Below are 55639 nucleotides of genomic sequence, written 5' to 3'. Positions count from 1 at the left end.
TGCTCACCGCCGTTTCCCTGACCGTCCGCCCGGGGGAGGACGACTACGAGCTGCAGCTGACGGAGCAGGCCCGGATCAATCCCGCCCTGGTCCGGCACCTGAAGACCGTCCACGGGATCGTCTTTGACGTCAACGCCGTGACCCGGATGGCCTACAGCACGGCCCGGTACGATCCGCAGCCCGTTCTGGACCGCCTCGGCACCCTGATCCAGCCGATCCACGGCGCCGAAATCGAACACAACCTGCTCGTCTCGACGTTCGCGGACCTCTCCGGCAACCTGGATGACCCGTGGATCAACCAGAACAACCCGCTCGTGGCTGCGCTGGGCCGCGCCGCCACCGGCGCCCCGGTGGACGTCCCCGAGCTGGAGGAGGGGCGTTTCCCGAGCACGGACGAGCGCAGCCCCGCCGACGAACTCCTGCTGCTCGATGCCGACACGGACCAGCAGTACGTCGTGGACGCCGTCCGCGCCGGCGACTCCCTGGTGGTCAGCAGCCCGCCCGGAACCGGCCAGACCCAGACCGCGATCAACACCATCGGCGCCCTGGTCGACGAAGGCAAAAGCGTCCTGGTCGTCGGCGACCGCCGGGCCAGCCTGGCCGAAGTGTCCGCCCAGCTGGAATCCCTGGGGCTTGACTCGGTACTCGTCCAGCTTGCGGGCAACGCTACGCCGTTGCAGCTCAAGGGCCAGCTGGTCCGGGCTATTGTGCGCAGTGAAAAGTCGCTTGAACCGCAGCTGAAGAACCTGCACTCCACGCTGACCGAGCACCGGCACGCCCTGATGGACCACGTCGCGTCCCTGCACAACGTGCGGGCGCGCTGGGGATGCTCGCCGTATGAGGCGATGCAGTCGCTCGCGGCGCTGACCGCCATCCACCCGGCACCGGCCACCACTGTGCGGCTCAAGCGCAGCGTGCTGGACAGCATCAGGGACCGCGAGGAACTGGCGGGACGGCTCCGCCGGGCCGCCGAGCTGGGCAGCTTCAGCCGCGCCTCGACTATGAGCCCGTGGCACGGCGCCCGGCTGCTCACCCGCAAGGAGACCCAGGAAGCGCAGCAGGTGGCGCGCTCCGTAGCGGAGAAGCTCCCGCAGTTGCGCGAACGGATGAACGGCGTCGCGGAACACGCTGAGATCCGCCTCGGCGCGACGTTTGCCGAGTGGGGGGACCAGATCGACCTGCTGGTCGCGGTCCGGGAAAGCCTGGACAAGTTCACCCCCGACATTTTCGACCGGCCCGTCCATGACCTGATTTCCGCCACCGCCCCGTCCTCGTGGCGCCGCGAGCGGAACATCGAGATGGCGTCCATGCAGCGGTCCCGGCTGCGCCGCGTCGCCAAGGAGTACGTCCGGCCCGGCGTGCACATCGCGGACCTCCACAGTTCCCTGGTCCTGGTCCAGGAGCAGCGGGCCGCCTGGGCCGGCTACGCCACCACCCAGCGCCACCCGGCTGTTCCCTCCGGCCTGGCCGAGATCACCGCCCTGTACCGCGAGCTGGAAGCCGAACTGGCCGAGCTGGGCGCGGCCGTCAAGCACACCGCCGCCGGCGGATCCGTCCGCGACACCCCCTACGACGAGCTGGTCGAGCGCCTGGAGCGCCTCGTCGCGGACACCGCAACGCTGGAGACCCTGCCGGAGCGAACGCTGCTGGTGGAGAACATGCGCGAGCACGGGCTCGGTGAACTGCTGGATGACCTGGCCGAGCGTGAGGTGCCGGCGGAGTCGGTGGCCTCGGAGCTTGAGCTGGCCTGGTGGCAGTCGGCCCTGGAAGCCATGATCAGCGGCGACGATTACCTCGCCATGTCCGACGGCGACGCCCTCCGCCAGCTCGAGGCGGAGTACCGCCTCGCGGACAACGCCCACATTGCCAGCGGCGCCGCCCGGCTGCGCTGGAAACTGGCCGAACGCTGGCGCGCTGCCCTCAGCGAGCACCCCCGGCAGGCGGACCTGCTGCGGAGCCTGCTCAAGGACGGGCGGGTGACCCCTGCGGCGCTGACCGCGCAATCGCCGGAGCTGGTGCCCATGCTGGTGCCGGTGTGGTCCGTCAGCCCGTACCTCATGACCAGCCTGTTGCCCGCCGAACAGCGCTTTGACGCGGTGGTGATCCTGGACGCGGAGGCGACCTCGCTGCAGGCTGTGCTGCCCGCCGTCGCCCGCTCCCGGCAGGTCATCGCCTTTGGCGACGACAAGATCGCCAGCCCGCGCAGCTTCACCGTAGGGGTGGAGCGGCTCGCCGCCGGCGAGAACCCGTACCAGCCCGTGGACAGCGCCTACCAGGCCCTGGCCGCCGTGCTGCCGGTCCGGGAACTGAGGACCGTGTACCGCGCCGTCGACGAGGACCTCGTGCGGCAGCTGAGCAAGGGGTTCTACGACGGCGAACTCCGCCGGCTCCCGGAGGGGCAGTCGGCCACCGGGCTGGACCGCGCCCTGGCTGTGGAATACCTGCCGGACGGGACGGGCCTGCCGAGCGCCGACCACGACGGCGTCGAATCGGTGGTGGCCGAGGTCAACCGTGTGGTGGAACTGGTCTTCGAACACGCGCGGCTGCGGCCCCGCACGTCGCTGGCCGTCGTCACCGGCAGCCTGCGGCACGCTGCCCGGATCGGCGAGGCCATCCGGCGGCAACTGCCCAACTACCCCCTGTTGGGCAGCTTCTTCACCGCCGGCGACGAATCGTTCCGCGTGGTGGACCTTGAGCGGGCCCAGGGCCTGGTCCGTGACCACGTCATCTTCTCGCCCGGGTACGGCCGCACCCCGCACGGGCGCGCGCTGCACAGCCTCGGGCCGCTGTCCGCCGCCGGGGGCCGCGCTAAGTTCGCCCTCGCGATGACCCGCGCACGGCGCTCACTGCACGTGCTGAGCTGCTTCCGGCCCGAGGACCTGGACGTCACCCGGCTGAGCCACGGCGCGGTGGACTTCTACGAACTCCTGGACCGGGAAATCGCGGGCAACTCCGACCTGGGCAGTCCGGCCTCCCGCGCGGCGGCCAGCGAGCAGGCCCTTGGCGCCGACCCGCTGGTGGCGGACCTCGGCGACCGGCTCCGTGCCCGCGGTGCCCGGGTGTGGCATCAGTACGACGGCGTCCTGGACATGGTGGCCGCCGCGGACCCGATGCACACGATCGGCCAGGACGACGCCGAGATTCCCCGCCCGGTGGCGATTGAATCCGACGGCACCGAGCGGTACCGGCGGATGACGGTGCGCGAGCGAAGCCGCCTCCGCCCGCAGCTGCTGGAGCGCCTGGGCTGGCGGTACATGCCACTATGGACCATAGAGGTCTTCACTGATCCCTCCGCCTGTGCGGACCGGATCGGCGGCTACCTCGGCCTGGAGAAACCGGCGGCGCCGAGCCGCGCCAGCACTTCGCCCGGTTTTTCCGACGACATCGAGAACCTCAGTGTCGACGACGCGCAGGAGGCCTTCGCTCCTGCCGCCGCTGACCGCGGGTAACCGGCGGACGGTGCCCGGCAGCAGGGAAGAGCTATTCGCAGCAAGGAGTCCGGCGGCATGAACGCAGGCAACGAGAACGGGAACGAGATCCCGGAGCAGGGCGGCGTTGGAAACGGCGCGCAGCCCGAGGACGCGGCGCCCCGGGGAACGCGGCACCAACCAGCCAAAGACAAGAAAGCCGGCCGCCCCGCGGCCTCCGCCGGGCTGCTGCCCACCAAGGCCGCCGAAGACGATCCGCGGCGCTGGGGCGACCAGCCGGGCAACTACGACCACGACGCCTGGCTCAAGGAACAGCGGCCGCCGCACTGGGGCTGAGAGACACCCCGCAACAGACGCCTGGCGCCTGCCGGTCAGCCAGGCCGCGCCCCCACCAGGACGAAGAAGAGCTTGCCCTGCGTGGAGGCTCCGGCGAGCCTACGGGCTTGATCCGGGTCCGCCGCCACCACCATCAGCCCGTCCGTGTCCCCGGAGTCCAGCCACTGGCCGGCTTTTCCTCCCTGCAAAGAGGTCCAGAGGACCGGCACCGCGGCGGCAAGCAGCCGGGACGCCTGGGCCTGCCCGGAGCCGTCCGCGCTGGTCAGCACGACATTGACCAGCTGGCCGGGGGAGACCAGCTGGATGGATGCGGGGTCCGCCATTCGTAGTGGCACGGCTGCCGCGCCCGGCGGGCTGCCGGCCAGCAAACCCGGTCCGACGAGCTGCGCGTCCGTGAGGAGCTGGCCTTTGCGCAAGGCCACGGCGAGCTGTTTGCCCTCGAGGGCGGCCCAGTCCAAGGAACCGCCGGGCAGCATTCCGGGCGGGACGTGAACGGCGGCGAGGTCGGCAGGGGCCAGCACGCGGCCGGCCGGAAGGTCTTTGGCTGCGGCCCACGCGGCGACGGTGGCGTCGGGTACCGGAGTCAATTGCTGCACGGCCAGGCCGGCGGCGAGGCACAACAGCAGGGCGACGGCCAACCGGCGGTGGCGGGCCCACCAGGTCCGAAGCCGGCGCCGCGGCGGGAGCTTGCGGCCCCGTCCGGGGGACGGGGGCGGCGGCCGGAGCCGTGCAGCGCGGTCCGCCGTTGCCGGCCGGGCAGGCGCCGCGGCGAAGGCCGGCGGTGACCCGGAACGTGGGGAGCGGGAAAAGAACGAGCCGGAACGCGGCGGGCGGAGGAGGCGTCGGCGGTGTGCCATGCCGCCACGCTACGGCCGGCCGGTAGGTCGCCGGCAGCCAGCGGCGGCGCTATGTGGACAACCGCGCTGCCGCGAGCCGGGCGGGACCTACCCGCCGGTCGCTAGCTGGCGGCGGCGGAGGCCGTGGTGGAGGTCGCCGGTGCTGCGGCGGGGGTGGCCGGCGCAACAGCGCTGCCCTTGGAGTCACGCGAGTCGGTCCGGTAGAAACCGGAACCCTTGAACACGACGCCGACGCTGTTGAACTTCTTGCGCAGGGTCCCCTGGCACTCCGGACAGGTCGTCAGGGAACTGTCCGTGAAGGACTGCACGGTCTCGAAGGCGTGGCTGCAGTCCTTGCAGGCATATGCGTACGTGGGCACTGGGATTCCTCCTTTAGGACAAACGAGCAGGTCCCGTGCTGCTGTGGCTGGATTGTCGCCACCGAGACGGTGGGCGGGATCCGAGCGCCAACAAACCTGGCATTAGCAGTCGCAGGGCCTGAGTGCCAATTCTATCACCCGCCGGGCGCCGGCTCGGAAGGCCCCGAAAGCCCTGAAAGCCGGACCAGGCCGCCGGGAGCCAGCGCGAAGTCGACCCTTCGGTCGAACGACTCCGCGGGAATGCTGCCGGCGGGCAGCACCTCGGCGTCGTAGACCACGGCCGCGGTCGGCACCGGGCCCTCCGTGGTTCCGGTGCCGCCCGGAGGCAGGGCGGCAAGGGCTGCCAGGAATTTGTCATAATAGCCTCCGCCCTGGCCGATCCTGTTGCCCGAACGGTCCAGGGCCGTGGCGGGCAGGATGATACCGGCGGCTCCGCGTACCTCGGCCGTGCCGAAGCGTTCGCCGGCGGGTTCCTGGATGGGGGCGTAGCGGCTGCGGACAAACTCCGACGCGGGCGTCCAGTACACCCAGCTCAGTACCAGGTCCGGTTCGCAGACGGGGAGCAACACCCGGTGGCCGGCGTCGTGCAGGGCTGCCAGCAGGGGGAGGGTGGGCGGCTCGGAGCCGACGCCGAGGTATGCGGCGAACGTCCGCTGCCCGGTGTCGGCCAGCCCGGAGGCCGGCCCGGAGGCCAGCCCGACGGCCCAGGCCAGCCCGTGGCGTGCAATGGCGGCACCGGCGTCCGCCAGTTCCGCCTGCGACAGGGCGGCCCGGCGTAAGCGGTGCCGGGAGCGGATCTCTTCCTTGCTGCTCATACGGTGGCGTCCTTTCGGCCGGGAGGCGCCGGAGGGCGGGCTGCCGCGGCTGCCGTGCGGTGGACAATTACCTGATGTTTTGCCCCCTCGGTTAGATTAGTCCAGTGATTACACCCAACGCCTCCGTCCGTAAGGCCGTCATCCCCGCTGCGGGCCTCGGCACCCGCTTCCTTCCCGCCACCAAGGCGATGCCGAAGGAGATGCTGCCGGTCGTCGACAAGCCGGCCATCCAGTACGTCGTGGAGGAAGCCGTGAACGTGGGCCTCAACGACGTCCTGATGATCACCGGACGCAACAAGCGGGCCCTCGAGGACCACTTCGACCGCGTGCCCACGCTGGAAGCGACGCTGGAAGCCAAGGGAGACACCGCCAAGCTGGAGTCCATCCAGGCCGCCAGCAACCTCGGGGACATCCACTACGTCCGCCAGGGCGACCCGATGGGCCTGGGCCACGCCGTGCTGCGCGCCAAGCAGCACGTCGGTTACGAGCCGTTCGCCGTCCTGCTGGGCGATGACCTCATCGACGCGCGCGACGAACTGCTCAGCACCATGATCGAGGTCCAGGCGAAGACCGGCGGCTCGGTTGTGGCCCTGATCGAGGTCGAACCCTCGCAGATTAGCGCTTACGGCTGCGCCGACGTCGAAGCCGTTGAGGGCGAGGAATACGTCCGGATCAAGCAGCTCGTGGAGAAGCCCGACGTCGATGAGGCCCCCTCCAACCTGGCCATCATCGGCCGGTACGTCCTTCACCCCGCGGTGTTCGAAGTCCTCGAGCGGACCGAGCCCGGCCGCGGCGGGGAAATCCAGCTCACCGATGCCCTGCAGGAGCTCTCCGCCGGCGAGGGCGAAGGTTACGGCGTGTACGGCGTGATCTTCCGCGGCCGCCGCTACGACACCGGCGACAAGCTCAGCTACCTCAAGGCCTGCGTCCAGCTTGCCTGCGACAGCGAAGACCTCGGCCCCGGCCTGCGCGAATGGCTGCCCGGTTTCACTTCCGGCCTGACGAAATAGTCCCGTGGCGGGCGGCTTCACCTGGCCGGTGAACCTGGAGTGCGGCGACCTTATGTTGCGCCCGATCCGGTACCGGGACCGCCGGGAGTGGAGCGAGCTCCGAGCCCGCAACGAGAAGTGGCTGGCCCCCTGGGAAGCGTCCAACCCGGTACCCGGCGGGGGCCTGCCCGACTACCGCCAAATGGTGCGTTCCCTCAAGGCTCAGGCCGCGCAGGCCACGGCGCTGCCCTTTGTGATCACCGCCTGGACTCCCGGGTACAGGGAACCGGTGATCGTCGGACAGCTGACGGTCTCATCAATCGTCTGGGGCTCGGCCATGATGGCCACCCTCGGCTACTGGGTTGACCAGGACCGCGCAGGCCAGGGCATCGCCCCGACCGCGGTCGCGATGGCGACGGATTATTGCTTCCGCACGCTGGGGCTGCACCGGATGGAAATCAACATCCGTCCGGAGAACCGCCCAAGCCTGCGCGTGGTGGAAAAACTGGGCTTCCGCGACGAGGGCTACCGGCCGCGTTTTTTGCACATCAACGGCCAATGGGCGGACCACCGCACCTTCGCCCTGACCGCTGAGGAAGTGCCCGAGGGACTCCTGGCGAGGTGGTTGGAAACCCGTCCCGGCCGGCCGCCGGAAACCGCGGCCTGACCAGCCGTTTCGTCATATCTCCAGTGATTTGGCAGTTGCCTCGCGACACACCGCCGCCAATGCCGCCCGCTCCGCCGTCTTGCTCATACGGTTTTGATTGTGGACTTCCCTCTCAGCAGCTCAGTGATCCTTGTCATTGTTGTTGCGCTCTGGATCGTATGGGTGGCTCCCTACATGCTCCGGAACGGCCACCACCAGCTGCAGCCGGCGGGGGAGTTCCTGAAGGACGCCGTGCAGGTAGAAAAAGCAGACCCCCAAGCAGGCAACGTCATGAAGATGGCGGCCCCGCAGGAGAAACCGATGACGAGTACGCAGCTCCCCGAGTCAGGCCCGGGTTCCCTCGACGGCGGCCGGACCCCCGCAGCTCCCGTTTTCCGAATCCGCTGGGGGCGGCTGGCACTCGCGGTGGTTGGCCTGCTCCTGCTGCTCACCGGAATTGTCTCTGCAGCACTGCGGCTCTTTGGCCTCGGGTCCGGATGGCTGCCCGCCGCCGCCCTGCTGGGTGCCATTGCCGCCGTCGTGCTGCTGCGCAGGCTTGCCGTGCGGGACCGCCGTCGAAAGCTGAATGCCGCCTTCCGAGCGGCCATGGGGGCCCCGTCCACCGTGTCTTCCGCCAACCCCTCCCTGACAGGGACCGACGCCGCCCGCGATGCGGCGGGACCCGAGAAGGAGATCCCACTCTTCGACGCTGAAGCCGGTGCCCCCAAGCCCCAGCCTGACCGCAAGCCCCTCACGGCTGAGGAGCTGCGGCAGGCCGCCCTGGCCGAGGCCGCGGCCTCCGGTGACGCCTCTGTGCGCCGGGTGGGCGATCCGGCCTCCGCCGAGGGCTCCAGCTGGGAGCCCGTGGAAGTACCTAAGCCCACCTACGTGGAGGCGCCGAAGGCGGAGCGCGCCGCCCCCGAACCGCTGGACCTGCCGGAGGCCCCGAAAGCCGTCGGCAAACCTTCGCTGAAGCAGGCCGCCGTCCGGCAGCCGGAAGCGGCCGCCGCCGAATCGAAGCCGCTCGGCAAGGGCCAAAGCGCGCTGAGCAACCTCGACGACGTCCTGCAGCGCCGCCGCGCCTGATCCACTTTCTCCGCCCCGGGCGGCCGTGAAGCGGCCGCCCAGGGCTTTTTCTTGCCCGCGCGCGGTAGCCTGACGTTCATGACGAGAATCTGCGTTGCCGGCGGCACCGGACAGGTAGGCCGCGACGTCGTGCGCGAGGCGGTCAGCGGAGGGCACCAGGTTGCCGTGCTCAGCCGCAACCCGCCCGCCCCGGGGACCGCCTTGAACATCGACGGCGCCACCTACGTCCGCGCGGACGTCACCACCGGGGAGGGGCTGGCCGCGGCGCTGGCCGGAGCCGACGTTCTCATTGACTGCCTTGAGGGGCGCTCCGGCAAAGCGCTGCGGAGCTTCGCCGACGGCGGAGCCCGGCTGCTGGCCGCCGCCCGGGACGCCGGGGTCCCGAAGGCCGTGATGCTTTCGATCGTCAACTGCGACCGCAGCAGCTTCGGCTATTACAAGTCGAAGGCAGCCAAGGAACGGGTCTATCAGCTCTCAGGACTGGAGACCGTGGTGCTTCGGGCGACGCAGTTCCACTCCCTGCTCGCAAGCCTGTTTGCCGCGGGTTCCAGGCTCCGGCTGGTTCCCGTGGTCATGGGGGCCCGGTTCCAGCCGATTGCTCCCGCCGAGGTCGCATCCGCGCTGGTTGAGGCCGCGCTGGACGCCCCCTCCGGCGGGCCGCACAGCGTCCGGACGATCGGGGGACCCGAGGTACTGGGGATGCGCGAGCTGGCCGTCATCTGGCAGCCCGCGTCGGGGTCGCGCGGCCGAGTGGTGGAACTGCCGCTGCCCGGCGGGATGGGCAAATACCTGCGCGCCGGCCACAATCTGGCACCCGGAGAACGACACGGCAAGCAGACATTCGAGGGCTGGCTGGCAATGCGGGCGGATAGTTTGTAGCCTAGGAACGTTGACAACGCCGTTCCTCCGGGAGCGGCGTTGCTGCGGGGCTATAGCTCAGTTGGTAGAGCGCTTCGTTCGCATCGAAGAGGTCAGGAGTTCGAATCTCCTTAGCTCCACAATTTGCAGGGGTTTTTGAACCCTTGACGGTACGGCACCCGGTATCCGCGGAGCCGGGTTCTTGCGCGCCACCATGCACCGGGCCAGGATGGGATCGATCCCCGTGCTGCGAAGAAGGAGCCGGCGCGATGACCAAGTACCTGATCTCCTTTCCCAGTGCCGCCATGGTGTTCCCTGCGGAAGAGCTGCAGGCCGTTGCGGATGCGGCGCACGCGGTCGTCCAGGAGGCCAAGGACGCCGGCGTCTGGGTGTTCGGCGGCGGCATCGATGAGAGCATCCCGCCCGTGATGGTCGACGGCGACGGTACCGTCCACGAGGGCACTTACCCGCAGACGACGCAGCTCCAAGGCGGCTACTCCGTGCTGGAGCTGCCCTCCCACGAGGCGGCCCTGGAGTGGGCAGCGAAGATCGCGGCTGCCTGCCGGTGCGCGCAGGAAGTGCGTGCCTTCCAGTACGACCCCGCCAGCTAGGGCCCGGCCGCGCGATGCTGTCCGAACGGCGGTCCGACTTCTTGCCGCCCTTTTCAGAGCGTCGCCGCGCTTGCGGCCGCCGCGCTCTGTACGGTGGGGTCCTGTGTAGCGTCGCCGCACCGAGCTGGTGCGGGCCGCGCTGCCCCGGGACCTGGAGGAAACTTGACGATTGACCGCCCCACCGCGGCAGCACCGGCGCGCCAGCGCCGCGGCCCCCACCTGGCAGCCCTGGCCGCCGCCGCACTGGCCGGTGTGCTGGCCGTAGCCGGCTGGGCGGCTCCCTCCGGGGCCGGGCCGGCGTACGCCCCCGAGCGTGTCGTGGACGCCACGCCGGCCGCGACCGGCTGGCTGCATACCGACGGCGGGACGATCCGCGATTCGAACAACAATCCGTACATCATCAAGGCCACGTCCTGGTTCGGTCTGGAAACCCCGGACTGCGTCCCGCACGGCCTGTGGGGGACGCTGACCATCGACGAGGCCCTCGCCAACATCAAGTCGATGGGCTTCAACACCGTCCGGCTGCCATACTCGAACGAGTGCTTGGCCGCGACGACCATCAAGGGCAGCGTGAACTACTGGGCGAACCGGGCCTACAACCTCCAAGGCAAAAGGCCGCTGGACGTCATGGACACGGTCATCGCCCGCGCCAAAGCCAACGGCCTCCGGATCATCCTGGACCGGCACCGGCCCTCCTCCGCCGACCAGTCACCGCTCTGGTACACCTCCGCCGTGCCGGAGTCGAAGTGGATCTCCGACTGGAAGATGCTCGCCAACCGGTACAAGGCGGACCCGACAGTCATCGGCGCCGACCTGCACAACGAACCGGCCGGCGCGGCCACCTGGGGCGGCAAAGCCGCGACCGACTGGCAGGCAGCGTCCACCCGCGGGGGCAACGCCGTTCTGGCCTCCAACCCGAACCTCCTGATCATCATCGAAGGGATCGAGAACCAGGCCACCGCCGGCGGCACCTGGTGGGGCGGCGGCCTCGCCGACGTCGGCGCGAAGCCGGTCGTCCTGGCCACCCCGCACCGGGTCGTGTATTCCCCGCACGACTACCCGGCGTCCCTCTTCGCACAGAAGTGGTTCAGTGACCCCGCCTACCCGGCGAACCTGCCCTCCGTCTGGGACCGGAACTGGGGGTACCTGCAGAAGCAGGGGATCGCGCCGGTCCTGCTCGGCGAATTCGGCACGGCCCTGGCCACCGATTCGGACAAGGCATGGATGAAATCGATCGTCGACTATCTGAAGACAAACCGCATGTCCTACGCCTACTGGGCCTTCAACCCGAATTCGGGCATCACCGGCGGCCTTGTCCAGTCCGACTGGCGGACCCCGGAGCGGGCCAAACTTGACGCGCTGGCACCGATCCTGACCGCCGCCCCGGCGGTCAGCGTCCCCGTGCCGACCGCCACGGCGACCGCGTCACCGACGTCGAGCCCCGCACCGACGGCCAGCCCGATGCCGACTGCGACGGCGTCGCCGACGTCCAGCCCCGCACCGACGGCCAGCCCGACGCCGACTCCCGCCCCGACGTCCGGCCCGGCCATCACGGCGGTATGGCGGCTTACCAGCTCCTGGAACGGCGGATACGTTGCCAACCTCGACGTCACCGCGCTGCGGTCAGTGTCGGCCTGGTCCGTTTCGTGGAACGACCCGAACGTCACTTCGGTCGCCAACTCGTGGGGCATCAGGTGCACGGTGGTGCCGAAGGCCACGATCACCTGCACCGGCTCGGACTGGACCACCAAGCTCGCCGCCGGCCAAAAGGCCACGGTCGGGCTGCAGGTCAACTCCCTCAAAGCCCCCGCGAACCCGGTGCTCACCGTCAAGTAGGGCCGGGACCGGCCCCGGTCCCGTGCCGCCTAGTACTGCTCCGGGGCCGCCTCGCTCCGGTACACCAGTTCCGTAAGCGGGTCCGCGACGGGGTCGACAATCCCGTCGAACTCCGCGGCGAAGTCCAGGCCGTCGGCCGTCTCCACCCGGGAAATCCTGGTGAGGGTGCCGAGCTCGGTTCCGTCCGCGAGGCTGAACACCGTACCGAAGTGCCGGAAGTTCAGCCCGCCGGCCTGCACAGCGGTCCACCCGCGGGCGGCAGCCCGCTTCTCGGTGTGGTCCAGCACGGGGGCGCAGCCCGGGCAGGCCGCATAGCTGGCCAGGTCCTCCACGTCGGCGCGCGTCAGCAGCGCCGGCATCGGGGGAGCGTTGTCGGTGCCGTGCCAGTCCCGCACCCGTTCCAGGTCATCGAGGTACGGTGCCCATGCCGCTTCACGGTCCATGAGTGCCTGGATGTCGGAGCATGACGGCAGGTGGACTTTTCCGGCGTCCGACAGGATGAAGCAGTCCCCGGAAGAGACCCACTTTTCAACGAGGGCCGTCTCCTTGCGCAGCGTGTCCGCCAGTTGCCGGCGGAGCTCCGCGTCGGAGGGGTGCCGCTGGCCGTGCAGGTCGTCTTCGTGTTCATACCGTTCGGGCGCGGCTGCCTGCACGCGCTCCGCAGCGGAATCCGTTGTCATGATTTCCTCTCTTGTTGCCTCCAATGAGCCTACCGGGGGCGGACCGGATCCCGGGCCGGCCGTGTTTTTCCCAAGGAATTCCGCAGGAATGCCCATCCCGCCCCCAACCGTAGTTTCGGTTCGGTAACGTGGCGCGCGGCTGGCTGTGTGCGACCGCCGGCCTTCCTCAATGAACGCACTCTGGAAGGAACACCCCTTGGCAGGAATCTTCACCTGGCTCAGCGCCCTCGGCACGGCGGGCAAAGCCACCGTCGTTGCCGCCGTCGTAGTCACCGGCGGTACCGGCGCCGCCATGGCATCCACCGTTACGGAGCTCAGCTCGGACCCGACCGCGACCGTGTCCGCGGACCCCACCGACACCCCCACCGCCGACCCCACTGCGGAACCGACCGAAACTGCGCCGGCCCCGGAGCCGACCGAGACGGAGACTGCGCCGGCCCCGGAGCCGACTGAGACGGAAACCGCGCCGGCCCCGGAGCCGACTGAGACGGAAACCGCGCCGGCCCCGGAGCCGACCGAGACCGAAACCGCGCCGGCCCCGGAGCCGACCGAGACCGAAACCGCGCCGGCCCCGGCACCCACCGATGACGATGAGGCTGACGACGCCGGGGACGACGAGTCCGGCGAGTCTTCGGAGCGCGGCAACAGCGCCTGGGCGCACGAGAACGCAGCTGCGCACCGCGCGGCCGGCCTCGCCAACGCCGCCCAGCACCGCCGCCAGGCTGCCGCCACCCCGGCCGTCCCGTCCTACGGAGCCGGGGCAGCCACCTCGGCCGTCCGCGCCCCGGCACCCGCAGTGGCGCCGAAAGCCGCGCACTCCAAGGCGGGCAAGTCCCACAAGTAACGCCGAAGGCCCTCAAGGGCCCGAAAGCCCGAACTTGCCGAAGACCCCGTCCCGCCCAGCGCGGTGCGGGGTCTTCGCTGTTCCAGCGGCCAGCGGCCAGCGGCCAGCGGCCCGCAGCGCCCGCGTCCGGCCGGTCCCGGGTTCGGCTGCCTTGGCGGGTCGGGATAGTCTGGGACCCCCACCCCAAGCATGTACGCCGGCCCGGAGATGCGTTCCGGGCGGCTGAAGCCCCGGGCATTCTGTTCCGGGCAGCCGAAGCCCCGGGGCCCACCCCCTTTGAGAGGACAGCAGCAATGAGCCTGATCCGGCTGCATGACGTCAGCGTCCGCTTCGACAACACCCAGATCCTCCGTGAGGCGTTTTTCCGGCTCGAACCCGGAGACAGGGTGGGCCTGATCGGCAAGAACGGATCCGGGAAGACCACCATCCTGAAGCTGATCCTGGACCAGGTGGCCCCGGACACCGGCACAGTCAGCGTGGAACTCGGCACCAAGGTGGGGTACTTCTCCCAGTTCTCCGAACTCAACGGCGAATCGACCATCACCGAGGTCCTCGACGGGCTGTTCGGCGAGATCAAGGCCGTTGAAGCCGAACTTGCCGCCATCGACGCGAGCATCGCCAACGACCCCGCGGCCGACGAGCTGGACCGGCTAATCGGCCGCCAGGCGGCACTGTTCGAGGACATGGACCGGCTCGACGGCTGGGATTATCCGCGCCGCATCGACACGGTGCTGACCACCCTGGGGTTCGACGACGCACACCGCCACTGCCCGATCGATGCGCTGTCCGGCGGCTGGCGCAACCGTGCCGCGCTGGCCAAGATCCTGCTCCAAGGACCGGACGTCCTGCTGCTCGACGAGCCCACCAACTTCCTGGACGTCGCCGGCGTTGAATGGCTGGAAAGCTGGTTCCGCGACTTCAAGGGCGCTGCTGTCATCGTCTCGCACGACCGGAAGTTCCTGGACGCCGTCGTCACCCGCATCATCGAGGTGGAGAACTTCCACCTGCACGAATACCCCGGAAACTTCGGCGAATACGTGGTCCAGAAACAGTTCCGGCTCAAGACGCTCGAACAGCAGTTCGTCCACGAATCCGAACTGCTCGCCTTTGAAGCCGAGGGGATCGCCGACCGCCGCGAGGCCGCAAAGGCCGCCGGCCGCGGACTGGGCAACCAGCTGGCCAAGATCAAGAAATCCCGCACGCCCCGGCCGGTGGACCAGATCGTCACCGAGATCTACGGCGGACTGCACGTGAAGGACGTGCTGTGCCGGGTGGAGGGTCTGGCCAAGTCCTACGGCGAAAAACTGCTCTTCGAGGACCTGAGCTTCGAAATCCGCAAGGGCAACCGGATTGCCGTCCTCGGCGCCAACGGCAACGGGAAGTCCACCCTGCTGAAGGTCCTCACCGGCGAGGAGCACGCCGATTCCGGCGTCGTGGCGTGGGCCAAGGGGCCCGGGTTCGTGTCCTACAACCGGATGCTCGAGGACCTCGACGACGGCGACACCGTCTCGCACGCCGTCAACGCGCTGCCGGACAGCCTCGCCTTCAGCGCCACGAAGAAGTCCGTTAACCGCTTCCTGGCGATGTTCCAGTTCTCCGAGGCGGACCTCAAGCAGAAGATCGGCAACCTCTCCGGCGGCCAAAAGGCACGGGTGGCGATGGCGCAATGCCTGCTCTCCGGCGCCTCGGTGCTGTTGCTGGACGAACCGACCAACCACCTGGACCTCTCCAGCACCCAGGTGATGGAGCGGGCGCTGCAGCACTTCCCGGGCGCCGTCGTCGTGGTCAGCCACGACCGGTTCTTCACCGAAAAGATCGCCACCCGCCAGCTCATCTTCGGCGCAGCCGGAGCCGGGCCCGGCGAAGTTGCCCAGCGGGCCGCCTAAGCCTGGCCGGCGCAGCCGCGGGATAATAGGACTATGGCCGATCAGCGTCGGGAGCAGGACCGTGACCCGTGGGAAGAATTCGACCGGCTCGAACCGGCCGGGCAGGACCGCGTCGGCGGCCTGCCCGGAGGCGAGCCCAACGGCTTCGGTTTCCGCACCGGGGTGCGCAGCGCGCGCGTGGCCTTCGGTTTCGCCGTGTATGCCCTGGTCCTGGGCAGCGTGCTGGTCTGTCTCGGAGCCATTTACTTCATAGGCCGCGGGCAGTGGCTGTGGCTCGGGCTGATGGCACTGATTGAGACTGCCTTCGTCCTGGCCTTCATCCGGCTCGTCACCCTGGCCCGCAACCGCCGCAGCGCGCGCTAGCTGAGCGCGCTCGGCCGAGGGCCCCACCCAAGGGCGCCGGTTCAGCCCGGCCGCCGGTGCCGGGACGTGACCGCCAGGTAGCCGCCCAGCGCTCCGACGCCGCCCAGCCCGGCGGTGAAGAGCGCCCTGGGCCAGCTGCGCCAGCGGTCCGGCTGGACGGAGACAAGCTCCCCGACGGCGCCGATCAGCGCCGCCGTGATCAGGCCCGCCACAATCCGGTTGCCGGTCCGCTCGGCCCTGTCCATCAGCCGGTCCAGCTCGTCGGCGCGGAAGTGGATGTCCAGCCCGCCGCGCTCCAGCACGTCGAGCAGCCGACGGGCCATCTCGGGAGCCTCGGTGCCGAAGCGCAGCGCCTCCCAGCCGAGCTTCTTCAGCCGCCCCGCCAGCGCCTCGGGGGACAGCGACCCGAGAATGATCTTCCGGGTGAACGGAGCCAGCTGGGCGGTCAGCTCGAAGGCGGGGTCCAGCTGCTTGCCGAGCCCGTCCGCCATAACCAGCATCTTCACCATCAGCGCGGTCTCACGCGGCAACCGCAGGCGGTGCGCGCGCAGCAGCCCGGCCAGTTCTGCCAGCACCGGGACGATCGGGACCTGCGCCAGCGGCCTGCCCGCGTAGCGCTCCACCAGGCGGCCCAGGGCCGCCTGCAGCCCGCTGTAGTCGGCGGCCTCCGTTGCGCCGCAGAGCGCCACCATGGCCGTGGTCAGCCGGCCGGCGTCCTGTTCGACGACGGCCAGCAGCACCCGGACGAGGTTCCAGCGTGCCGTGTCGCTGATCTGGCCGACCATACCGAAGTCGATGATGCCCAGGCGTCCGTCGGGCTCCACGAAGAAGTTCCCCGGGTGGGGGTCGGCGTGGAAGAAACCATCCTCGAAGACCATCTTGAGCAGGATGTTGCAGGCCCGGACGGCCAGCTCGCCGGAGTCGATTCCCGCGCTACTCAGCCCGGCGACGTCGTTGATCTTGATGCCGCGGACGCGCTCGAGGGTCAGGACCCGGGACGTCGTGGTGTCCCAGAAGACCCGCGGGATGTGGACCCGGCCGTCGCCGGCGAAGTTGGCCGCGAACTGCTCCGCGTTCCTGGCCTCCTGCAGGTAGTCCAGTTCGGCCCGCATGGTCTGGGAGAATTCGTCCACCAGGGCGGCCACGTGGAAGCCGGCCACGGTGGCCGAGGCCTGTTCAGCGCGTTTGGCGAGCTCGGCCATGACTTCCAGGTCCTCGTTCACCTGCGCCACGACGCCGGGGCGCCGCACTTTGACGACGACGTCGACGCCGGCCCGGTCGCCGCCGGCTGCCGGCAGGGCCGCCTCGTGGACCTGGCCGATGGAGCCGGTGGCCAGCGGAATGTCCTGCAGGGATGCCAGCAGCGGGCCCGCGCGCGGACCGAGCTCTTCGTCGATGACGGCACGGATTTCCTCCGCGGGAACTGGCGGGGAGTCGTCCTGGAGCTTGGCGAGCTCGGCGGCGTACTCCGCGGGAAGCACGTCCGGGCGGGTGGAGACGATCTGGCCGAACTTGATGTAGACCGCCCCGAGGTCCTCCAGGGCGAGCCTGACCTGCGCCGGCAGCGGCACCCGGGAGGCCCCGCGGAACTGTGCTGCCGGCCGGCCGGGCAGGTGCAGTCGGTCCAGGCCCAAATAGCCCGCTGCGAAGCCCAGCCCATGCCTGCCCAAGGTCTCCACGATGTGCCGGAACCGGTCCCGCCGCGCGCTCATGCCGCCAGACTACACGGGGCCCCGCGCTTAGCTCCCGGACGAGTGTTCCGCGGCCAGCGCTTCGTCTGATTCCACCCGCTCCAGCAGCGCGAGCCGGTCCGCGGCCCGGGCCAGCTCGGCCGGCAGCCCGGGGAGCGCCGCGGCCGCTGCCGCCCAGTCCAGCGGGCCGGGGCCGACGAGGAAAAGCGTGATGTCGGCGTCGTAGAGCACGTCCACCACCTCGCAGAAATGCTGCCAGGCCGCTACCTCCGCGGCGCGCACTGCCCCGGAAGCAGCGGGAACACCACCACCGGCAGCCCGGGACGGGACACCGTCGACCACCCAGGTGCTGTACCCGGCTGCGAGGGTGCGGTAGTCCGGGACCTCCGGGCCGCCGCACAGTTGCGCAAAGCTGGTCCACAGCAGTTCCGGCTCCGCGCTGCTGGCCGTCAGCGGCCCGGTGGGCGTCGTCAGGACCCGCTGCTGCGCGGGCGGCGGCGGGAAGAGGCCAAAGACGCCGAGCTGGCGTGAGGTACCGGGCGTGATGATGCGGCCCCGCCGGAACGCGGCCTTGTCCGGTTCGGCGCCCATCCCGCTCGGCCCGGCCGGCACGCCGGCTAGAGCCAGCCCTTCCGCTTGAAAATGCCGTACATGATCGCCGCGGTGCCGGCCATCATGCCGATGGCCATCGGGTAGCCGAAAGTCCAGTGCAGTTCCGGCATCCGCTCGAAGTTCATGCCGTACACGCCGGCCACAAACGACGGTGCGAAGAAGATGGCGGCCCAGGACGAGATCTTCTTGACCTGTTCGTTCTGTTCGGCGCTGGCCTCGTTCTGGCGGTTGGCGGTGAGCGTGCCGTCCAGGGTCAGCGCGTTCTGCAGCAGGTCGCGGAAGGAATCGGCCCGGGAGATCAGCCGCTCCACGTGGTCCTCCACGTCGCGGAGGCTGTGCTGGAGTTCCGTGTCCACCTCGTACTTCTCGAAACCCCGCCGGAGCTGCTGCATCATGGCCGGCAGGGGGTGGATGGCGCGCTGGAAATGAATGACCTCGCGGGCGAGTTCGTAGATGCGGCGGGAAACCATCGGGTCGCCGCTGAAGAGCTGGTCCTCGATCTCGTCAATGTCATTTTCCAGCCCGGCCACCACGGGGACGTAGTCATCCACCACCTGGTCCATCAGAGCGTAGAGGACAGCCTCGGGGCCGTGGCAGAGCAGGTCCGGGCGGCCCTCCAGCCGGCGCCGGACCTGGCCGACGACGGCCGTCTCCGCGTGCCGGACCGTCACCACGAAGTTCCGGCCCGTGAAGACGTGCAGTTCGCCGAACTCGACGGTCTCCGTCTCGTCCAGGTACCGTGCCGGCCGGAGCACGGTAAAGAGATTGTCGTCGTAGCGTTCCAGCTTGGGGCGCTGGTGGGCGGAGATCGCATCCTCCACCGCCAGGCCGTGCAGGCCGAACTCCGTTGCGACGGCGGCCATTTCCTGCTCCGTCGGCCGGTACAGGCCGATCCAGGCCATGCCGCCGTGCTTGGTCATGGTCTCGAAGGTCTGTTCCAGGCTGCGCGGCTCGGCGCGGCGGACGCCGTCAACGTAGACGGCGTTGTCGATGATAGTCACGGGGTCATTATCCCGTCTTTCGCCGGGGCCTGCGGACCCGGCCGGCGCGTCCCGGACCGGCCGGGGGCAAGCACGCTGCCCTGCGCCAGCCGGCTGATGAGCGGTTCGGTGCGGTAGGGGATGTGGGTGTGCAGGGCGAGGACTGTTTCGGTCCGGATCACGCCCTTGATCCTGAGGATGGACCGCAGTGCCGCCTGGAGGTTGTGGGTGTCGGTCGCCACCACCCGGCACCAGACATCGCCGCGGCCGGAGATCTCGTGCACCTCGAGGACCTGGGGGATCAGGCGCAGGGCGCCCACCACCCCGTCGAGTTCGCGGTGGTTCACCTCGATCGTGACGAACGCGACGACGTCGTACCCCACCGACTCCAGGTCAATTTCGCGGCCGCCGTCGTGCAGCAGCCCGGAGCGCAGCATCCGGCGCACCCGGGACTGCGCCGTGTTCCGGGCGATCCCCAAAACGTCACTGAGTTCGCCGATTTGAATCCGCGGATCCTTGATGAGTTCGAGCAAAATCTTCAGGTCGGTGGGGTCCAGGCTGTTCAAATCATCACTCCGGTTCATGCTTGCGGGCCACGATTGAGGGTTTTGATCAATTCTGGCATGGAACTTGGTCCTAAAGCGCACCCATGACGCATCCTGTAGGTATCGATCTCCACCGGACCGGCGCCTCCCCACAGGGAACGCAGCCGGCCCGCGTCAACTCAGCAGGGGCACCGCTATGACCGTCTTCAGCGAACTTCGGATGCGCCCGGCCACGGCAGAACGCTGGGGCTGGGACGCGTCCGTCACCGCACGCCTGGTGATGGCCGGCGTCGTTATTTTCACGTTGCTGGTCGGCGCCAACCTGGCCACCCCGCTCTATCCGCTGCTGCAGGCCAAGCTGGGCATCACAGCCCTGGATGTCACGGTGGCCTTCTCCGCCTACGTCCTGGCGCTCGTAGCCACCCTGGTCCTGGCCGGGCACTGGTCGGACCACATCGGGAGGCGGGCCGCCCTGGTCTTGGCCGTGCTGCTGGGACTCGCCGGCGGCTTTGTGTTCGCCAACGCCGACAGCCTGCTGGCGCTGTCGGCCGGCCGGGCGCTGCAGGGAGCGGCGGTGGCGCTGGCAACCGGCGCGAGTTCGGCAGCCCTGCGCGAACTGCTGCCCAGCCGGCCCGAATGGGCCTCGCGGTTTACCCTGCTGGCATCGGCCGGCGGGGTGGCGGCCGGCCCGGCGATCGGCGGGGTACTTTCCATGCTTCCCGGCCCCACCTCCACGCCCTACTACCTGCACTCCGTCGTCCTGCTGGCCCTGCTGGTACCGCTCTACCTGCTCAAGGCCCGGCCCGCCATCACCTCGGTCGCGGGTCCGCAGCCGCTCAAGGTCCTGGCGCCGCGCCGCCCGTCCGTATCGAGTGAGGCGCGCGGTGCATTCTGGCTGGCGTCGGCCGTGGGATTCCTGAGCTTTGCTGTCTTTGGATTTTGCCTCTCGCTGGCCCCCGGCTACTTCGCCCAGATCGTCCACGCGGACTCACGGCCGCTGATCGGTGTCCTGGCCGGGCTGACCCTGGCAGCCTCGGCGTTGAGCCAGCTGCTGGCCGTGCGCGGCCGTTTTGTGGTGCCGGTGGGGCTGGCCCTGCTGTCCGTCTCCGTGCTGCTGATCGCGGCGGCCGCGGCTTGGAGCAGCCCGTGGCTGCTGATCGCTGCCAGCATCGCCGCCGGCCTGGGCCAGGGCGTCTCCTTCCGGACCGTCTTCAATGATGTGGCCGGCAAGGTTGAGGCGGCGCGCCACGCCCAGATCATCAGCACCGTCTACGTCATCACGTACCTGGGCAGCGCCTTTCCGGTGATCGGCCTGGGGCTGGCCGCCGGCGTTGTGGGCCTGCAGGCGGCTGTGGCGTGGTTCGTCGCGCTCTGCGCCGTATTCGCCCTCGGCCTGGCGGCGCTCACCCTGCGCAATGCCCTCCGGATGCGCCCCTGAGCGCCCTGCCTGAGCCGGCTGCCTGAGGGCGTCCGGCGCCGTCCGCGGCTGGCTGTACTGAGCTAAGGCCAACCGCCGGGGCGAAGAATGGGCATGTCCCACCGGACCGGCGCGAGGAATGGGCATGTTCGTCGGTCGGCTGGGGACATGTCCGGTGCAGGGCGCGAGCAATGGACATAGTGCCGGTATGTCCACCCGCCGGCACGAAGAATGGGCATGTCCCACCGGGCCGGCAGCGGAACCAAACCCATCACCCGGGTGTCACCAGCCTGATGGCCCAGTACGGCTAGTCCGGCAGCGGCCCGTGATTGCCCTGGATGTGGTCGAACACGAGGGTGGTCTCGGTGTGGCCCACCACAGGATCGGTCGCCAGGTTGTCCAGCACCCAGTCGCGCAGGTCCTCGGTGGTGGCGACGGCGATATGCAGCAGGTAATCCACGGAACCCGAGGTGTGGAACGTGGACAGCACGGCGGGCAGCTTGGGGACGCGGGCCGTGAAGCGGTCGATCTGTTCGCGGTCGTGGGCCCGCAGCCGGACGGCGATCAGCGCCTGCACGGAGCGGCCCACCGCGGGGAGGCTGAGCTTGGCCTCGAACCCCTGGATGATCCCGCGCTCGGACAGCGCCCTGGTGCGCATCAGGGCCGTGGAGGGGGCGATCCCCACCAGCTCTGCCAGCTGTTTGTTGGAGATCCGGGCGTCCGCCACCAGCGCCGCGAGCAGGCGCTCGTCTATGGCGTCCAGGGGTTCGCCGGCACCCGCTCCCGGCCGAACATTCTTCGTGGTGCTGCTCACGGATCCTCCTAGAAGTGTTGTGCATTCATCATAAACGCCAGTATCTTACAGTTCCATTCAGCTGCCCTGTGAAACTCCGAATTATTGCCAGATACTTACCGCATTCAATGGTGAATATTCATAAGGAGTACGGTGCTTTCTCAAGACTCGCTGGCGGTCCACGCCGGCCGGAACGGCCTCACGGAACTTGGCGTCCACGCCGTCCCGATCGACCTCTCCACCACGGCACCGCTGCCCTCGGTCCATGACGGCGGCCTCGCCTACGAGCAGATGGCCACCGGCGGCCCGCACCTGGACGGGCAGAGCACGGTCTACCAGCGGCTCTGGAATCCCACCGTGGCCCGCTTCGAGGAGGGCGTCGCCGTGCTCGAAGGCACCGAAGAATCGGTGGCCTTCGCCACCGGGATGGCCGCCCTGAGTGCGGTGCTGCTCGCCGTCGTCGCCGCCGGGAAGAAGCATGTGGTGGCGGTCCGCCCGCTGTACGGCGGCAGCGACCACCTGCTGGCATCCGGGGTGCTGGGCACCGAGGTCACCTTCACGACGCCGGAGGGCATCGGTGCCGCCCTGCGCGCCGACACCGGGCTGGTCATCCTGGAGACGCCGGCCAACCCGAGCCTGGAACTGGTCGACATCGCCGCCGCGGCGGCCGCGGCGGACGGCGTGCCGTTGCTGGTGGACAACACCTTCGCCACCCCGGTGCTGCAGCAGCCCTACCGGCACGGCGCGGCCCTGGTGCTGCATAGCGCCACGAAGTTCTTCGGCGGCCACGGCGACGCGATGGGCGGCGTTGTGGCGGCTGGCCCCGACTGGGCGGTCCGGCTGCGCCAGATCCGGGCCATCACCGGGGGCATCCTCACGCCCTGGCCGGCCTACCTGCTGCACCGCGGGCTGGCCACGCTGCCGGTGCGGGTCCGGGCGCAACAGGCCAGCGCGGAAAAGGTCGCGGCCGTTCTCTGCGGGCACGAGCTGATCCGGCGGGTGTACTACCCGGGCCTGCCGGAGTGCGATCCGTTGGGCCTGGTCGGAACCCAGATGGCGGGCCCCGGCTCGCTGCTGGCGTTCGAGCTTGCCAGCGCCGGGCACGCCGAGCGCGTTCCGGCGGCCGTCACCATGATCACGCACGCCGTCTCACTCGGCGGCATCGATACGCTCATCCAGCACCCGGCCGGTCTGACCCACCGGCCGGTGGCCGCGGAGGCCAAACCGCACGCGGGCCTGCTGCGGGTCTCCGTGGGCCTGGAGGACCCGGCGGACATCGCGGCGGACCTGGTGCAGGCCCTTGAGGCGACCCGCTAACGCACCGCTGCCCGCAGCGGGGCGGTGTTGTGGGCGGCGGCGTCCCCTGCACCTCCGGGATGCACGACGGCGGTGATCACCGCCGTCGTGCAGGCCAGCCCCATCACGGCGAGGGCGAGGGCTGTCCAGCCCAGCGACTGGAAGAGCAGCCCGCCGGCCCAGCCGATGACACTGGAGCCCAGATAGTAGGCCAGGTTGTAGAGCGAGGCGGCCTGCGCACGTCCGGTGCTCGCGATCACGCCGGTCCAGCCGGAGCCAATGCTGTGGGCCGCGAAGAAGCCGCCGGTAAAGAGCAGCAGGCCGGCCAGGATCAGGGCCAGGAGCTGCGTTAGGGTCAGCGCGAGCCCGGCGACCATCAGGGCGGTGCCCGCCACCAGCACGTTGCGCCGGCCGAACCGCAGCGTCAGCCCGGCGGCCCAGCGGGCGGAGACCGTACCGGAGAGATAGGCCAGGAAAATCAGGCTGATCAGCGTGGCCGGCAGGCCGAAAGGCTCGCCGGAGAGCCGGAAGCCAAGGTAGTTGTAGACCGCTACGAAGCCGCCCATCAGCAGGAAAGCCTGGACGTAGATGGCCAGCAGCCGCGGGTTCCGACCGTGGCCGGCGAGGGTGGCGAGGGCGCCGCGGAAGCCGCTGGCGGCCGCGGCGGTGAAATTCCGGGCCGGCGGCACCAGGACCAGGAACAGGACGGCAGCGGCCGTCGCCATCACGGACACCGCCAGCGCCGCGCTCCGCCACCCCCACAGCTCGCCGACCGGGCCGGCGACCAGCCGGCCGGCCAGGCCGCCCAGCGTGGTGCCGGCGACGTAGGTGCCGGCTGCCAGTGCGGCGTGGGCCTTGTTGATTTCCTCATTCAGGTAGGCGATCGCAATGGCCGGGATGCCGCCCAGGGCCATGCCCTCCACCAGGCGCAGGCCCAGCAGGACCGGGAGGCTGGGTGCCAGCGGCGCCAGCAAGCCGAGTACGGTGGCCGCGGAGATGCCCCAGGCCATGGCGCGCACCCGGCCGATCCGGTCAGCCAAAAAGGACCACGGAAGCACCGTCACGGCCAGGCCCACCGTGGCCAGGGAGATGGTCAGGGCCGCCTCTGCGGCCGTCACCTGCAGGTCGCTCGCGATGAGCGGCAGCACGGCCTGGGTTGAATACAACTGGGCGAAGGTGGCGACGCCGGCAAAGGCCAGGCCGGCGAGGATCCGGCGGTAGGCCGCCGAGCCCTTGGCGTGGCCGGCCGGTGCGGAAGTCCCGGCCTGTGCCGCTGCGGCCGGATCCGGGTCAGCGTTCCCGGAAGTCGCGGCCGCACCGGGGGTGGCAGGGAGTTCGTGGGGCGGTAGCTGCGGCATGCCCCCAGAATAGGCTTCCAAAAGCCATGCTTCCAATGCATGATTCTTATAGCATTCATAGCAAATCCGGAACGAATTAGGGGTGGGCCATGGACGTGGAGCACAAACAGCTGGTCCAGTTGCTGCCGTTGCTGCCCCTGTTGGCCGAACTCGGCCGCACCCAGCACATCACCGCGGCCGCCGAGGTGCTGGGGCTGCCCCAGTCGACGGTCAGCCGCGGAATCGCACGGGCCAGCAGCATCATCGGCACGGAACTGCTGATCCGAGACGGCCGCGGCGTGCGCCTCACGGCGGCGGCCAAGGCGCTGCTGCCGCACATCGAGGCCGCGCTCGGCGAGTTTCAAAGCGGCCTGGACCTGGTGCGGCACGAATCCGAGGTGGTGCGCGGGCGGATCGCGGTGTCCTTCCAGCACACCTTCGGTGAGGCCATGCTGCCGCTGCTGATCAGTGCTTTCCGGAGCCGGCATCCGCACCCGGCCTTCGATCTGAGCCAGGGCGCGCGGGACGGCTGCCTGGCCGAACTGGCCGCAGGGGAGGCGGACCTGGCACTCACCGCCCCGATCGCGGCGCCTAGCCGGCTGATCTCCTCGGCCGCCCTGTACCGGGAACCGCTGCGGCTGGTGGTCCACCACCGGCACCCGCTCGCCAAGCGCCGCCGCGCCCGCCTCGCGGAGATCCGGCAGGACCCGTTCGTGGCGATGGGCCCCGGCTACGGCATGCGCTCGCTGACGGACGCTCTGTTCCGGGAAGCGGGCTTCCGGCCCCGCATCGCCTTCGAAAGCCAGGACTCCCATACCGCCCGGGGCCTCGTCTCGGCCGGGCTCGGGGTCAGCATCCTGCCGCCCGGCGGTCTGGCCCCCGGACGCCACACCCCGGCGCAGCCCAGTGACCTTGGCTGGGTGGAGCTCGCGCTGGATTCCGGCCTGGCGTTCCGCGAGATCGGCCTGGCCTGGCGGGAACGGCGCGGGGGAGCGGACGCCGAGCCGGACCCGGTGCGGCTGTTCCGGGAGCTGGTGCTCAGCGAAGGTCCGGCCCTCCTGGCCGGCTTCGTCCGCGGACGCTCCGGCAACTGACCCTGCCGCGCCGCCCCGGCACCCGGGCGGGCCCTGGTCCCCGGTCAGTCCAGTAGCCCCGCCAGGACCTCCGCCACCGACCCGGCCCGCGCCTGCTGCCAGCCGGTCCCGGCCCAGAGGTTCAACCGCTCCGCATCCCCGGCGGCGGCCGCGGCCGCGCGCAGCGGGGCGGTGAGGTGGTGCACGGCCGGGTAGGCCTCGGGTGCGTCCGGGTGGTCCCGGACGAATTCGTTGACCAGCGCCCGGGCGGTCCGGCCGGTGAAGGCCCTGGTGGGCGCGGTCTGCGTGAAGTGCGGACTGGCCAAGGCGTCCTTGTGCAACTGCCGGGCGCCGCTCTCTTCGGTGCGCAGAAGTGCCGTGCCCAGCTGGGTGGCCTGGGCTCCCGCAGCCAGCACCCGCCGCAGCCCGGCACCGTCCATGATCCCGCCGGCGGCCACGAGCGGGAGCCCGACGGCGGAACGCACCGCCGCGATCAGCTCCGCCGTCGAGCCGGGCACCGCGGGCCCCGCGGGGGAGTCCGGCAGGAACGCCGCGCTGTGGCCCCCGGCGCACCCATGCTGCACCACCAGGGCATCCACGCCCTGGTCCGCCGCAAGCGCCGCCTCGGCTGCGGTGGTGACGGTGGCCAGCACCGCTGACCCCGCCCGCTGCAGGGAGCGGACCACCTCCGCACCGGGGAGCCCGAAGGTGAAACTGACCAGCTCCACCGGATCCGCCAGCAGGGCCTCGACCTTGGCCTCCCACTCGTCGTCGTCATCGAGCCGCAGGGGCGGGACCTCCACTCCATAGCGCAGGGCGTCGGGGCGCAGCCGCAGCCTGTACTCCTCCAGCCCGGCCAAGGCAGCCGCGGATGGCGCCAGCTGGGCCGGATCCGGGACGAACAGATTCATGCCGAACCGCGCGCCGGCTTCCCGGGCAGCGCGGATGTCCGCCTGCATCGCAGCAACGCTCTTGTAGCCGGCGGCCAGGAAGCCCAGGCCGCCGGCCTCATGCACGGCCGTAACGAAGGCCGGAGTAGACGTCCCGCCGGCCATCGGCGCGGCGATCACCTGGGTCCCGAAGATGTTGTGCGGCATTGCTCACTCCTGTCGGTGATTCAGTAGGCTGTTCCGGTGACTCATTCTGACATTCCCGCCCCGCCCGAGGCGGCGTCCGCCACCGCTGCCGCCGCCGTGATCGGACTCGATATTGGCGGCACCAAGACCCGCGGCGTCCGGTTCGAGGCCGGCACCCCCGTGGCCGACGAATCGGTGGGCAGCGCCAACGTCCAGAACGTCACCCCCGAAGAAGCGGCCCGCAACCTGGCCGAGCTCTTCGCCCGGATCGGCGGGGGAAAGATCGCCCAGGTCTACGCCGGCGCCGGCGGCATCGACACCGACGACGACGCCGCGGCGCTCGCCGCGCTGATCGCCCCGCATGTGCCCGGCGCCAAAATCACCGTGGTCCACGATTCCCGGCTCCTGCTGGCGGCAGGCGGTGCCAGCACCGGCGTCGCCGTGATTGCCGGAACCGGCTCGGCCGCGTGGGGCAAGAACAGCCGCGGCGCCGAAGCGCGGGCCGGCGGCTGGGGCTACCTGCTGGGCGACGAAGGCAGCGGCTACTGGCTGGGCCGTGAAGCCGTCCGGCACAGCCTGCGCCGGATGAACCAGGGGCTGGAACCGGACGAACTTACCTGGGCGCTGCTGGACTCGTGCGGCACTGACCACCCGAACAAACTGATCGCGTTGTTCCACTCGCCCTCAACCGGGCGCCGCTACTGGGCGCAGCGGGCGCGGCTCGTCGTGGAAGCGGCCGACGCCGGCCATGCGCCGAGCCAGGCCCTGATCGACCAGGCCGGCCGCGACCTCGCCGCCATGGCCGAGCAGACCCTCCGGCAGCTCGGTATCGAGGGGCCGGTCATCCTGGGCAGCGGGCTCGGCATGAACGTATTGCGGCTGCAGGAATCGTTCCGCGCGGCACTCGCGGCCGCCGGCATCACCGACGTTCGGGTGCTGCAGCAGGAACCGGTGTTCGGAGTGCTCCAGCTCGTCGCCGAGCAGGACTAGCCGGGATTCACTGCCGGCGCCGCGGCCGCAACGGCACCCCGGGCAGCGGTGGCGCCGGGATCCGCCCGGCCTCCGGTCCGGCGTCGGGACCGTGCCCGCGCACCAGACCGAACCGCGCCCGCGGGGCGTCCTCGTCGGGGAGCCCGGCCTGGGCCTCCCAGTCCAGGCGTGCCTGCGCCACTTCCTCATGGCTGCGGCCCACGAAGTTCCACCACATCAGCAGTTCCTCCTCGAACGGTTCACCGCCCAGCAGCACAAATCGGGTGCCCGGAGCCGCGTCCAGTTCCAGGCTGCCGCGCCCGGACCCGAGGTAGCCCAGCGGCCCCGGCAGCACCTCCTGGCCGTCCAGCGCCAGGCCGCCGTCGAGCACCAGGACAGCGTGCTCGAAGTCCGGCTGCAGCGGGAGGCTGATCGGGCCGGAGCAACTGATGTCGGCCCCCACGATCGGGGAGTACATGGTGGCCGGCGAGGTGGTGCCCGCCAGCGTCCCCACCATGACGGTTGCGGTGAAGCCGTCGCCGCGGACCACGGGCAGCTCGCGGTGCTGTTCGAAGGCCGGTGCCCGGTGCCGTGCGGCGTCCGGCAGCGCCACCCATAACTGGAGCCCGCGCTGCAACGGCAGCTCCGGCGTCGGCCCGGCCGGATCCTCACCCAGCGGAAGCACCGCCACCGGAAGCACCGCGAATTCCGAATGCGAAACGCCGCGGCCCGCGGTCATGATGTTCAGTTCGCCCGGGCGGACGATCACGTCGCTGCCTACACTGTCGCGGTGCCTGATATTGCCGGCCAGCGGCCAGGTGACGGTCTGCAGCCCGGTGTGCGGGTGCGGCAGCACGGACATTGCCACCCGGTCCGGCCCGAAGCTGTCCAGGAAGCACCATGCGCCTACCGTCGGCAGTCCGCGCTGCGGAAGGGTCCGGGAGACGGTCATGGCACGGACCCCGCCCAGCGGGACCTCCCTGGCCGGCCACAATTGCAGGCACGGGCCGCTGGCGGTAGCCTCCACGCTGTGCGCGGCGGGGCAGACTTCTTCGGGTGGGAGGACTTCGAGGTTGGTCACCCTCAAACTCTAGGGCCGAACCGGGCGATCCGGCAGGGCTGATGCTGCGCCGTTACGCTGGATCAATGACGCTGCCATTCGACACCCGCCCGGCCGCTTACGGGCTTATTATCCGCGATGACCACTTGCTGCTGGCGTACTGGAAGCAGGGCGGACGCGAGGGCTGGACGCTGCCGGGCGGCGGCCTGGACCTCGCCGAGCACCCGGTGGACGGGTGCCGCCAGGAGATCTATGAGGAGACCGGTTACCACGCGGAGATCGGCGCGATGCTCGGCATCGACGTCGGGCACTGGCCCGCCGAGACCCGGCTCGACGGCGGCCAGCGGGATTTCCAGTCCCTGCGGCTGGTTTACGAAGCGAGCATCACCGGCGGTGAACTGCGGCACGAGGTGGGCGGCAGCACCACACACGCGGCCTGGATCCCCCTGGCCGAGGTGGCGGGCCTGAACCGGGTGTCGCTCGTGGACGCCGCGCTCCGGCTCCACCGCGAGCGGCCGCTGGACGGCAAGCTCCCCTGACGAATCCCTAGCCAGCCGGGCCGCGGGCGGTTACCCTAGAAAAACCGCGGCCCGAACGGCCGCCCGAAGAGCCAGCGGTGAGCCAAACAACCCGGGAGGTGGAAGCAATGAATGCAACGGTCTTGCGCGCGCAGCGCACAACTTCACGCCACATCATTATTCCTGCCCCGGCTCTCCGCATCTCCTGACCCCTTACAGCTGACCGGCCCCAGTGGCCGCAGCGGGCAATGCGCAGCCGGGGCCCAGCAAAGGGCTTCCATTGAATCTTCAGCGCAGTCAACATACCGGCCTCCTGGGGCCGGCCCGTTTCGGTTTTACCGACTCCGTGTCGGAACTTTTCTTCACCCATCCCGTGCCCGGCGGCACCAGCGCCGGACGGGTGGTCCGCGTGGACCGCAACCTCGTGCTGGTAGCCGGTGCCGACGGCCAGGCGCATCTGCCCTATCCGCGGACCGGGCCCGTTCCGGCTACCGGAGACTGGGTCTGGATCGGCAGCAACCCGGTCGGCGAACCCGCCATTCTGGGCGTGCTGCCGCGCCGGTCGGAGCTGAGCCGCAAGCGCGCCTTTGACGCGTCATCCGACGCGCAGGTACTCGGCGCCAACATGGACATCGTCGGCGTGGTGGTGCCGGTGGACCGGCCGCTGACGCACAACAGGCTCGAACGGACGCTCGTCGCGGCCTGGGATTCCGGCGCTACTCCGCTGGTGGTCATCACCAAGGCGGACCTCGCCGCGGTGGCGGACGACGTCGTCGGGCAGGTCATGGTGCAGGCCGCCGGCGTTGACGTGGTCACCACCTCCGCCGAGCAGGGCGACGGCCTCGATGAGCTGCTGGGGCACCTGCCGCCGGGCGGGACGATCGTGCTGCTGGGCCCCTCCGGTGCCGGCAAATCCACCCTGATCAACGCCCTCGTCGGGTTTGGGGCCCAGGAGACCGGTGCGGTCCGGGCCGGCGACGGCAAGGGCCGGCACACCACGACATCCCGTGAGCTGGTTCCGTTGCCCGGCGGCTCGGTGCTGATGGACACACCCGGGGTCCGCGGCTTCGGATTGTTCGATGCCGACGACGGTATGGACGAGGTGTTTGGCGACCTTGAGGAGCTCTTCACCCGGTGCCGGTTTGCCGACTGCGCGCACGGCCGGGAACCCGGCTGCGCGGTGCAGGCCGCGCTCGCCGAGGGTTCGCTGGATGAACGCCGCTGGGCGAGCTACCTCAAGATGCAGCGCGAACTGGCGGCCCTGGCCCGGCGCCATGACGCTGCCGCCCGGCGGGCGTACCAGCGGGAGTGGCACCAGAAGGTGGCGGTGGCCAGCCGGAGCCAGCGGGCGGCCGAGCGGCTCAGGAACGAGCAGCCCCCGAAGGGGAACGGCAAGCGAAACGGCAAGGGCAAGGCGCGGTGACGCCGGCGGGTCCCGCTCCTGGGGCCGGGCGGCACCGGCCGCGAATCCGGCACCCATCCAAAAGCGCTGCCGTGCCGAATGCCCCAGGGTGGCCCCGGCGCCGCTGCCATTCCCGGGCCCGATTCTTCGATGCGGTGCTCCGGGATGGTCGGGGGTGGCAGCTACGCTGGGTCATACCCGCTTTACAGCCAAAAATCAGCATGCATATGATCAGTTGGCTGGACCGTCCCATGTTGCCGCCAACAGTTAGGTAAGCCCGGAATGGCAGAGGCCATGATCGAGTTCCAGAGCGTCACCAAGCAGTACCAGGGCGGCCAGGCCGCCGTCGACGATCTGAGCATGTCCATCGACAAGGGCGCCATCACGGTCTTCGTCGGACCGTCGGGCTGCGGCAAAACCACCTCGCTGCGGATGATCAACCGTATGGTCGAGCCGACGTCGGGCACCATCACCGTGGACGGGCAGGATGTCACCTCTGTCCCGGCCGCGCAGCTGCGCCGGTCCATGGGCTACGTCATGCAGTCCTCCGGGCTGATGCCGCACCGCTCCGTGCTGGACAACATCGCCACCGTCCCGCGGCTGAACGGCGTGTCCAAGGCCGCGTCCCGCAAGCGCGCGCAAGAGCTGCTCGACGTCGTCGGCCTCGCCTCCGGACTCGGCCGGCGCTATCCCTCGCAGCTGTCCGGTGGCCAGCAGCAGCGCGTGGGCGTGGCGCGGGCCCTCGCCGCGGACCCGCCCGTCCTGCTGATGGATGAACCCTTCAGCGCCGTGGACCCCGTGGTGCGGGACGAACTCCAGAAGGAACTGCTCCGCCTGCAGCGCGACCTGGCCAAGACCATCGTGTTTGTCACCCACGACATCGATGAGGCCACGGTGCTGGGGGACAAGGTGGCGGTTTTCGTCGGCGGCGGGAAGCTGGCGCAGTACGCGACGCCGGAAGAGATCCTGCGCGCCCCCGCGAATGACTTCGTCGCGTCCTTTGTGGGCCGCGACCGCGGCTTCCGGCACCTGGCCTTCAGCCCGTCCGACGGTGTGACGATCCATCCGGCGAACACCGTCCGGGCCGGCGAACTCGATCCGAGCGCGGGCCCCGGGGCGGGCGAGTGGCAGCTTGTGGTCGACGCCGACCGGCGTCCGCTGGGCTGGAGCGCGCCCGGCGCAGGCTCCGCGACCGTCCCGGGCGGTTCGCTCTTCCGCAAGGGCGAAACCCTGCGCCGTGCGCTGGACGCGGCCCTGTCCTCCCCGTCCGGACTCGGCGTCGCCGTCGATGCCGACGGCCGCGTGGCCGGTGTGATCACGGCGGAAGAGGTGCTCGCCGTCATTGAAGCGGACCGCTGGGCCCGGCAGGGCGTGCGCTGATGGAATGGTTCCTGGCCAACAGCGGGTACGTCTTTGGCCTGGCCGGCCAGCACCTGGTCCTGGCGATCCTGCCGATGGTCTTCGGGCTGCTGATCTCCATCCCGCTGGCCCAGCTGGCCAGGCGGAACCGGACCCTGCGCGCCGTCGTCCTGACTGCATCCTCGCTGCTTTACACCATCCCGTCGCTGGCGCTCTTCATCATCCTTCCCACGATCCTCGGAACCAGGATCCTGGACCCCGCCAACGTCGTGGTGGCTTTGACCATCTACGCGGTTGCGCTCCTGGTCCGCGCCGCCCTGGACGCGTTTGACTCGGTGGACGAGGACCTCCAGCAGGCCGCCGTCGCCATGGGCTTCAAGCCCCTGGCCCGGTTCCTGCAGATCGACCTGCCGCTGTCCCTGCCGGTGCTGTTCGCCGGGCTCCGCGTCGTCTCAGTCAGCAACATCTCGCTGGTCAGTGTTGCGGCGCTGCTCGGCATCGGCAACCTCGGCATGCTCTTCACCGCCGGACTCCAGCGCGATTTCGTCACCGAAGTGCTGGTGGGCATCGTGGCCATCCTGGTGCTGGCACTGCTGATGGACGCGGTCCTTGTCCTGCTTGAACGGCTGCTGACACCCTGGACCCGGGCCGCTGCGGGGGCGTCCGGGGAGCCGGCGGCCCGGCAGTCCTTCGATTCAACGGCGGGGGCACAGGCATGAGCAACGTCGTTACCGACACCTTCGCCTGGCTCGCGGATCCGGAGAACTGGGCCGGCAGCACGGGCATCCCGGTCCGCCTTGCCGAGCACCTGCAGTACACCGGCCTCGTGATGCTGATTGCGACGGCCATCGCAGTCCCCATCGGCCTCTATGTCGGGCACACCGGACGCGGCCGCGTGGCTGTCGTGGCCCTCGCCGGTGCGCTGCGTGCCCTGCCGACCCTGGGCCTGCTGACGCTCTTCGTCCTGCTGGCCGGTATCGGGCTAATGCCGCCGGTCTGGGCGCTGGTGATCCTCACCGTGCCGCCGCTGCTGGCCGGAACCTACGCCGGAATCTCCAGCGTGGACCGCAACGTCGTGGATGCCGCCCGGGCCATGGGCATGACCGAACTCCAGGTGCTCTTCCGCGCCGAATTCCCCAATGCGCTGACCGTCATGTTCGGCGGGTTCCGCACCGGCGTCCTGCAGGTGATCGCCACGGTCTCGGTCGTCGCGTATATCAACTTGGGCGGCCTGGGCCGCTATCTTTTTGACGGCCTTGTGCTCTCCGACTTCCCCCAGATGCTCGGCGGCTCGCTGCTCATCGCCGGGCTCGCCATCGCCGTCGATCTGGTCCTCGTCCTGTTCCAGCGGCTCTTCCTGACCCGGGGAGCCGCCCGCAAACCAAACCGGGGCCAGCAGGCCGCGGTTGATCTCACAGACCCCGCGACCGCGGAGACTGTTGTCCAAGGAGGTACGTCATGAAGGAAATCCGCCAACGAGCACTCGGCAGGCGCGCATTCGGCAGGCGCGCATTCGGCGGCCTGGCCGCCGGCGTCGGCCTGGCCCTGGCCCTGTCCGCGTGCGGAGGCTCGTCCGACCCCCTGTCCTCGGCACCCGCCAGCGGCGGTTCCTCCGGCGGAGCCGGAGGGGCGCTCGTGATCGGCTCCGCCGACTTCACCGAGAGCCAGATCATCGCCGAACTGTACGCCGGGGCGCTCAACGGCGCCGGCGTCACGGCGACCACCAAGCCGAACATCGGTTCCCGTGAGGTTTACTTCAAGGCCGTGCAGGATGGCTCGGTCGACGTGATCCCGGACTACAGCGGAAACCTGCTGTTGCACGTCAACAAGGACGCCACCGAGATCTCCGCCGACGACATCGCCAAGGCGTTGCCGGGCAAGCTTCCCGAGGGCCTCGCCGTGCTGGACGCTGCCAAGGCCGAGGACAAGGATGCCATGGTGGTCACCAAGGCCACCGCGGAGAAGTACAAGCTGAAGTCCATCGAGGACCTGGCCAAGGTCTGCAGCGAGATCGTGGTCGGCGCGCCGGCAACGTTCGCCGAGCGTGCCTATGGCTTGCCGGGCCTGAAGAAGAACTACAACTGCGAGCCCAAGAAGCTGGAACCGTTCAGTGACGGCGGCGGACCGGTCACGGTCAAGGCCCTGCTCTCGGACCAGGTCCAGGTGGCGGACATCTACACCACCACCCCGGCCATCGCGGACAACGACCTGGTGGTGCTGGAAGACCCGAAGAACAACTTCATCGCCCAGCAGGTCCTGCCGTTGTACAACAAGGCCAAAATGACCGACAAGGCGAAAGAGGCGCTCAACGCCGTCTCCAAGCTGCTCACCACCGAGGACCTGATCAACCTCAACCGTGCGGTCGGCGGCAGCGAGAAGCAGAACCCGAAGGATGCCGCGGCAGCGTGGCTCAAGGAAAAGGGCCTGGTCAAATAAACCAGAGGCCTTGATTGTTCGACGGCGGCTGCCGGCCCGGGTTTTCCCGGGCCGGCAGCCGCCGCCGTTCTGTCGCCGTTCCATCCTGCGGGCGGCCCCGGGGGGCCGCGGACGGCCGTGTGACGCGGACTTCCGCTGTGAGACAAGTCTCAGGTTAAGTACATCCGCCATATGGCATATTTGATGAATGGCAGAATTCAAGCAGTCCACCAAGCTTCATAATGTCCTCTACGACATCCGTGGACCGATTCTTCAGGCCGCCCAGCAGATGGAGGCAGAGGGTCACCGCATCCTCAAACTGAACATCGGAAACCCGGCCCCGTTCGGGTTTGAAGCGCCGGACGCCATCCTGGTGGACATGATCCGCCACCTGCCGCACGCCCAGGGCTACAGCGATTCGCGGGGCATCTTCTCCGCCCGCACCGCCGTCTCGCAGTATTACCAGACGCGCGGGATCCAGAACATCCACGTCGACGACATCTACCTGGGCAACGGCGTCAGCGAGCTCATCACCATGTCGCTGATGGCCCTGCTGGACGACGGCGACGAGGTCCTCATCCCCACCCCGGACTACCCGCTCTGGACGGCGTCGGTGGCCCTGGCCAGCGGGAAGCCGGTGCATTACCTCTGCGACGAGGAATCCGGCTGGCAGCCCGACCTGGATGACCTCGAAGCGAAGATTACGCCGCGGACCAAGGGCATCGTGGTGATCAACCCCAACAATCCCACCGGCGCCGTGTACCCGGAGGAAACGCTCAAGAAGATCGTGGCGCTGGCCGAAAAGCACGGCCTGGTGCTGTTCGCCGACGAGATCTACGAGAAGATCCTGTACGAGGACGCCGTCCACGTGAACATGGCCAGCCTCACCGGCGACGACGTGCTGTGCCTGACCTTCAGTGGACTCTCCAAGGCCTACCGGGTCTGCGGCTACCGGGCCGGCTGGATGGCCATCTCGGGTCCGAAGAAAGACGCCGCGGACTACCTTGAAGGCATCAACCTGCTCGCCAACATGCGGCTGTGCGCCAACGTGCCGGCGCAGCATGCCATCCAGACGGCGCTGGGCGGTTATCAGAGCATCAATGACCTGATCCTTCCCGGCGGCCGCCTGTTGGAGCAGCGGAACAAGGCCTACGACATGCTGAACGCCATTCCCGGCGTCAGCACCCAGCAGGCCCGGGGCGCGATGTACCTGTTCCCGCGCCTGGACCCCGAGGTTTACCACATCCGCGACGACGAGAAGTTCGTCCTGGACCTGCTGCGCCAGCAGAAGATCCTCGTCTCCCACGGCCGTGCGTTCAACTGGGTCCGGCCGGACCACTTCCGCATGGTGACCCTCCCGAACGTCAAGGACCTGGAGGAAGCAATCAACCGCATGGCGGACTTCCTGAGCCGGTACCAGGGCAACTAGGATTCGGGACAGCAGCGCCGCGGGTCGAACGGCACGCCGGCAGGCTGCCCGAACCGGAAAGAGGCTGTCATGGCAGACGTCGTGGACTTCGACAAACACCCCTCCGAGACCCTGCGGGCAGGGAAGAAGTTCAGTCTCCGCGACCTTGATCCGGGGTCGACGCCGGGCTACGCCGGTGACAAGACTGCCGGCGAGAAGCTGCTCAGCGAGCTCGACGGCAAGCTGACGCAACTGCAGGAGCAGCTCTTTGCGGAGTCCAGGACCGGCGGCAAGAAGCGCGTCCTGCTGGTCCTGCAGGCGATGGACACGGCGGGCAAGGGCGGGATCGTCAACCACGTCATGGGACAGATGAACCCGCAGGGCGTACAGCTGAAGTCGTTCAAGGCGCCCACGCCCGAGGAACAGTCCTACGACTTCCTCTGGCGGATCGAGAAGGAAGTCCCCGCGGCCGGCATGGTGGGGGTCTTCGACCGTTCCCACTACGAGGACGTCCTGATCCACCGGGTGCACCGGTGGGCGGACGCCGACGAACTGGAGCGCCGCTACCGCGCCATCAACGAATTCGAGGCCCGCCAGACGGCCGCCGGGACGAAGGTCGTCAAGGTCATGCTGCACATCAGCCGCGACGAGCAGCAGGAACGGCTGCTCGCCCGGCTGGAGGACCCGGAGAAACGCTGGAAGTACAGCAGCAACGACCTCAAGGAGCGGGCCTTCTGGGAAGACTACATGGACGCTTACCAGACCGCTTTCGAACAGACCAGCTCCGAACACGCGCCCTGGCATGTGGTCCCGGCGAACAAAAAATGGTACGCCCGGATCGCGGTCCAGCAGCTGCTGCTGGACGCCCTGGAGTCACTGGCGCTGGAGTGGCCCGTCCCGGAGCTTGATGTGGACATGGAACGCGAGCTGGTACGGCGCTCCTAGCCGGCCGGTTTAGCTCAGCTGTCCTGGCCGGCCTGGTCCCGGGCCGCGGCAAGGCGCTTGCGGGCTCCTTCGAGCCACTGCTCGCAGCGCTTGGCGAGGGCTTCGCCGCGTTCCCAGAGGGCGAGGGACTCCTCGAGGCTGGCGCCGCCGGCCTCGAGCCTGCCCACCACACCCACGAGCTGTTCGCGGGCTTCCTCGTAGCTGAGTCCGTCAATATCGGTGTTCGGCGCGGGGACTGCCGCGTTTTCTGCTTCCATGCTGAATGCTCCTTGGATGAGTGCGGTGCTAACGCCGCTGTCGGGGCCGCTGCTGCGGTCCCGGGGAAGTGGGGAGTGGCCGGGACTGCCGGGGAGGGTCAGGCCTCGGCGGTCTCCTGGCCGCCGGTGGACCTTGCCGTGAACCTGCCGCCGGCCACCCGGACGGCCAGCGCTGTGCCGGCCGGGGCCTGGTCCGGGTGCCGCACCACCTCGTGGCGGGTTCCGGGAACGGTGTTGCCGTCGTCGAGCTGGACGACGGCGTAGCCTCGGTCCAGCGTTTTCTGCGGCGACAGGGCGCGCACCTGGGCCTTGAGGTGGACCAACTGGTCGGCGGCCCGCACGACGGCGGTATTTATCGCGGCGTGCGAGCGGCCCTTGAGCCGTTCGACGTCGTCGTGCCGTGCGGTGACCATGCCCTCCGGCGCCGCCAGCACCGGGCGGGAGCGGAGCGAGGCGAGCCGGTCCGTTTCCCGCTCGACGAGGCGGGTGGCCCCGCGGCGCAGCTGGTCGCGGGCCTGCCGGACCCGGGCCAGTTCCTCCACCACGTCGGGCACTATCCGCTTGGCCGCGTCGGTGGGCGTCGAGGCGCGCAGGTCTGCGACGTCGTCGAGGATGGGCCGGTCCGCCTCATGGCCGATCGCGCTGACGACCGGCGTCGCCGCGGCGGCGACCGCACGGATGAGGTCTTCACTGCTGAACGGGAGGAGGTCCTCCAGGGCGCCGCCGCCGCGGGCGATCACAATCACGTCCACGTCCGGACGGGCGTCCAGTTCCTGCAGGGCGCCGACGATCTGGGCCACGGCGGTGTTGCCCTGCACAGCGACCTCGCGGATTTCGAATTCGACGGCGGGCCAGCGCAACGCCGCGTTGCGCAGGACGTCCTTCTTCGCATCCGAGTCGCGTCCGGTGATGAGGCCGATCCGGTGGGGGAGCAGGGGCAGGCGTTTCTTGCGGGAGTCAGCGAAGAGCCCCTCCGCGGCGAGGGCCTGGCGCAGCCGTTCAATCCTGGCCAGCAGGTCACCGAGCCCCACCGGCCGGATGTCCTTGACCGACATGTTCAGCCGGCCCGTCTTCAGCCAGAACTCGGCCTTGATCAGGGCCACGACCCGGGAGCCGCGCTCCAGCGGGGTGGCCTGGCGGTCCAGGACGTTGGTCCAGACCGACGCGGGCAGTGAGATCTCGGCGTCAACGTCCCGCAGGGTGAGGTAGGCGTTGGTGCCGCGGCGGTTGAGTTCGATCACCTGGCCCTCGACCCAGGCCGAGGGCGCGCGGTCGATATGCATCTTGAGCTTCTGCGAGAGCAGCTGCAGCGGCCAGGGGTTGTCCGGGCTGGTGTCTGCCGCGGTAGCCGGCAGGGTGCTGGTGGCGGCGGTGTCTTCAGCCATGCCGGTGGCCGCCGGCGGGGAGTGCCTGGTGCTGGTGCATGTGGGGAGAAGTCCTTTGGTGGATACGGGTCTGCTTCAACTCTATCCATAGCTCTATCAGCGGGCCCGGACGTTTTGGGCCGCTGCTTTCGGGTTCGCCGTTACCCCACCGTAGGATGGCTCTACTCCCAACCCTCCTAGGAGACTTTCGTGCGCACTTTTGTCTCGGCCGTTGCCGTGCTGATCGGCCTTGCCATGGCGGCTGTAGCCGTCCCGGCCATGTGGGTGGACCGGAATATCGTCCAGGAGGACGGATTCGTGGCCCTCTCCGCACCGCTCGGCAAGGACCCCGCCTTCCAGCGGCGGCTGGCCACGGCTGCTGTGAACGGCATCGCCTTTGGCGACCAGCAGATCCCCGACGCGCTGGCTGCTGTGGTCAAGCCGATCCTGCAGGACGCCGCCCAGTCACTGACGTCGATGCCCGGGTATTCAGATGCCTGGGCGGAGACGCTGCGCAAGAGCCACCGGCTGAGCTTCGCCGACCCCCGCACCCTTCCGGCGGACGCGAACGGCACCACCTCCCTGACCCTCGACGTCGCCCCGCTGGTGGGGCTGGTGGTCAAACGGATCTCGGAGGCCTCGCCTGTGCCGTTGAAGGCCCCGGCGGAGGTGCGGATCGCCATCGGCCAGTCCGACCAGCGGCAGCTGATCGAGCGTGTCTCCGCCTACGCCCCAATGGGCTCCGCCGTCGCCGTGGGCTCGGCCATCGCCTTCCTTCTCGCTTTGGTCGCCGCTAGGCGCAAGTGGACGGTCCTGGCTGGAATCGGCGTCGGTGCCCTCATCCTGGCCGGGGTGTGGAAACTGGGTGCAGATACCGCGGGAACGATTCTCCAGGGCGCCGGCAGCGGAAACGACGTGGCGGAGATCTTCAAGCGGGAGTTCGTGACGGCCTCCACCGCGGGCTTCGGGCAGTGGATTGTCGCGGCACTCGTGGCAGGGGTGCTGCTCCTGGTTTCGGGGCTGGTGCTCCGGGTGGCCGGTGCCCGCCGGACCGCGGCACGAAACCGGTATTAGCGAACACCGGTAGCATTGGGGCATGACCACCACCGCTGTCTCCATACCGATGCCCTCCGTTCCGCGCCGGCGGCGAACGCCGGAAGACGTGCTGGCGGCGGCACCGGTAACCGGGCCCAAAAAGGTGCTGCTGGCGGCCCCGCGCGGCTACTGCGCCGGCGTCGACCGTGCCGTGATCGCGGTGGAAAAAGCCCTTGAGCACTACGGCCCGCCCGTCTACGTCCGCAAGCAGATCGTGCACAACGTCCACGTGGTCAGCTCCCTAGAGGAAAAGGGTGCGATTTTCGTCGACGAAACCGATGAGGTCCCCGAGGGCGCCCTGGTGATCTTCTCGGCGCACGGTGTTTCGCCGGCGGTCGTGCAGTCCGCGGAGGACCGAGGCCTGCGGACCATTGACGCCACCTGCCCGCTGGTGACCAAGGTGCACAAAGAGGCGGTCCGCTTCGCTAAGGACGACTTCGACATCCTGCTGATCGGCCACGACGGCCACGAGGAAGTCGAAGGGACGGCCGGTGAGGCGCCCGAGCACATCCAGATCATCAACGGCCCGCACGAGGTGGACAAAGTCACCGTCCGCGACCCGGAGAAAGTCATCTGGCTCTCGCAGACCACCCTCAGCGTGGACGAGACCATGGAAACGGTCCGCCTCCTGAAGGAGCGTTTCCCCACCCTGCAGGATCCGCCCAGCGACGACATCTGCTACGCCACCACCAACCGGCAGGTGGCCATCAAGAAGATCTCGCCGCAGGCCGACCTCGTGATCGTGGTGGGATCCGCGAACTCCTCGAACTCCGTGCGCCTGGTGGAAGTGGCGCTGGAGTACGGCGCGAAGGCCTCCTACCGGGTCGACTTCGCCAACGAGGTGGACGAGTCCTGGTTCGAGGGCGTCGCCACCGTCGGCGTGACCTCGGGCGCGTCCGTGCCGGAGGTGCTCGTCAAGGACGTGCTCCGGCTGCTGGCCGACTACGGCTACGGTGCCGTCGAGGAAGTCGTCACGGCGGAGGAGGACCTGCTGTTCTCGCTGCCGAAGGAGCTGCGGGCCACGCTCAAGCAGGCCGGGGACGTCTCCCGCGCCCTCGGCGGCCGCAGCGCCCGTTCCGCGGAAAAGTCCTAAGCTCCCGGCCACACCGCCCTAGGCGGCGGATTCTTCCGACGCCCCGCGGTCACCGGGCTGTCCCGCGGCAGCTTCCGCGGAACCGATTGCCTGTTGCAGTTCCGGGGCTGCCACGGAGCGCGGCGTCGCCTCGACGGTGACCGGAGTGGCCAGGCCGGCGCCGTCCATGGCGTTGAGCTTCCGCGCGGTGGGCAGCACTCTGGCTTCCAGCGTGCCGACCAGCGAGTTGTAACGGTCCACCGAGGTCTTCAGCGATGAGCCCAGCTTGGAGACGTTGTCGCCCAGGGTGCCCATCCGTTCGTAAAGCTGCTGCGCCAGCTCGAAAAGCTCCCGCGCGCTGTCCGTCAGCACGTCCTGCCGCCAGGTGAACGCCACGGATTTGAGCACCGCCAACAGCGTCCCGGGCGAGGCGAGGACGACGTTCCTGGACAGCGCATAGTCCAGCAGCGCCGGATCTGCCGTAAGGGCGGCCGCCAGGATCGACTCCGCGGGCAGGAAACACACCACCAGTTCCGGAGCGTTGCCGGGGATGTCCCAGTACTTCTTGTTGCTCAGGGCATCAACGTGGGCCTTCAGCGCCTTGGCATGGGCTGCCAGCAGCGACTGCTGGCCGTTCAGTGTTCCCGCTCCGGGGGCCCGGCCGCCGGCGGGGGAGCCGAGCTCCTGCGCCTCCAGGTAGGCCGTCAGCGGCACCTTGGCATCCACCACGAGCTGCTTGTCGCCCGGGAGCTGAACCACGAGGTCGGGCCGGACGGTGGCCTCGGACCCCGAGCCTGAACTGTGCAGCTGCTCGTGGAAGTCGACGTGCCGGAGCATCCCGGCCGCTTCCACCACGCGGCGCAGCTGGACCTCGCCCCACTGGCCGCGCGCGCTGTTGGACCGCAGGGCCGACTCCAGCGCGTGCGTTGACCGCAGCAGCTGCTCGTCCGAGAGCCGGGCCTCCTGCAGCTGCTGGGCGAGCTGGCCGTATTGTTCCAACCGGTCCCGCTCCAGCAGCGAGACCTGCTGCTGGACGGCGGTGAGCTTCTCGGCCACGGGTGCCAGTGCGCGCAGCACGCTGCCGTCCTGCGTCCGCGCGTCGCCCAGCTCCCGGTTCTGCGCCGCGAGCAGGCGGCGTTCGGCGTCGGCGGCGGCGAACTGGGCGCTGACCTCGGAGAGCCGGGCGGAGACGCCGTCGAAGTCGTGTTCGAGGGCGGCGCTGCGGCGCCGGAACACCACGAAGGTGAAGGCGGCGCCGGCCACCGCTCCGATGAGCAGCATCAGCAGGGCAAGAATGAGTGCGAAAGCGTCCATGCCTTCACTCTGGCACGCAGCCCTGACACTTTTAGCCAGTGACGCTCGGGACGCCGGATCCGCGGACGCGGACCGCCCCGGGCGACGCCGACGGCGAACGGCGCCCCGCCGCCGCAGGGGGAGGGGGCGTTTACCGGTAGAATCAATACTCGTGGCTCTTACTATTGGCATCGTCGGACTGCCCAACGTCGGCAAATCAACCCTTTTCAACGCACTGACCCGCAACCAGGTGCTCGCGGCGAACTACCCGTTCGCCACGATCGAGCCCAACGTCGGCGTCGTGAACCTGCCGGACCCGCGGCTCGAGAAGCTGGCCGCCATCTTCGGCTCCGCACGCCTGCTCCCGGCTGCCGTGTCCTTCGTGGACATCGCCGGCATCGTCAAGGGCGCGTCCGAGGGCGAGGGCCTGGGCAACCAGTTCCTCGCGAACATCCGGGAGGCCGAAGCGATCGCCCAGGTGGTCCGCGTGTTCGATGACCCCGACGTCATCCACGTCGACGGCAAGGTCGATCCCCGCTCGGACATGGAGACCATCAACACCGAGCTGATCCTGGCCGATCTCCAGACCATCGAGAAGGCCGTCCCGCGGATCGAAAAAGAAGTCAAGATCAAGAAGCGCGAAGCCGCCGAGCTGGCCGCCGTCAAGGCCGCCCAGGCCGTGCTGGAACGCGGCGACACCATCTTCTCCTCGATCAAGAGCGACAAGCTGGAAATGGAACACCTCAAGGAACTCGGCCTGCTCACGGCCAAGCCCTTCATCTACGTCTTCAACGCGGACGAGGGCATCCTGGGCAGCCCGGAGAAGCAGGAAGAGCTGCGCGCCCTGGTGGCCCCGGCCGACTGCATCTTCCTCGACGCCAAGCTGGAATCAGACCTCGTCGAACTGGACGAGGAAGAAGCCCGCGAAATGCTGGAAATGAACGGCCAGGACGAGTCCGGCCTGGACCAGCTGGCGCGCGTCGGTTTCCACACGCTGGGGTTGCAGACCTACCTCACCGCCGGCCCCAAGGAAACCCGAGCCTGGACCATCCACCAGGGCGACACGGCTCCCCAGGCTGCCGGTGTCATCCACTCCGACTTCCAGCGCGGCTTCATCAAGGCCGAAGTCGTCTCCTTTGACGACCTGATCGAGGCTGGCTCCATGGCCGAGGCAAAGGCCCGCGGCAAGGTCCGGATCGAAGGCAAGGAATACGTTATGGCCGACGGCGACGTGGTTGAATTTAGATTCAATGTGTAGGTTCTTCGCCTGAATCAGTAGAAATGCCGCCCTCCGTGAAAACGTACGAGGGCGGCATTTCTTGTAACAGAATTGATAGTCGTAGCGTCAAGGACCTTCGGACGGAGTCCCGGTGCATAGGAAATTTCGGGCTTTTTCCTCGGATACCCAATGACCTGCGACTCCAACGCGAGGCGATGCGGGTCTTTCCCTTACCAGCGCTCACGAGTCATTTCACAGCTAACCCCTTGACGCCGACCGGGGAGGGGGCCATCTCGGTCGTTTCCTTATGGCCTGATTCCGTCGGAGGCAGATCCGGTGCGCTCCGTGGACCTGCAGTCCACTCCCGGTCCAGTATTCCGAAGACGAACTCACTTCCCCACCTACCTTTGAAAAAGACGTTTTCGTGGAAGTGGGCTTCCCTCCGCATTCCCACCCTGTCAAGAAGCCGGGCCGCAGAATCGTTGAGCGCGTCGGTGACAGCTAGTATGCGGTGGAGATGCAACTGCTCGAAGGCGTAGCCGAGGAGCCCCAGAACCGCCTCACGGCCATACCCGTGCCCCTGGTGCTCGGGCGCTAGAGTAAATCCCAATTCCGCCTCGCCCTTTTCAGTGTCGTTCACCCTTAATGCAACATCGCCGATGAGAATGCCGTCGGCACGTCTTTCGAGGGCGAACTGGTACCACTCTCCCGGTATGCCGGGCTGGATGTTTTGCATCGAGTTGATGAGGGTGCGACCTTGTTCAAGGGTGTAATTGCTCCAGCTTTGGTACCGCTCGACCTGGGGCTGGGCGCGATAGGCGGCAAAGGCTTCTGCATCTGCCGGATGGAATGGGCGGGCGTGAAGGCGCGGTGTTTCGAAATGGGCGACAGCGGGTCCTGTTTCGGGGCCGTTGAAAGTCGGCATTTAGTTTCTTCTCCTTGTAGGAACTTTGGATTTGTTTCGGGAGTGCTGCGGCCCGTTCGCACGGTGGTGAGGCTTGCTGGCTGCCGTGGACGTGCTGCGGATGCCGGACGCCGCTTCGCCGCGGCGACGGACGGCTCGGTGCGGCACTGTTCGGCCACAGCTGTCGCGCTCGGGAGTCTATCGGCGGAGCGGTATCCGGAGCATCCTAGCCCGGGCCTGCGCCGGGTTCACCGGAAGCGTGCCGGGTCGCCGTCCGTGGCGGAGAATCGCGGCGATGACTCCAATGAACGGGCTCTGCCTTCACTATTGGCCGGGGACCTTTCACAGTGAGAACTGCAATCTAGACGGCTCATTCGGACAGACGCCCACTTACCTTGTCTGCCTCCAGACGCTGGCGTGCGGTGTTGAGTCCTGCTCCCACCGGGACGTGGCCGGTAGCTGATGCCAGTCCGAAGACCGGCATGTCGCTGTACATGCTTTCCCTGCCACCCGGGACCGTCTCGTAGGTCTCGTGCCACACCCCGACGTCGCCAGTGCCAGCTGATTCGCGCATGAACCGGCGCCAGGGCTCAAGGTGCGGCGCGGACCGGTCCGCCGCGAACCGCTGCAGATGCTCCGGGCTCTTCCAGTAGGTGACCATGATGGTGGTCCGGCCGAACCATTGCTGGTAGCCCAGCAATCCTGCATCCGGCGTCTTGGCCAGGTAGGCAAGCATCTTGGGCATGGACGCCCCCACCTGTGCCACCTTCCCGAATTTCCACCACCGGTTCGCGCGCATCCCGATCAGGAAGACTGTCACCGGTCCTCCGGGAGCGGCAGTGAAACGCCCTGTGTGAACTTGGTCAGCCAATTCTTTTCCTTTCATAACAGTGTTACAGAACAGTGTTATGGAATACTTGCTGTATGGCAAGACCCGTAGTCCACGACGAAAACCTGCGCCGCAGGCTGCTCGACGCCGCAGCCTCCCTGATCGCCCGCGACGGCGCCGCCGTCGTATCGCTGCGTGGCCTTGCCGCTGCCGCGGGGACGTCGACGACAGCGGTGTATTCACTCTTCGGGGGGAAAGCGGAACTGCTGAGTGCCGTGCTCGACGACGGCTTCGCGTCCTTTGCTGCCTCCCAGCAGGACGCAGCCGATGGCGGCGTCGAAGCATTGGGGCTGGCCTATCGAGCCTGGGCCCTGGAGCATCCGGTTCTCTACGGCCTGATGTTCAGCGGTTCGCTGGCCAGCCAAGTACCCTGCCGGCCGACACCGGGAGCCGCTGAACCAGCAATAGGGCCGCTGTTCGCCGCAGTTGCCGCAGCGATGCCAGGATCGCCGGAGGATGAGATCGCCTCGATGGTCGGCGTGGTGTGGGGCCAAGTCCACGGGATGGTGTCACTGGAACTTGCCGGAGCGCCAGCGGCTGGCTGGACGTGGGAAGCGGCCTATGATGCCGGCCTTCGGCAGATTGGCCGCTCGCTGGGACGCTAGGGAAGGACTTTGACCCCAAGCGAAGGGAGATCAGAAGTGGAGGTCTGACGGCCGTCGCTCCGGATCCGCAAGTCGTCCACATACGGCAGGATTCTGATCCGCACAGCCTGCTGTCCGTTCAGTATTGGTCCCATGGGAATCCGATACTACGCCTACGCATTTGACAGTGATCAGGCCGGGAAAGCACTTGCTGATCCACGCACCATGATCGGCCCCGACCCGCTCGCGGATGCGTTCGGCCTTGAGCCTGGCTTTGTTCGGGGCGTCACAGACCTCCGGCAATCTCTCCCGGAGCGTGACCTCCTCTACCTCGACAAAGCATGGCCGTATTTGCAGCGGCTCACTGCTCCGCGCTCGTCGGGTTCTGCAGCCAGAGCTTCCTACCGGATGTTCGAAGGGCATGTGACACATGCCGACGATGGTTTTACCTGGCAGCCGTGGGTGCGCGCACTTCCGCCGCACGAGGTCGCACTGATTGCCCGGGACCTTGAGGCGATCGACGACCACGACATCAACGCCGTCCTGGGCGGGTCCCGCTCGTCCGGCCAGTCGCTGGAGTCCGAGATGGCCTATGCCGCCGCTTTCCTTGACAGAGCGAAAGATTTCGTCCGCGCGGCGGCCTCGGACGGGCGCGGATTTGCTTACATGATCGGTTGACAGAGGTTCAGCAGCAACGGGCCGACGTTAGAGGTGACCATGACGGCGTTCGGCGGGCGAGTGCCAACACGTTATTCCGAGACGGAACGTGATTGAGCTCCGGTTTAACGTTTAGCCCACAGAATTTTGAGACGGCCCCAGATGCTTCCGCATCTGGGGCCGTCTCCGTTGGTGCGGTGGGAGCCTCGGTGGGTTCTGGGTGCCGAGTGTGCAATAGCCGGTGTCTCGGATGGCCGCCAATGGCGGTTCCCAAGAGTGCGCAGGAATCCGACCCGCGCTGGGCTACCTGCAGCACGTGGCCTAGGATCTACCCATGACGACTCTTCAGGGTGCAGTTGTTCTGGTAGTCGGCGCCACCGGCGGACTCGGTTCGCGCATCGCCGCTCAGCTGGAGAGCAACGGGGCCGTCGTCGTCCGATCGTCAAAGTCTGGTGGGCATGATCTGCGCATACGCTCCGTGATCCAGAAGGTGCTGGATGACACGAATGCGCAGTACGGACGTCTCGACGGGCTAGTGGTTGCATCCGGGGTCGTCGCCTTCGGCGCCGCATCAGACCTTGAACCGGCCACGGTGGACGAACTCTTTGCTGTGAACACGACCAGTTCGATCCAGCTCATTACCCAGAGCCAGCCCTACCTCGCGGCCTCGGCACGTGAGGGCCGGGAGCCCTTCGTGGTCACACTGAGCGGTGTTGTCGCCGAGGCACCCGTCGCCGGTCTGGCGGCATACTCGGCGTCGAAGGCTGGGCTCGCGGCCTTTGTTGTCGCAGCGGCGCGTGAGTATCGCCGCGCGGGCATCCGAATCGTGGACGCCCGCCCAGGCCACACCGGCACCGCGCTGTCCAAGCATCCGATCGCCGGGTCAGCGCCGCGATTCGGAGCGGGGCTGGATCCGGACATAGTTGCAGCGCGGATTATCACCGCGATTGTCAACGGCGAGAAAGATCTGCCCGGCACTGCCTTCTAGACTCGGTCAGACGTTCATTTGCATTGCTCATGGGCGTCAGCCACAGGGGCGGCCGATTGTGTAGTGCTGACGATCCGCGGTGATCCCGGCCGGAAAGCGCGTCATGCGATAGTTGGAAAAGTCCGCCTCCGGCATCTCCGGCCGGCTAGCAACACACAGAGGAACACCCATGGTGAACGTCCAGACCGAAATACTGATCCGGCGGCCCCGCGACATCGTGGCCAGCTATGCTTCCGACCCGGACAACGCGCCGGCTTGGTACGTGAACATACGATCTGCAAAATGGCAGACTCCGCGGCCCTTGGCGGTCGGATCCCGGGTTGCCTTCACCGCGCGATTCCTGGGCCGAAATCTGGATTATGTCTACGAAATAAGCGAGCTGGTCCCTGGCTACCATCTCACTATGCGTACAAGTCAAGGTCCTTTCCCGATGTGGACCACCTACAGCTGGTCCGATGAGGATGGCGCGACCCGCATGACACTCCGCAACACAGGTGAACCCTCCGGGTTCTCAGCATTTGCCGGCATCTTCATGGCGCCAATGATGCGCAGGGCCATGCGCAAGGACCTGGAGAACCTCAAGAAGATCCTCGAAGCCCACTAATCCACCAGGGCCCTCGCGCTTCCCGCGCCAGTGCGGCCCCTCGCTCGATCCGGAGCAGAGAACACGTGGGCCGAGGCACCCTTTTCGTCCTCCCGATCGGCGTCTTTCAGCGGCGCATCTCTGGAGTTGGCTGGACGTCTGTTTCCCTGGTCTGTACAAGGAATACCGGCTCACGGGAGACTGACGCCATGCGCAAATTGACCTTCGGCATGAACCTGAGCCTGGACGGCTACATCGCCGCGCCCGGCGGCGACGTCGGCTGGAGCGTACCGAGCGACGAGCTGTTCCAATATTGGTCCGACCGAGTGGAGGCGACCGGGCTGGCGCTGTACGGGCGCAAACTGTGGGAGACGATGAGCTCCCACTGGCCGACTGCCGACCAGCAGCCTGGCGCCACAACGGCTCAGATCGAGTTCGCCCGCCGCTGGCGGGACATGCCGAAGGTGGTGTTCTCCTCGATGATCAGCACGGTGGATTGGAATACCCGTCTGGTCGCCGGCGACGCGGTCGCCGAGGTCACCAGGCTCAAGGCCGAGGACGGCGCCTCCATGGACATCGGCGGTGCCACACTCGCCGCGGCGGCCATGCGGGCCGGGCTGATCGACGAGTACGCGATCGTCACCCATCCGGTGCTGGTGGGCGGCGGCACGCCGTTCTTCACAGCCCTGGACAACCGGGTGGACCTTAGCTTGCTGGAGACCCGGACGTTTCCCGGCGGTGTGGTCCTTACCAGGTACGAGACCCGGCACTGAGTGCCCGCCGACACGGCGGAATGCGAACCCTGGCCACTATCGCTCCTTTAGAACAGCGGCCAGGGGACGGCCGGCATCTCACCGCGCGGACCCGGAAACCGCCCTGCCAGGCGCAACCGGGCGCAGCGCGCGGCGAGCGATGTGATTTCGTCGGCGCTGAGCAAGTCCGCCAGGTCTCGGCCCAGCCCACCCTGCAGTCCTTCGCTGACACGGTCGAGGCCGTCGCGTTCCTCGGCGGTCAGCGCGTCTCCCAGCCATCCCCACAGCACCGTGCGCAGCTTGTGATCACGGTGAAAGGTGAGCCCATGGTCCACGCCGTGCCGGTGTCCGTCCGTCATGGCAAGAATATGGTCGCCTTTGCGGTCGGCGTTGTTGACGATGATGTCGAACACCGCCATGCGCCTGAGCGCCGGCGAGTCTTCGTGAACGAGGGCGACCATCCGTCCGTTCTCATCTCGTCCCTCGAGGACGTGTTTCCAGCCCGTCTCCGGCACCCGGTCCGTCGCGACCAGGTCCACGGCGCTTTGGGCGGGGTCCCTCTCCTGCCAGAGCTGCACCATTCCCTCGCCCATCGGACCATCGCGTAGCCAAGTGTGCGGCACAACGTCCCAGCCGAAGACCTGGGAGACCAGGTACGCGGCCACTTCCCGGTGAGCCAGGGTGCCGTGGGGAAAATCCCACAGCGGCTTTTCGCCTGCTATCGGCTTGTAGACGACCGCCAGGTCACCGATGCTGCCCAGGAATGTGGCGTTCGAAGCAGTCGTGATGCGGCCGGTAAGCGTCAGCTCGGCGGTCACCAGGTCCGTCGCCGGCATCAGGCCTCGGGAAGGGTGCAGATGTGCCCGTCGGCGTCGATGGGGTAACCGCAGAGCGGGCACGTCGGACGCCCGGCGCCCACTATCTCACGGGTGCGTTTGGCGAATGCGCGGGCGGTGCCGACCGGTATTCGCACCAGCAGCATTTCGGGTTCCGCAGCGTCGTCCTCGGCAAGCAATGGGTCGTTGTCATCGGCGTCGACGTCGGTGACGGGGTAGGCCTCAATGACGACCTGGGCCGTGGTGGGGTCCCAGCCCAAGCTCATTGCCCCGGTGCGGAACTGCTCCTGCACCGCCTCGAGCTGGTCATTGTCGACAAGTTCAATGGGAGTGCCGGTGGGAACGCTGAAGGGGTTGCCCTCGACTGTGAGGAGCTGGTCGAGAATTTCGTCGACCTTCTCCGCGAGCAGAGCAGCCTGCTGCTTCTCCAAGGCAATACTCACGATCTGCTTCCCTGCGCGCACCTGCAGATAGAACGTACGTGCCCCCGGACGGCCAATGGTGCCAACGACGACCCGATCAGGCCAGGCAAACTCGTGAACACGTGTAGGCATGTCAGTATTTTAGGCACATGAGGTTCATGGCGTCGCCTGCCCTGCACCGCCGCCCACCGGCGCATCGCCGGAGTGGATGCCGTTCGACAGCCACGACAGATCACCCGCATCGGTGTTGGTCGCGTAGACGCTCGGCCGACTGGCGCCGTAGCGCACGATCGATATGGAGGCGGGGCCCACATTAATACGCTGGAACAGGTCGAGGTGCATGCCGAGCGCGTCGGCGAGGACCGACTTGATGATGTCACCGTGACTCACCGCCACCCACACGGCCCCTGGCCCGAACTCGGCTTCGAAGGCTGCATCGTGGCGTCGAATCGCTGCCACTGACCGGGCCTGCATCGCTGCCATGGATTCACCGCCGGGAAAGACGACGGCGGACGGTTGCGACTGCACGACCGGCCACAATTCCTCGGCCGCGAGATCGCTGAGCATACGGCCCTGCCACTGGCCGTAGTCGCACTCGGTGAGAGCCGGATCGACCGGCGCGTACGGCGTGCCAGCCTGGCGATCGAGGATGAGCTGGGCAGTCTGCTGGCAACGCTCGAGAGGACTGGATACCACCCCAACTAAGGGCACGGCCGCGAGCCGGTCTCCGGTCAGAGCCGCCTGGTCCCGCCCGATCTGGTCCAGGCTGACGCCGAAGGCCCGCCCCGCCAGCAGCCCGGTGGCATTCGCGGTGGTGCGGCCGTGCCGCACGAGGATAACTGTCGCCATCCACCCAGCCTAACCACCCGGTCGATGGCGGATCGCACCGAACCGGGCCGCGTCGAACTGGCAAACAATGCACTGTACGCATGACGTCGTTGATGGAACACTGCGGGATGAACATCTTTGAGTGGTGGCCCCTGGTCGATGCGGAAACACGCGGCTGGCTCATTGAGCACAACGGCGAGCCGCTGCCGCCGCATGTGTTCTCCAACATCGTGGCGGTCACCGGCAGCACGGCCGATTCCGACTGGTGGGCAGGCGAAACTGCAGACGGACCCCAGCTTTCCGATGACGCAGTGGACTGGATCGAGGCCGTCGCCAACGATGAAGAGGCGTAACGCAGGCGGGACAGGCGCCCCGGTGCGGATGCGGGGCCGGGTTGTTAGGATCGGGCCGACCGTCCTGACCGTATGCGTCTTTCCGAAAGCGGGGATCCGTGAAAGCCGACCATTATGACAATTTTGCCGAGAGCTACTCGGCGGAGAACGAATCCAGCCTCCTCAACGCCTACTACGAGCGGCCGGCAATGATCGGCCTCGCCGGCGACGTGACCGGCCGGCGGATCCTGGACGCCGGGTGCGGCTCCGGGCCCCTGTCCGCGGCGCTGAGCGCTAAAGGCGCGATCATGACGGGCTTCGATTCCAGTCCAGCGATGCTCGACCTGGCAAGACAGCGACTGGGCGCAACCGCTGACCTGTACGTGGCAGACCTCGGCAAACCGCTGCCTTTCGCGGATGGCTCGTTCGACGACGTCGTCTCGTCCCTGGTTCTGCACTACCTCGAAGACTGGTCGGCACCGCTTGCCGAACTGCGGCGCGTGCTGAAGCCGGGCGGTCGCCTGATCTTGTCGGTCAACCACCCCACGGTCACCGTGGTCACCCAACCAGCCGAGGACTACTTCGCCCTCCGGCAGTACTCGGAGGATTACGAGTTCGACGGCGAGCCTGCGGTCCTGACTTTCTGGCACCGGCCGCTCCACGCGATGATCAACGCCTTCATCTCGGCCGGATACCGCGTAGCCGCCGTGAGCGAACCGGAGCCGTCTCCGGATACACCGCCTGAACTGCTTCCGCCGCGCATCCTCAGCGGCGAGAAGACAGCGTTCCTGTCCTTCATCTTCTTCGTCCTCGAAGCCGACTGAGTGTAGAAGTGGGATGTGGGCCCATGAGCCGACGCGAGGGATGGGGTGCGGCGCTCCTGGCGGCGGCAGCGCTGGCCGGGTGGGGCGGAAGTGCAGTGTCGGAGGCCGCCAAGGTTGCCGCCAGTTCGCATCTCGTCCTTTTCGTCGCTGTGCCAGCCGAATGTATTGGCGCGTGGCTCGTGGCTACGGCTCTAATAGCGGCCGTTGCCGCGGTGATCCTTCTGGTGCCGCCAATGATCAGAAGGATCCGCCCCCGCAAGCTGAGTCTTGCAGCCGCGTGGACCGCTGGTCTGGCTGCGGCCGCTGCGGTGCCCCACCTTGCACTCCTGTTGTTCTTCGCCGTCCTCACAGCCGTCGTGTCTGCTGACTATGTGAGGCTTGAAGCCGATGACGGCCAGTCGGTGCTCATCACCCAGGACCAGTTCGACGGCGAGGCAGTCGACATCTATGTTCGGCACGACGACACCCACTACCGGTGGAGCCGCAGCGCGCCCGAGCTCGCCGGCCGGCCGCGCGTAAAGGATCAGAACTGCAGGCTCGACCCGGTCGGCGGCGGGCTTCAACTGGTCTGTAACTCCGGCACCCTGGCAATCGGTCAGAACCTATAACCTCGGTTGACGCGCCGTCGCTGGGTCCCCGCCGGGCCGGTAATGGCCGATTAACTCGAAAAGCCCCGATTCGCATGAATCCGGGCTTTTTGATGCGTTTCGTCCCTATCTTGCGGTGTCCCATCCGTCAATGAATTTCGACAAAATTTACTTAACGGCCCCGCCAATTGTTGCAGCTCGATAACGAACTATACCGAGGGTCAACTTTCGTGCCCTTCTGACCCGTCGCGGGTTTACGCTTCATGCCATGTGAGACGCGCCACACTGCCGCTGGGGGAGTGTGGACGTCTGGCGGGTGCCTACGGCGCCGGTCTCATCCACACCACAGAAACAAGGAGGCGGAATGCGCTTCGGTCGTATTTCCAAAGCAGTGGGGGTCGCGGCGGCAGCGGCGCTCGCACTGAGCGCCTGTGCAGGCAACAGCGGCGGGTCAACCCCCTCGACTGCTGCTGCGGCAGGCAAGTCAGGCGGATCGGCAACGGTCGTCGAGGTTAACGCGTTCAACACGTTCAACCCGAATACCGCGGACGGCAACACTGACATCAACTCGAAAGTCAGCTACGCCACCCACTCCGGGTTCTTCTACATCGACAACAAGCTGAACGTTGTGCGCAACGAAAAGTTCGGCAAGATGGAAAAGGTCTCAGACAACCCACTCACCGTGAAGTACACCATCAACGACGGTGTTAAGTGGTCCGACGGCACCCCCGTCACGGCAGCCGACCTGGTCCTCCAGTGGGCCGCATTCTCCGGCTACTACAACGACGCAGACGCCGAAGGCAAAAAGGGAACCACCTACTTCTCCTACGCCGGTGACCCGACCGGTATCGCGCTGACCGATTTCCCGGAACTCGGCGACGACAACCGTTCCATGACCATCAAGTACTCGAAGCCGTTCGCTGACTGGGAAATCGCCCTCGGCGGCCCGGGTATCGACATCCCGGCCCACGTCCTGGCCAAGAAGGCGGGCCTGGCCGACGCCAAGGCCTTCGTCGACATGATCAAGGAAATGCCCCGCGGCGACGCCAAGAACCCGAAGCCCGCCAACAAGCAGCTCAAGGCCATGGCTGACATGTGGAACACCGGCTTCGACACCAAGACGCTGCCGGCCGATCCCAGCCTCTTCCTCTCCAACGGCCCCTACGTCGTGAAGGCGATGAACCAGGACCAGTCCCTGACCATGGTCAAGAACAAGGACTACAACTGGGGCCCGGAGGCCAAGCTGGACGAAATCACCGTCCGCTACATCGGTGAGGCTCCGGCCCAGGTCCAGGCGCTGAAGAACGGCGAGGCCGACATCATCGCACCGCAGGCTTCCGCCGACACGGTGGAGCAGCTCAAGGCCCTCGAAAGCCAGGGCGTCACGGTGGAGGTGGGCAACCAGCTCTCCTACGACCACATCGACCTGAACTACAGCGGCCCGTTCGCCGACAAGAATGTCCGTGAAGCCTTCATGAAGACGGTTCCGCGCAAGGACATCGTGGACAAGATCGTCAAGAAGCTTGACGACAAGGCCGCTCCGCTGGATTCCCAGCTCTTCGTCCCGGACCAGGCCAAGTACGCCGACTCCGTCAAGGACAACGGCTCCTCCGCGTACCAGGATGTTGACATCGAAGGTGCAAAGAAGCTGCTGAACGGTGCCACGCCGTCGGTCCGCATCATGTACAACAAGGACAACCCCAACCGTGTTGACGCCTTCTCCCTGATCCGCGAGTCCGCCGGCAAGGCTGGCTTCAAGGTCGTCGACGGCGGTCTCGGCAAGTCTGACTGGGGCAAGGCCCTCGGCGACGGCAGCTACGACGCCACCATCTTCGGCTGGATCAACTCGGGCGTCGGCGTTTCCGGTGTTCCGCAGATCTTCAAGTCCGGAAACGACTCGAACTTCAACAAGTTCAGCGATCCCGAGGCCGACAAGCTGATGGACGAACTGATCGTCACCACCGACAAGGCCAAGCAGGATGACCTCATCCAGCAGATCGACAAGAAGATCTGGGCCTCGGCCTACGGCCTGCCGCTCTTCCAGGCGGTCGGCGTGGACGCATACAGCGACCGCCTCACCGGTGTGAAGTACATGCCGAACCAGACCGGTGTCTGGTGGAACTTCTGGGAGTGGGCACAGAAGTAGCCCGCAACCGCAAGTGACACTTGCTAGCTGAAGGCGTCGGGACCACGGCTTTACGGTCCCGACGCCTTTCTAGCGACCCTCCCCGGCGATGTCTCGGCGCTAAGCCGCATCTCCCGGGGAACCCGGCCTAACTCTGCGACCGGTCCGGGCGATCCCTGGGCCCGAATACCGAGGTTCTATTCCCCATGGTGACCTACATAGTCCGGCGGCTCATGACTGCCGCCCTCATTCTTCTCGGTGCATCCTTCCTGGTGTATCTCCTGACAGCGGCGTCAGGGGATCCCCTTGAGGAATACCGGGCTATCAACGCAGCGAACAAGCAGCAACTGATGGACGCCCGCACCGAACTCCTGCAGCTGGACGTCCCGCCGCCGCTGCGCTACTTCAAGTGGCTCGGCGGTGCGGCCCAGTGCCTCATCCCCTTCGCCGGCTCCTGCGACCTGGGCAAGAACATCGTCGGCCAGCCCGTCACCGACGCCCTGGGACACGCCCTGGTCCAGACCCTGACGCTGGTCACCGGCGCCACAGTGCTGGCCATCCTGATCGGCATCACGCTGGGCATTGTCACGGCCCTGCGCCAGTACAGCGCGCTGGACTACGGCGTGACGTTCATGGCATTCCTGTTCTTCTCGCTGCCGATCTTCTGGGTCGCCGTCCTGCTCAAGGAATTCGGCGCCATCGGCTTCAACAACTTCCTGCGCAATCCCGAAATCCCGATACCGACTGCCATCGCCATCGGCGTGGTCTTCGGTGCCGTGATCGCGGTGGCCGTGGGCGGCGAGCTCAAGCGGCGGGTGCTCACCGGCGGCGTCGTCTTCCTCTTTGTCACCGCCATCCTGGTCTACTTCTCCGCCACCGAATGGTTCAAGACCCCGGGCCTGGGGCCGGTGCTGATCGCGATCGCCGGCGTCGGCCTGGCCTTCGCCGTCACCCTGCTCACCGCCGGCCTGAAAAACCGCAAAGCCCTACAGTCCGCGCTGATCAGCGTCGGCGTCGGCGTCGTGCTGTACTTCGTGGTCCAGCCCCTGCTGGACCAGGCCACCTTCGTGATGATCGTGCTGCTGGGTATCGCCACCGTCCTGGTCGGCCTGGGCATCGGCTACCTCGTGGGCGGCTACGACCGCGGGCAGTCGATGCGCGCGGCCGCCATCACCTCGTTCCTGGTGGGATTCCTGATCCTGCTGGACCGGTTCATGCAGGCCTGGCCGACGTACTTCAACAACAGCCGGGTCCGCGGGCGCCCCATCGCCACCATCGGGGCGAGCACCCCGAACATTGAAGGCGATTTCTGGGTGCTGGGCCTGGACTCCTTCACCCACCTGATCCTGCCGACCCTGGCCCTGATCCTGATCTCCTTGGCCAGCTACACCCGGTTCACCCGGGCCTCGATGCTGGAAATCATGAACATGGACTACATCCGGACCGCCCGGGCCAAGGGCCTGACCGAACGGACCGTGGTGATGCGCCACGCCTTCCGCAACGCGCTGATCCCGATCGCCACCATCGTGGCCTTCGAC

The 55639-nt window shown here is 68.1% G+C and carries 54 protein-coding genes, 1 tRNA gene and 1 pseudogene (1 of these 56 cut by a window edge); 36 read left to right on the top strand and 20 right to left on the bottom strand.

The features are described from left to right. Nucleotides 1-3764 (top strand): annotated as a pseudogene (locus tag ABIN76_RS13820) (AAA family ATPase); it begins 433 nt to the left of the window's first position. 35 nt (nt 3765-3799) lie between these two features. Here the strand turns inward: ABIN76_RS13820 and ABIN76_RS13815 are convergent. From ABIN76_RS13815 to ABIN76_RS13805, 3 genes are all read right to left on the bottom strand, one after another. After that, nucleotides 3800-4402: an RcpC/CpaB family pilus assembly protein gene (locus tag ABIN76_RS13815; RefSeq protein ID WP_346960260.1), complete on the bottom strand. Its 603-nt coding sequence runs from the start codon at nt 4400-4402 to the stop codon at nt 3800-3802. Between the two features lie 320 nt (nt 4403-4722). After that, nucleotides 4723-4980, bottom strand: a complete 258-nt coding sequence (locus ABIN76_RS13810; RefSeq protein ID WP_346960259.1) for an FmdB family zinc ribbon protein — start codon at nt 4978-4980, stop codon at nt 4723-4725. A gap of 134 nt (nt 4981-5114) precedes the next feature. Continuing rightward, nucleotides 5115-5795, bottom strand: coding sequence for a 5-formyltetrahydrofolate cyclo-ligase (locus ABIN76_RS13805; protein ID WP_346960258.1), 681 nt, complete (start codon nt 5793-5795; stop codon nt 5115-5117). A gap of 104 nt (nt 5796-5899) precedes the next feature. Here ABIN76_RS13805 and galU point away from each other — a divergent pair, with 104 nt between their 5' ends. From galU to ABIN76_RS13770, 7 genes are all read left to right on the top strand, one after another. Beyond that, on the top strand, nt 5900-6805 hold the full coding sequence (galU, locus tag ABIN76_RS13800; RefSeq protein WP_346960257.1) for a UTP--glucose-1-phosphate uridylyltransferase GalU: 906 nt from the start codon (nt 5900-5902) through the stop codon (nt 6803-6805). Between the two features lie 52 nt (nt 6806-6857). Next, nucleotides 6858-7451 (top strand): GNAT family protein, encoded by a 594-nt coding sequence (locus ABIN76_RS13795; RefSeq protein WP_346960272.1) that lies wholly within the window; start codon nt 6858-6860, stop codon nt 7449-7451. A 99-nt stretch (nt 7452-7550) separates the two neighbouring features. Further along, on the top strand, nt 7551-8516 hold the full coding sequence (locus ABIN76_RS13790; protein ID WP_346960256.1) for a hypothetical protein: 966 nt from the start codon (nt 7551-7553) through the stop codon (nt 8514-8516). A 78-nt stretch (nt 8517-8594) separates the two neighbouring features. Continuing rightward, on the top strand, nt 8595-9395 hold the full coding sequence (locus tag ABIN76_RS13785; protein WP_346960255.1) for an NAD(P)H-binding protein: 801 nt from the start codon (nt 8595-8597) through the stop codon (nt 9393-9395). Nucleotides 9396-9441: 46 nt separating this feature from the next. Then, a tRNA-Ala gene (locus tag ABIN76_RS13780) sits at nt 9442-9514 on the top strand. A gap of 129 nt (nt 9515-9643) precedes the next feature. Next, on the top strand, nt 9644-9985 hold the full coding sequence (locus ABIN76_RS13775; protein WP_346960254.1) for a YciI family protein: 342 nt from the start codon (nt 9644-9646) through the stop codon (nt 9983-9985). Nucleotides 9986-10147: 162 nt separating this feature from the next. Then, entirely contained in the window at nt 10148-11821 is a 1674-nt protein-coding gene (locus ABIN76_RS13770; protein ID WP_346960253.1) for a cellulase family glycosylhydrolase, read from the top strand. Between the two features lie 29 nt (nt 11822-11850). Here ABIN76_RS13770 and ABIN76_RS13765 read toward each other — a convergent pair whose 3' ends face one another. Continuing rightward, entirely contained in the window at nt 11851-12501 is a 651-nt protein-coding gene (locus tag ABIN76_RS13765) for a hypothetical protein (RefSeq protein WP_346960252.1), read from the bottom strand. A gap of 196 nt (nt 12502-12697) precedes the next feature. Here ABIN76_RS13765 and ABIN76_RS13760 point away from each other — a divergent pair, with 196 nt between their 5' ends. The 3 genes from ABIN76_RS13760 (at nt 12698) to ABIN76_RS13750 (ending at nt 15594) form a co-directional block, all read left to right on the top strand. Further along, a complete protein-coding gene (locus ABIN76_RS13760; protein WP_346960251.1) occupies nt 12698-13345 on the top strand; it encodes a hypothetical protein in 648 nt (215 codons plus the stop codon). Nucleotides 13346-13638: 293 nt separating this feature from the next. Next, on the top strand, nt 13639-15231 hold the full coding sequence (locus ABIN76_RS13755; RefSeq protein ID WP_346960250.1) for an ABC-F family ATP-binding cassette domain-containing protein: 1593 nt from the start codon (nt 13639-13641) through the stop codon (nt 15229-15231). A 33-nt stretch (nt 15232-15264) separates the two neighbouring features. After that, nucleotides 15265-15594 carry a hypothetical protein gene (locus tag ABIN76_RS13750; RefSeq protein WP_346960249.1) on the top strand — a complete coding sequence of 110 codons (330 nt, stop codon included), beginning with the start codon at nt 15265-15267 and terminating at the stop codon, nt 15592-15594. Between the two features lie 41 nt (nt 15595-15635). Here ABIN76_RS13750 and ABIN76_RS13745 read toward each other — a convergent pair whose 3' ends face one another. From ABIN76_RS13745 to ABIN76_RS13730, 4 genes are read right to left on the bottom strand one after another with little or no spacing between them, the layout of a single operon-like run. Further along, nucleotides 15636-17306: an AarF/ABC1/UbiB kinase family protein gene (locus tag ABIN76_RS13745; RefSeq protein ID WP_346960248.1), complete on the bottom strand. Its 1671-nt coding sequence runs from the start codon at nt 17304-17306 to the stop codon at nt 15636-15638. Between the two features lie 27 nt (nt 17307-17333). Beyond that, on the bottom strand, nt 17334-17876 hold the full coding sequence (gene zapE, locus ABIN76_RS13740; protein ID WP_346960247.1) for an AFG1/ZapE family ATPase: 543 nt from the start codon (nt 17874-17876) through the stop codon (nt 17334-17336). Nucleotides 17877-17902: 26 nt separating this feature from the next. Then, nucleotides 17903-18898: a magnesium/cobalt transporter CorA gene (corA, locus tag ABIN76_RS13735; RefSeq protein WP_346960246.1), complete on the bottom strand. Its 996-nt coding sequence runs from the start codon at nt 18896-18898 to the stop codon at nt 17903-17905. After that, complete coding sequence (locus ABIN76_RS13730; protein ID WP_346960245.1) at nt 18895-19461, bottom strand: Lrp/AsnC family transcriptional regulator; 567 nt, start codon at nt 19459-19461, stop codon at nt 18895-18897. Before ABIN76_RS13730 ends, corA begins: the two co-directional genes overlap by 4 nt. Before the next feature lie 157 nt (nt 19462-19618). On the opposite strand from ABIN76_RS13730, the gene ABIN76_RS13725 reads away from it, so the two are divergent. Beyond that, nucleotides 19619-20860: an MFS transporter gene (locus ABIN76_RS13725; protein ID WP_346960244.1), complete on the top strand. Its 1242-nt coding sequence runs from the start codon at nt 19619-19621 to the stop codon at nt 20858-20860. Between the two features lie 286 nt (nt 20861-21146). Here the strand turns inward: ABIN76_RS13725 and ABIN76_RS13720 are convergent, their stop codons facing one another. Next, on the bottom strand, nt 21147-21653 hold the full coding sequence (locus ABIN76_RS13720) for an Lrp/AsnC family transcriptional regulator (RefSeq protein WP_346960243.1): 507 nt from the start codon (nt 21651-21653) through the stop codon (nt 21147-21149). A 132-nt stretch (nt 21654-21785) separates the two neighbouring features. Here ABIN76_RS13720 and ABIN76_RS13715 point away from each other — a divergent pair, with 132 nt between their 5' ends. After that, on the top strand, nt 21786-22949 hold the full coding sequence (locus ABIN76_RS13715) for a PLP-dependent aspartate aminotransferase family protein (protein ID WP_346960242.1): 1164 nt from the start codon (nt 21786-21788) through the stop codon (nt 22947-22949). Here the strand turns inward: ABIN76_RS13715 and ABIN76_RS13710 are convergent. Further along, nucleotides 22946-24286 carry an MFS transporter gene (locus ABIN76_RS13710; RefSeq protein ID WP_346960241.1) on the bottom strand — a complete coding sequence of 447 codons (1341 nt, stop codon included), beginning with the start codon at nt 24284-24286 and terminating at the stop codon, nt 22946-22948. The two genes, ABIN76_RS13715 and ABIN76_RS13710, sit on opposite strands and share 4 nt — an antisense overlap. Before the next feature lie 89 nt (nt 24287-24375). Here ABIN76_RS13710 and ABIN76_RS13705 point away from each other — a divergent pair, with 89 nt between their 5' ends. Next, entirely contained in the window at nt 24376-25359 is a 984-nt protein-coding gene (locus tag ABIN76_RS13705) for a LysR family transcriptional regulator (RefSeq protein ID WP_346960240.1), read from the top strand. A gap of 44 nt (nt 25360-25403) precedes the next feature. Here ABIN76_RS13705 and ABIN76_RS13700 read toward each other — a convergent pair whose 3' ends face one another. Beyond that, nucleotides 25404-26435 (bottom strand): nitronate monooxygenase, encoded by a 1032-nt coding sequence (locus ABIN76_RS13700; RefSeq protein ID WP_346960239.1) that lies wholly within the window; start codon nt 26433-26435, stop codon nt 25404-25406. Between the two features lie 36 nt (nt 26436-26471). Between ABIN76_RS13700 and ABIN76_RS13695 the strand changes: the two genes are divergently transcribed. After that, on the top strand, nt 26472-27404 hold the full coding sequence (locus tag ABIN76_RS13695; RefSeq protein WP_346960238.1) for a BadF/BadG/BcrA/BcrD ATPase family protein: 933 nt from the start codon (nt 26472-26474) through the stop codon (nt 27402-27404). A 7-nt stretch (nt 27405-27411) separates the two neighbouring features. On the opposite strand, the gene ABIN76_RS13690 is transcribed toward ABIN76_RS13695, so the two are convergent. Beyond that, a complete protein-coding gene (locus ABIN76_RS13690; RefSeq protein WP_346960237.1) occupies nt 27412-28464 on the bottom strand; it encodes a pirin family protein in 1053 nt (350 codons plus the stop codon). Nucleotides 28465-28529: 65 nt separating this feature from the next. On the opposite strand from ABIN76_RS13690, the gene ABIN76_RS13685 reads away from it, so the two are divergent. From ABIN76_RS13685 to ABIN76_RS13650, 8 genes are all read left to right on the top strand, one after another. Further along, nucleotides 28530-28982, top strand: coding sequence for an NUDIX hydrolase (locus ABIN76_RS13685; RefSeq protein WP_346960236.1), 453 nt, complete (start codon nt 28530-28532; stop codon nt 28980-28982). Between the two features lie 259 nt (nt 28983-29241). After that, entirely contained in the window at nt 29242-30384 is a 1143-nt protein-coding gene (gene rsgA / locus ABIN76_RS13680) for a ribosome small subunit-dependent GTPase A (protein WP_346960235.1), read from the top strand. 261 nt (nt 30385-30645) lie between these two features. Beyond that, nucleotides 30646-31743, top strand: a complete 1098-nt coding sequence (locus tag ABIN76_RS13675; RefSeq protein WP_346960234.1) for an ABC transporter ATP-binding protein — start codon at nt 30646-30648, stop codon at nt 31741-31743. Beyond that, a complete protein-coding gene (locus ABIN76_RS13670) occupies nt 31743-32441 on the top strand; it encodes an ABC transporter permease (RefSeq protein ID WP_346960233.1) in 699 nt (232 codons plus the stop codon). The genes ABIN76_RS13675 and ABIN76_RS13670 overlap by 1 nt, the downstream gene beginning before the upstream one ends. Continuing rightward, a complete protein-coding gene (locus tag ABIN76_RS13665) occupies nt 32438-33184 on the top strand; it encodes an ABC transporter permease (protein WP_346960232.1) in 747 nt (248 codons plus the stop codon). The genes ABIN76_RS13670 and ABIN76_RS13665 overlap by 4 nt, the downstream gene beginning before the upstream one ends. After that, nucleotides 33181-34158 (top strand): ABC transporter substrate-binding protein, encoded by a 978-nt coding sequence (locus tag ABIN76_RS13660; protein ID WP_346960231.1) that lies wholly within the window; start codon nt 33181-33183, stop codon nt 34156-34158. The genes ABIN76_RS13665 and ABIN76_RS13660 overlap by 4 nt, the downstream gene beginning before the upstream one ends. Before the next feature lie 187 nt (nt 34159-34345). Continuing rightward, nucleotides 34346-35566, top strand: a complete 1221-nt coding sequence (locus ABIN76_RS13655) for a pyridoxal phosphate-dependent aminotransferase (RefSeq protein WP_175321266.1) — start codon at nt 34346-34348, stop codon at nt 35564-35566. Between the two features lie 69 nt (nt 35567-35635). Beyond that, complete coding sequence (locus ABIN76_RS13650) at nt 35636-36490, top strand: polyphosphate kinase 2 family protein (protein ID WP_346960230.1); 855 nt, start codon at nt 35636-35638, stop codon at nt 36488-36490. Between the two features lie 14 nt (nt 36491-36504). Here ABIN76_RS13650 and ABIN76_RS13645 read toward each other — a convergent pair whose 3' ends face one another. Beyond that, nucleotides 36505-36747 carry an exodeoxyribonuclease VII small subunit gene (locus ABIN76_RS13645; RefSeq protein WP_346960229.1) on the bottom strand — a complete coding sequence of 81 codons (243 nt, stop codon included), beginning with the start codon at nt 36745-36747 and terminating at the stop codon, nt 36505-36507. A 98-nt stretch (nt 36748-36845) separates the two neighbouring features. Further along, entirely contained in the window at nt 36846-38132 is a 1287-nt protein-coding gene (gene xseA, locus ABIN76_RS13640; RefSeq protein ID WP_346960228.1) for an exodeoxyribonuclease VII large subunit, read from the bottom strand. Nucleotides 38133-38321: 189 nt separating this feature from the next. Here xseA and ABIN76_RS13635 point away from each other — a divergent pair, with 189 nt between their 5' ends. Then, on the top strand, nt 38322-39185 hold the full coding sequence (locus ABIN76_RS13635; RefSeq protein WP_346960227.1) for a hypothetical protein: 864 nt from the start codon (nt 38322-38324) through the stop codon (nt 39183-39185). Between the two features lie 22 nt (nt 39186-39207). After that, a complete protein-coding gene (locus ABIN76_RS13630) occupies nt 39208-40299 on the top strand; it encodes a 4-hydroxy-3-methylbut-2-enyl diphosphate reductase (protein WP_346960226.1) in 1092 nt (363 codons plus the stop codon). Nucleotides 40300-40317: 18 nt separating this feature from the next. Here ABIN76_RS13630 and ABIN76_RS13625 read toward each other — a convergent pair whose 3' ends face one another. After that, on the bottom strand, nt 40318-41592 hold the full coding sequence (locus tag ABIN76_RS13625) for a DNA recombination protein RmuC (RefSeq protein WP_346960225.1): 1275 nt from the start codon (nt 41590-41592) through the stop codon (nt 40318-40320). A 151-nt stretch (nt 41593-41743) separates the two neighbouring features. On the opposite strand from ABIN76_RS13625, the gene ychF reads away from it, so the two are divergent. Further along, nucleotides 41744-42829: a redox-regulated ATPase YchF gene (ychF, locus tag ABIN76_RS13620; protein WP_346960224.1), complete on the top strand. Its 1086-nt coding sequence runs from the start codon at nt 41744-41746 to the stop codon at nt 42827-42829. Between the two features lie 208 nt (nt 42830-43037). On the opposite strand, the gene ABIN76_RS13615 is transcribed toward ychF, so the two are convergent. Then, on the bottom strand, nt 43038-43715 hold the full coding sequence (locus ABIN76_RS13615; protein WP_346960223.1) for a GNAT family protein: 678 nt from the start codon (nt 43713-43715) through the stop codon (nt 43038-43040). 349 nt (nt 43716-44064) lie between these two features. Continuing rightward, complete coding sequence (locus ABIN76_RS13610) at nt 44065-44514, bottom strand: DUF4188 domain-containing protein (protein WP_346960222.1); 450 nt, start codon at nt 44512-44514, stop codon at nt 44065-44067. A 104-nt stretch (nt 44515-44618) separates the two neighbouring features. Between ABIN76_RS13610 and ABIN76_RS13605 the strand changes: the two genes are divergently transcribed. The 5 genes from ABIN76_RS13605 (at nt 44619) to ABIN76_RS13585 (ending at nt 48168) form a co-directional block, all read left to right on the top strand. After that, the gene (locus ABIN76_RS13605) at nt 44619-45188 is read left to right on the top strand and encodes a TetR-like C-terminal domain-containing protein (protein WP_346960221.1); all 570 of its coding nucleotides are present in this window, start codon (nt 44619-44621) and stop codon (nt 45186-45188) included. Between the two features lie 132 nt (nt 45189-45320). Beyond that, nucleotides 45321-45845 (top strand): hypothetical protein, encoded by a 525-nt coding sequence (locus ABIN76_RS13600; RefSeq protein WP_346960220.1) that lies wholly within the window; start codon nt 45321-45323, stop codon nt 45843-45845. Between the two features lie 313 nt (nt 45846-46158). Beyond that, the gene (locus tag ABIN76_RS13595) at nt 46159-46812 is read left to right on the top strand and encodes an SDR family NAD(P)-dependent oxidoreductase (RefSeq protein WP_346960219.1); all 654 of its coding nucleotides are present in this window, start codon (nt 46159-46161) and stop codon (nt 46810-46812) included. Between the two features lie 169 nt (nt 46813-46981). Then, the gene (locus ABIN76_RS13590) at nt 46982-47416 is read left to right on the top strand and encodes an SRPBCC family protein (protein ID WP_346960218.1); all 435 of its coding nucleotides are present in this window, start codon (nt 46982-46984) and stop codon (nt 47414-47416) included. Between the two features lie 188 nt (nt 47417-47604). After that, entirely contained in the window at nt 47605-48168 is a 564-nt protein-coding gene (locus tag ABIN76_RS13585; RefSeq protein WP_346960217.1) for a dihydrofolate reductase family protein, read from the top strand. A gap of 47 nt (nt 48169-48215) precedes the next feature. Here the strand turns inward: ABIN76_RS13585 and ABIN76_RS13580 are convergent, their stop codons facing one another. From ABIN76_RS13580 to ABIN76_RS13570, 3 genes are read right to left on the bottom strand one after another with little or no spacing between them, the layout of a single operon-like run. After that, nucleotides 48216-48983 carry an SCO1664 family protein gene (locus ABIN76_RS13580; RefSeq protein ID WP_346960216.1) on the bottom strand — a complete coding sequence of 256 codons (768 nt, stop codon included), beginning with the start codon at nt 48981-48983 and terminating at the stop codon, nt 48216-48218. Continuing rightward, on the bottom strand, nt 48983-49537 hold the full coding sequence (locus ABIN76_RS13575; RefSeq protein WP_346960215.1) for a DUF3090 domain-containing protein: 555 nt from the start codon (nt 49535-49537) through the stop codon (nt 48983-48985). Before ABIN76_RS13575 ends, ABIN76_RS13580 begins: the two co-directional genes overlap by 1 nt. 24 nt (nt 49538-49561) lie before the next feature. Further along, nucleotides 49562-50254, bottom strand: coding sequence for a histidine phosphatase family protein (locus ABIN76_RS13570; protein ID WP_346960214.1), 693 nt, complete (start codon nt 50252-50254; stop codon nt 49562-49564). Between the two features lie 80 nt (nt 50255-50334). Here ABIN76_RS13570 and ABIN76_RS13565 point away from each other — a divergent pair, with 80 nt between their 5' ends. From ABIN76_RS13565 to ABIN76_RS13545, 5 genes are all read left to right on the top strand, one after another. Next, the gene (locus ABIN76_RS13565; protein WP_346960213.1) at nt 50335-50586 is read left to right on the top strand and encodes a hypothetical protein; all 252 of its coding nucleotides are present in this window, start codon (nt 50335-50337) and stop codon (nt 50584-50586) included. A 98-nt stretch (nt 50587-50684) separates the two neighbouring features. Next, nucleotides 50685-51389, top strand: a complete 705-nt coding sequence (locus tag ABIN76_RS13560) for a class I SAM-dependent methyltransferase (protein ID WP_346960212.1) — start codon at nt 50685-50687, stop codon at nt 51387-51389. Between the two features lie 23 nt (nt 51390-51412). Next, complete coding sequence (locus ABIN76_RS13555) at nt 51413-51997, top strand: hypothetical protein (protein WP_346960211.1); 585 nt, start codon at nt 51413-51415, stop codon at nt 51995-51997. A gap of 343 nt (nt 51998-52340) precedes the next feature. Continuing rightward, nucleotides 52341-54122 carry an ABC transporter family substrate-binding protein gene (locus ABIN76_RS13550; protein ID WP_346960210.1) on the top strand — a complete coding sequence of 594 codons (1782 nt, stop codon included), beginning with the start codon at nt 52341-52343 and terminating at the stop codon, nt 54120-54122. A 185-nt stretch (nt 54123-54307) separates the two neighbouring features. Next, a partial coding sequence (locus tag ABIN76_RS13545; RefSeq protein WP_346960209.1) for an ABC transporter permease occupies nt 54308-55639 on the top strand: 1332 nt, incomplete at its 3' end.

Source organism: uncultured Arthrobacter sp., assembly GCF_964021775.1.
In the GTDB taxonomy this organism is placed as follows: Bacteria; Actinomycetota; Actinomycetes; order Actinomycetales; family Micrococcaceae; genus Arthrobacter.
Note: the sequence above shows the minus strand (reverse complement) of the source record. Positions and strands in the feature narration are given on the sequence as shown.

What these genes read in the sequence shown, in the direction of transcription:
- ABIN76_RS13585 (WP_346960217.1), top strand. Translation starts at nt 47,605, where the DNA reads ATGCGCAAATTGACCTTCGGCATGAACCTGAGCCTGGACGGCTACATC.
- zapE (WP_346960247.1), bottom strand. Translation starts at nt 17,876, where the DNA reads ATGGGCGCCGAACCGGACAAGGCCGCGTTCCGGCGGGGCCGCATCATC.
- ABIN76_RS13625 (WP_346960225.1), bottom strand. Translation starts at nt 41,592, where the DNA reads ATGGACGCTTTCGCACTCATTCTTGCCCTGCTGATGCTGCTCATCGGA.
- ABIN76_RS13570 (WP_346960214.1), bottom strand. Translation starts at nt 50,254, where the DNA reads ATGGCGACAGTTATCCTCGTGCGGCACGGCCGCACCACCGCGAATGCC.
- ABIN76_RS13655 (WP_175321266.1), top strand. Translation starts at nt 34,346, where the DNA reads ATGGCAGAATTCAAGCAGTCCACCAAGCTTCATAATGTCCTCTACGAC.
- ABIN76_RS13710 (WP_346960241.1), bottom strand. Translation starts at nt 24,286, where the DNA reads ATGCCGCAGCTACCGCCCCACGAACTCCCTGCCACCCCCGGTGCGGCC.
- ABIN76_RS13600 (WP_346960220.1), top strand. Translation starts at nt 45,321, where the DNA reads ATGGGAATCCGATACTACGCCTACGCATTTGACAGTGATCAGGCCGGG.
- ABIN76_RS13565 (WP_346960213.1), top strand. Translation starts at nt 50,335, where the DNA reads ATGACGTCGTTGATGGAACACTGCGGGATGAACATCTTTGAGTGGTGG.
- ABIN76_RS13650 (WP_346960230.1), top strand. Translation starts at nt 35,636, where the DNA reads ATGGCAGACGTCGTGGACTTCGACAAACACCCCTCCGAGACCCTGCGG.
- ABIN76_RS13675 (WP_346960234.1), top strand. Translation starts at nt 30,646, where the DNA reads ATGGCAGAGGCCATGATCGAGTTCCAGAGCGTCACCAAGCAGTACCAG.
- ABIN76_RS13630 (WP_346960226.1), top strand. Translation starts at nt 39,208, where the DNA reads ATGACCACCACCGCTGTCTCCATACCGATGCCCTCCGTTCCGCGCCGG.
- ABIN76_RS13605 (WP_346960221.1), top strand. Translation starts at nt 44,619, where the DNA reads ATGGCAAGACCCGTAGTCCACGACGAAAACCTGCGCCGCAGGCTGCTC.
- ABIN76_RS13750 (WP_346960249.1), top strand. Translation starts at nt 15,265, where the DNA reads ATGGCCGATCAGCGTCGGGAGCAGGACCGTGACCCGTGGGAAGAATTC.
- ABIN76_RS13700 (WP_346960239.1), bottom strand. Translation starts at nt 26,435, where the DNA reads ATGCCGCACAACATCTTCGGGACCCAGGTGATCGCCGCGCCGATGGCC.
- ABIN76_RS13745 (WP_346960248.1), bottom strand. Translation starts at nt 17,306, where the DNA reads ATGAGCGCGCGGCGGGACCGGTTCCGGCACATCGTGGAGACCTTGGGC.
- ABIN76_RS13595 (WP_346960219.1), top strand. Translation starts at nt 46,159, where the DNA reads ATGACGACTCTTCAGGGTGCAGTTGTTCTGGTAGTCGGCGCCACCGGC.
- xseA (WP_346960228.1), bottom strand. Translation starts at nt 38,132, where the DNA reads ATGGCTGAAGACACCGCCGCCACCAGCACCCTGCCGGCTACCGCGGCA.
- ABIN76_RS13725 (WP_346960244.1), top strand. Translation starts at nt 19,619, where the DNA reads ATGACCGTCTTCAGCGAACTTCGGATGCGCCCGGCCACGGCAGAACGC.
- ABIN76_RS13785 (WP_346960255.1), top strand. Translation starts at nt 8,595, where the DNA reads ATGACGAGAATCTGCGTTGCCGGCGGCACCGGACAGGTAGGCCGCGAC.
- ABIN76_RS13575 (WP_346960215.1), bottom strand. Translation starts at nt 49,537, where the DNA reads ATGCCTACACGTGTTCACGAGTTTGCCTGGCCTGATCGGGTCGTCGTT.
- ABIN76_RS13550 (WP_346960210.1), top strand. Translation starts at nt 52,341, where the DNA reads ATGCGCTTCGGTCGTATTTCCAAAGCAGTGGGGGTCGCGGCGGCAGCG.
- ABIN76_RS13795 (WP_346960272.1), top strand. Translation starts at nt 6,858, where the DNA reads ATGTTGCGCCCGATCCGGTACCGGGACCGCCGGGAGTGGAGCGAGCTC.
- ABIN76_RS13775 (WP_346960254.1), top strand. Translation starts at nt 9,644, where the DNA reads ATGACCAAGTACCTGATCTCCTTTCCCAGTGCCGCCATGGTGTTCCCT.
- ABIN76_RS13755 (WP_346960250.1), top strand. Translation starts at nt 13,639, where the DNA reads ATGAGCCTGATCCGGCTGCATGACGTCAGCGTCCGCTTCGACAACACC.
- ABIN76_RS13765 (WP_346960252.1), bottom strand. Translation starts at nt 12,501, where the DNA reads ATGACAACGGATTCCGCTGCGGAGCGCGTGCAGGCAGCCGCGCCCGAA.
- ABIN76_RS13590 (WP_346960218.1), top strand. Translation starts at nt 46,982, where the DNA reads ATGGTGAACGTCCAGACCGAAATACTGATCCGGCGGCCCCGCGACATC.
- ABIN76_RS13730 (WP_346960245.1), bottom strand. Translation starts at nt 19,461, where the DNA reads ATGAACCGGAGTGATGATTTGAACAGCCTGGACCCCACCGACCTGAAG.
- ABIN76_RS13660 (WP_346960231.1), top strand. Translation starts at nt 33,181, where the DNA reads ATGAAGGAAATCCGCCAACGAGCACTCGGCAGGCGCGCATTCGGCAGG.
- ABIN76_RS13615 (WP_346960223.1), bottom strand. Translation starts at nt 43,715, where the DNA reads ATGCCGACTTTCAACGGCCCCGAAACAGGACCCGCTGTCGCCCATTTC.
- ABIN76_RS13580 (WP_346960216.1), bottom strand. Translation starts at nt 48,983, where the DNA reads ATGCCGGCGACGGACCTGGTGACCGCCGAGCTGACGCTTACCGGCCGC.
- ABIN76_RS13705 (WP_346960240.1), top strand. Translation starts at nt 24,376, where the DNA reads ATGGACGTGGAGCACAAACAGCTGGTCCAGTTGCTGCCGTTGCTGCCC.
- ABIN76_RS13665 (WP_346960232.1), top strand. Translation starts at nt 32,438, where the DNA reads ATGAGCAACGTCGTTACCGACACCTTCGCCTGGCTCGCGGATCCGGAG.
- ABIN76_RS13805 (WP_346960258.1), bottom strand. Translation starts at nt 5,795, where the DNA reads ATGAGCAGCAAGGAAGAGATCCGCTCCCGGCACCGCTTACGCCGGGCC.
- ABIN76_RS13685 (WP_346960236.1), top strand. Translation starts at nt 28,530, where the DNA reads ATGACGCTGCCATTCGACACCCGCCCGGCCGCTTACGGGCTTATTATC.
- ABIN76_RS13645 (WP_346960229.1), bottom strand. Translation starts at nt 36,747, where the DNA reads ATGGAAGCAGAAAACGCGGCAGTCCCCGCGCCGAACACCGATATTGAC.
- ABIN76_RS13555 (WP_346960211.1), top strand. Translation starts at nt 51,413, where the DNA reads ATGAGCCGACGCGAGGGATGGGGTGCGGCGCTCCTGGCGGCGGCAGCG.
- ABIN76_RS13670 (WP_346960233.1), top strand. Translation starts at nt 31,743, where the DNA reads ATGGAATGGTTCCTGGCCAACAGCGGGTACGTCTTTGGCCTGGCCGGC.